The organism is Cupriavidus sp. SHE (assembly GCF_000812445.1).
In the GTDB taxonomy this organism is placed as follows: domain Bacteria; phylum Pseudomonadota; class Gammaproteobacteria; order Burkholderiales; family Burkholderiaceae; genus Cupriavidus; species Cupriavidus metallidurans.
Window position 1 is genome coordinate 1 of sequence record NZ_JWMB01000006.1, and the last position, 54,345, is coordinate 54,345.

Below are 54,345 nucleotides of genomic sequence, written 5' to 3' on the forward strand. Positions count from 1 at the left end.
TTCTTCGTCTTCGCCGCCACGGCGGCCGTGTCGTTCCTCGCGGGGTCGATCCTGCACAGCTCGGGCTGGCAAGCGGTCAACTGGATGATCTTCCCGGCTTTGGCGCTGATCCTGGTGCCGCTGCTGTGGCAGGCAGCGCGAAAGCCGCTGCGATCAGATCCAAGATGATCGAGCCGATGCGGGAGGCGTACCGTCTAGCGGGCGCCCCAGTCGTTACATCACCTGCTTCCACTGCCGCATCTTCGACAGTGCGTCGTCGTAGGCCGTAGCGGTGAAGAACTGAATCCTGCGTCCGAGGGTTTGCATCGGGCTCGTCGTGGGATCGAAAAGCCTAACGTCCGAATGGTGCGCCACGATGTCGAGCACCCGGTTCTGGCCCTCTGCAAGCATGGTTTCCAGCTCGCAAAGGTCCCTGTTTGCGAAACGGCGTTGGAACATCCCTGAAAGACCTTCGGCGCGCTTAATCATTGTGTCCGCTGAGAAGAACGAAGCCGAAGGTCCAGGTGTCTGATCGTGTGCGAGCTGCAGAATCATCGTATTCCAGAGGATCACGTCCACCAGAATCATTGCAGCGCTGGTGTGATGGCGCTGTTCTTGCCAGATCATGGCGATGCGCCTGTAGTGGTCCGCGGGGACCGTGGCGGTTACCTCCTCCAGCTTTCGGTGGCTGGTGCGAACCTTATCTAGGAGTTCTTGTTTTGTAGTCGGTAGCTTCATTCGGAATCCTTAATCCATTGAGAATGCGTGTGTTTGTTGGTCGGAATGCGCTTCCCTATTCGAGTGTTGAGATGACGCATGCGTAACACTGAGTATTCCGACGTGGCTAGTTGCGCTCCCTGCGACGAATAAGCCACTGATGGCACTATGGGGCATGCCATCGTTGTAACGTCAAGCGGGTGATGCGCGACTGCTCGGCGAGGTCAGCTGTTCATGGACCGCCGAATGCAAGGGTCCGACTTGCGCTACGGCTGAAGCTGCTTCTGCATGGTGTTGTGGTTGTAGTAATCGCTGGCGTAGACAATTTTTCCGTTCAAAACGCGAAAAAAACTCGCACCGAAATAACTGATATTCGTGCTGGAGGGTGACGTCTCGCCACTGTTTCTCTTGGTGGCGGTGAATTCCCATTCAATCGCTACGCCATCGTCGGATGAAATCGGTTGCGAGCGGAGTTTCATTTTTCGATCAGGCAAAATTTGCTTCAGAAACTGCGAGACTTCGGTGATGGATTCCGGCCCGGTGCGGGATGCTTCATTACTAGTATTGAAATAGACGACGTTGGAGTCGAGAACTTTTTTCATATCATTGGTTTTCCCGCTATTCCAAGCTTCAAGGTATTGTCGAACCACTTTCACATTCTCTGGCTCTTGTGCTTCCTGCGAGGTGGCGCTATAGGCGAACGGGGCCAGGATAAGAAACATGGCTCCCAACGCCTGCACTGAGCGATGGCGCAGGCCCTTTGAAGATTGAAATGAATGGGATGCCCAAGTGTGCTGCATGTGTTTCATAGTCGAGATTTTCTAAAGTCTGTTGAAATGAAGCCTGATTCAAAAAAATCGGTAGGTAATTTCTCTGCCATTAAGCTAATAAGGTTATGTTGTGATTGACTCCGAGTTGCTGTAACGGGACAGCGGATTTCTATATGTACTTCGGTGAGGAATATCGGTTAATAGCGTTGCTGAGATGGTGTATCCCCGTGTTGGTAATTGGCTCGAGACTCAGGCAAGCCAATCGTTAGGAGTTGTTGAGCAATAAGAATGATTGCTACTATTGTTATTTAAACATACTAACATCCTATGTTTAAAGAAGGAGGTGACAGCCTAGGAAGGGGGGGGGCATGGCGAGATCGCCACACGTGTAGCGCTGCGTGTGGGGACGGCCTTAACAGCTGAGGCGCTCGAACGTTTGCGGTCCCGGACGCTGTATGAAAACCCGTTCTCAACTTGAAGGTCCGTCCGGTAAAGTTTGCGGACGTATTGAACGCAGAGGTCAACATGCCCAGATTCATCGAGGGTCAAGACAGGCAGCAGGTCATGCTGCTGCCGGAGTGTCTGGGCGACTCATGGACGAGTTGGGGTTGCGGCCTTGGAGTTCAGCGGCATACAGCCCCCCTCTAACGCCCCTCTGCACTGTTGAAGCTCTACCATGCGGTTAGGGATTGTTCGCCGTGCGCGTCCAACTGCACAACCGTTTAAGTGCAGCGCCGGATGCCAAAACCCTGCAGAGATTCCGTCGAGGGTAGCTGGGCTTGAGAAAGGTTGGATCCGCCCGTATTCACCTTGAGCCTGGGGCGTAGTGAAATGCCGGCACGGCGCAGTTCTACACCACACTCCAGAAACACGCCGGCCAAGGAGGTGTTAGATCCTGCATCGGGCGACAAGTAATTGCTCCGAAGGTGAAGGACTTCCCCCTGCGTGGACAAGACAAATCTCGTCGAACGAGTCAACGATAAAGCCTGAACCAGTGTTGTAAACCCTGGGTACAAGTGCGATGCTGGCAAGCAAGTCGTCAAAGTACTTAAAGGCGACAACGCCCTCTTGCGGGACGGCCAGGCGCTCCAAGTCGTGATGGAACTTCGGCGCATCGCGAGCTGGTTCATTTATCCCTCTGATGACCATGATCAGCCTCCGTTCGACCAGGCTATAGTGCTGATAAAAAGGCCGCGTGGCTCGTGGCCAAATAATTGACGCGACCGCCGAACCAATAGGTGCGTCACCAGATGCGTATGCGCTATCATTGGGTGAATCCATGTTGGATGATCCTATCTTTAGAGTATTCCCCAATCGCGATGACTGATGGCACCACACTTCCGCACGCGCCGAGGCGCTCCCTGGTCGACACGACGATTGAGCTGATCCGCCGTCAGATCGAGAATGGCGTCTGGCCAGTGGGTGAGAAGATTCCGAAAGAGCAGGAACTGGCTGACATGTTGAATGTAGCTCGCAACACCGTGCGGGAAGCTATTCGCGTGCTGTCGCATGGGCAGGTGCTTGAAGTTCGGCAAGGAGATGGCACCTATGTGCGCACCAATGTCGATCCTGTCGAGGTCATGCGTCGTATTGGCCGTTCGAGCCTGCGCGAGCACCTTGCGCTACGCAGCATGCTCGAAACCGAAGCCGCGCGACTGGCCGCTATCAACCGCTCCAAGGCGGACTTGGCGATGTTGCGCCGTCTCCTGAAGGCGCGCGGGGAACAAAGCGATCATGAATCGTGCGCCTTGTTCGTGGACGCCGACACGGCCTTTCACTGTGCCATTGCGCGGGTATGCGGCAATAATGCGCTGTCTGAGTTGTACCGCTACTTTTCGAACTCCGTTCGAATGAACACTCTGGCCGTGCTGGAGGATGAAGACTTGCCTGAGCCTGGCCTGGATGCCCATGAGGCGATCGTCGATGCGATCGAATGCCAAGACCCAGACGGAGCCGCAGAGGCTGTGCGTAATGTCGTAGCGCCGCTGGTCACCGCGCTGAATCATCGTTCGGCGTAAGCCGAACTGCCCCCGTTTCACCCCAATACGGAGCCTTGCCGATCCTTCGCCGCCGACACGCCGGGTGCTCAGGTTAGTCGTGCCTTTAAGCAGCTCCGTTCTGAGCGATCCAGAAGACCACATCCAGCTTGTTGTGGGGCGGGAAGCACCATCACGAGACTCCTATCGGGCGATTGGATTCACCGCAGCTTGCACATTTCTCGCTCCATCGTCAGGCTATCTTGTTGCCTGAAGCGATTGAAGCGAGTGATAGATCGTGCAGTCAGAGCTTGTAGTTCAGCGTCAGCACAATGTTGCGGGGTGCGCCATAGACGACTTGGTTGTAGAACCCGCTCATAAGCGTGTAGCGCCGATCGGTTAGGTTGTTGACGGTCAGCATCAGGTCTATGTTGCGTGTTGCCCGATACTTGGCCATCAGGGAGGCTAGTGCGTAAGATTTCTGTTCCACATTGACGCTGGCACCTTGTGGGTTTGTTGCGCTCTGGTAAGTGCCGCTTTGCCAGGTCACCCCCCCGCCAACGGTCAACTTAGACCAATCGCCGGGAAGCCGATAGGTGGTGAATAGACGCGCAGTTGTGCGCGGAAGGTACGCACTTAGCCGCTCGCCCGTAGCGTCGGTGGAATTGAAGTGGGCAACGCCCCCATAGATGTTCCAGTCATCGGCCAGTTCCCCCTGGAGGTCGAATTCGACACCTCTCGACTTTGTCCCATTCACTGTGTGATACGCCCACGTACCATTTGGTAGCGCGTAGTTTTCCGCCTGCGCCAAGTTATCGAGCCGCGTTTCAAACAAGGCGATCGAAGCATTCAGGCGCCCGTCTAAATATTCACCCTTCAACCCGACTTCGGTGTTTTTTCCATTGGTTGGCGGGAGCACCTGGTTGTTGACATTCCGGTAAGACGACTGCGGATTGAAAATTTCCGTGTAACTCGCATAGGCTGAGTAAGTGTCGTTGATGTCGTACACGACACCTGCATATGGGGTGAACTTGGCAGTCTTTTTGTAATGCGTAGGTGTGCTACCGTCGAATTCGTCGAGTTTATAGTTGTTGAATCGCCCGCCTAGAATAGCTTTCATGGAATCCGTTAGGGAAAGGCGCACGGCGCCATAGATGCCGCTTTGTTCGATAGTGGTATGCGTGCTGGTGAAACCGTTCGCTGCGAAATTCGGTTCAGGATACTGGCCGTCATAGCCGAAAATACTCGGCATAGGCATTGAAGGATAAACAAATCCACTGTTGTATTCATCCTCCGTTCGACGAGACGCCAGAACCCCTAGGACCAGCTCATGCTTGCGGCCAAGTAATTCGAATGGACCACTGACCATTGCATCGAAGCTGTTCTGCCTGGACGGAGTTGAATCAGAGATCGCCAGCGGGATCATCCCCAAGCCGGTGTTTCGGTCTGGGTAACCGAGCGGCGAGAGGAGTCGAGCATTGGACTTCGAGCGCTGATTGGTAATGGTCGCGTTCAATTTCCAGCCATTTTCGAATCCGTGTTCGATACCAATGAACGCGTTTTCTAACCGGTTGTCCCAGCGGGTCCAATCAGGCGCCATGGATTTCGAGCGCGACCAATTTGTGTTTGATCCATCGCTAAACCAAAGCGGCACGCCGCCCCAGGTGACGCCTTTGGGCTTGATGTCCTGATAGTCATAGCCCATGCTCAGCACGGTATCGGGAGTGAGATCGACCTCGACTAAACCAAAGAAGGCGTTCTTCTTCTGCTGGTATCGATCTTGATATGAATGCCGATCTTGAGTGACGCCCACGATTCTGGCGCGAACACGGCCATCCTCGGTCATCGGGGTGGAGACATCTAGCATGCTGCGATAGTTGTCCCATGATCCTGCGCTCACCGAGGCATTTGCTTGGAACTCGCGCGTCGGCCTCTTTCTCACCAGGTTGATCGATGCAGACGGGTTGCCTGCGCCCGTGAGCAAGCCCGTGGCGCCGCGCACGATTTCGATGCGGTCATAGAAGGCCGTGTCTAGAAAGCTTGCGCCATTAACGAAGCCGGTGGGGATTCCGTCGTATTGGAAGCTATCAATAGAAAAGCCCCTTGCATGGAAAGTCACTTGCTCGCTGCCCAAGGTGCGAGAGCCGACGCCTGTTGACTGTGCTAAGGCATCCTGAATTGTGTTGAGCTGCTGATCCTCCATGTGCTGCCGGGTTATGACAGTTACAGCTTGGGGCGTGTCCCGGATGGCAAGTGGCAGTCGCGTGGCGGCAGAGGTGCGTGGTGTGGTGTAGGAGTTTGAACCTTCGGTGGTCTCCGAGGAGGTTTCCCCGGTGACCGTTACCGCTGGGAGCGTTACAGCCTCAGGCACCTCGCCCTTTCCCGGGTCACCCAGCCCTTGTGCATCTGCCCCTGGCGCGGCCAGCACCAGCGCGAGACTGAACGGGCCGATGACCTTGCGACCCACGTAATTCGTGCTTGTAGCACGCGATTTATGTTCTGATTTTTTCATGGCGCGGGCCGCTCATACCGAATCGTTCATGCGACCACCGGCGAGAACGTGCCGGCCCAGAGCCTCTGCCTCGTCACGGCTGGCGCGCGCGGCTTGCGGCGTGCCAAAGGCCTTTACGAGCATCGGCAGCATTTCCTCCAACTGCGCTCGCTTGGTCGGTTCGGGTTCTACATGTATGAGCGCCAGCAAGATGCCGTCCAGCATCTCCTTGTGGCTTTTCAGCCAAGCACCGCGCATGACGCGATCGTCGTGTGCCTCATCCGGCCCGCCTGCGACGTAGATGAGGATAAAGGGCTTGCCGCGAGCGAGGAACTCATCCATCTCCGCGCACCAGGGGGCGCCGTAGCCTTCGTAGATGCTGGAGCCTTCGAGTCGGACTATAGGGAAGTCGCTGGCGTCGTGAACTTTTGGCTGTTGCTGTTGCGACATGGTCTATTCCTTTCAGTTTATTTACATCCTAACATCCTACCTTTGTTGAGAATTACTTGCAACTGAAATGGGCATGGGCACACCGCCGTGCAGCGCCAAGTGACAGGCGAAATGAGGGCTTGACCTTCCAACAATGGGAGGCCCTACAGTGAACCCATCAACCTCATTCAAGGAGTTTTTTCATGAAGGTCAACAAGTTCAGCCTCTTGTTCATTGCGGGCGCCGTCGTGGTCGCCGCCGGCCTGGTGGCCGTCCAGAAGAAGGTGGACCCGTCGGGTGAAGCGACGCATGCCAGCGCCAGCGCAGGTCACCAGGGGCACGCGATGCCCTCCAGCGCTTCGGCCAATGACAGCCCCTCCACGACCGCGTATCGCGCCGTGAACGACCAGATGCACGCCGGGATGGGGGCGCAGTTTTCTGGCAACCCCGACGTCGATTTCATGCGCGGCATGATCCCGCACCACCAGGGTGCGATCGACATGGCCAAGGTGGCGCTGCAGTACGGCAAGGACCCGGAGGTTCGCAAGCTCGCCCAGGACGTCATCACCGCGCAGGAAGGCGAGATCGCCATGATGAACAAGTGGCTGGGCGACAACGGCCAGCAGGCGACGACCGGCAGCTCGGGCGATGCCTCGACGGCCGCCTATCGTGCCGGCAACGACCGCATGCATGCGGACATGATGATCGACTTCAGCGGCGACGCAGATGTGGATTTCATGCGCGGCATGATCCCACACCACCAGGGCGCGATCGACATGGCCAAGGTGGAGCTTCAGTACGGCAAAGATTCAGAGGTCCGCAAGCTGGCCCAGGAAGTCATAACCGCCCAGGAAGGCGAGATCGCCATGATGAAGAGCTGGCTTGCCGCTCGGGGCAAGTGAAGGTGTGACTATGCCTCAGGCCAACACCCCACACATCCTCATCTACAGCACTCCGACGTGCCCTGACTGCCGGGCGCTGAAGGCGTGGCTGTCCCAGCAGGGCATCGCGTTTGAAGAGCGCGACCTGACCGACCCGAAGATTTCCGCGGAGGCTAAGTCACGAACCGGCGTGCGCGTGGCCCCGATCACGATCGTCGGCGACGACGTGTTCTATGGCACCTTCGTGAGCCAGAAGCCGAGGCTGATGAAGGCACTCGGTCTTCAGTGAACCGCTGGAGGAAGACCGTGGTCACAGGCGGAGTCGCCGGTGCGGACCCCGGACTCTGTAAGCGCTGTTGCGGACGCGTCTGTATGCAAAGTCCAAGACCGTGGGGCATTCTTCGCCGACGACGCTCGGAGCTTTCACCTGCGGTCGTTGACATCACGAGAGGAAGTTTTATGCGATCGATATCATCAGCCACCTCCCTGCACGTCGCCATTTCCGAGGGGATCACAGTCGCTAACGACCTGCCGTTCGTGCTATTCGGCGGCATCAACGTCATCGAGGATCTCGATACGACCCTGGCTGCGGCTGAGCACTTCGCGGAGGTGACGCGCAAGCTGGGAATACCCTTCGTTTTCAAGGCGTCGTTCGACAAGGCCAATCGCTCGTCGATCCATTCTTTCCGAGGCGTCGGCCTGGACGAAGGGCTGCGGGTCCTCGATGCGGTCAAGTCGCGGTTCGGATGCCCAGTCTTGACCGACGTGCATGAGGTTGAGCAGGCCGTGCAGGTCGCTGCCGTTGCCGACGTACTGCAAGTTCCGGCTTTCCTGGCCCGGCAGACCGATCTGGTGGTCGCCATTGCCCGCACCGGTCGGGTAGTGAATGTCAAGAAGCCGCAGTTCCTCAGCCCGGGCCAGGTCAGACATGTCGTCCACAAACTGCACGAGGCTGGCAACCCGCGCGTCCTGCTGTGCGAGCGTGGCACGCAGTTCGGCTACGACAATCTCGTCGTGGACATGTTGGGCTTCCGCGAAATGAGCGTTGCCAGCAGTGGCCTGCCACTGGTGTTCGACGTAACCCATAGCCTGCAGCGGCGAGAAGCGGATGCGTTGGCTTCGGGTGGGCGTCGCCAACAGTTGCCCGAACTCGCGCGGGCCGGCATGGCGGTCGGCATTGGCGGTTTGTTCCTCGAAGCACACGCCGACCCGGCGCATGCACGTTGTGACGGACCCAGCGCTCTGCCACTGGACACGCTCGAACCGCTGCTGCGGCAGGTCAAGGCGGTGGACCAACTCGTCAAGTCGTTCGAGCCTCTTCGGATCGACTGAAGCCTGCCACCCGTTCAAACAGAACGTGTGGCACTTCCCCTCTTAGTCGGCTATTTGAGCGACAGATAAGGATTGTTCGGTGGAACGGCATCGAATATGTGCGATGGGTCTTCGAGCAAATAGCCATGCACCTGGCGCGTTTTGCGCGGTCCCATGACCTCGCACGTCCTGATGTTCAGACCCGATGGCTGTTTCCTGTGGAGTCCGAGTTTTTCAAAGCGCTTCTGCACCCACTGCCAGTCCTGCAGGGCCGCGTCCTTCGCAAGCGGCCCAATGGTTGGATGCTCTTGTGCGTAGCGCTGGAAAACACCAGGGCTGATCAGGTAAACCGTGTCGGACACGGTATGTACCAGGGCCTTGGCGTCATTGATGATGAGCTTGCGGGTCTGGACGGCCTGTTTCAGCCAGGCCATGAAATGCTCGCCCGATGGCCGCCCGGTAAATGAGGCGAAATCGTGCGGCGCAGGCGCGGCGGTCGGCGCCGAAGGACCTGGGGCCGATGCGGGAGGGTCGAGCGGCACCGCTGCATCGTCGGCACCCTCTGGCGGGGCTTCGACGGACTGCTCCGGCTCAGGCGTTGTCTCGAACATCGCCAGCATGCTTTCCAGTGGGTCGGCCGGATTGCGCTGCGTGCTGGGAGGTATGGCGCGACTTCCGCCCGACTGATCTGGACGGCTGCTTGCTGCGGGCTCCTTCTCCGTTGCCACCGCTGCTCCAGGTAGCAATGCAGCGTCGGGTGCGGACGGGCGCGGCCCGTCCTCGGCCTCGCCGGCGTTGTCCACGGTCACGGTTCCCGCAAATGGGCTGGGTCGCTCCGAGGGCTCCCAGATCAGCGCCGGGGCCAGGCGCAGGAGCGTGAAGGCATGGGACCAGCCACTCTCACTGGTAATAGTTGCGCGCCAGATGGCCTTGCCGGAGGCGGTGGGCTGCAACATGGCATGATCCTGTAGCACGTTGAACACGGCCGTGTTGTTCGCGGGGATGCCATCGACCCCCTGGGACAGCAGGTGCGCGCGCAGCTTGTCCGAGACTGTCTTGCTCACCAGCCACAGCGCGTCCTCGGTGAGCCAGCCATCGGAGGCCTCCGGCTGGTTCAGTTTCAGCTCTTCCTTGAGCAGGTAGCGCAGCCCGTTGACCAGCTTGCGTTGGAGCGAGTGCTTGGGCGCGGCCATGGCGCGCGCGGGATCGCCGCCCAGCTCCTGGGCGACGGAGGCGCGGTCGGCCTGCACGACAAGCTCGCCCAGAACCCCGGCGTGCTCGTACTGCCCAGCCAAGACGTAGAGCAGCGGCGCCCACAAGGATGGATAGCCACTGAGCCAGTCCAGCAGATCGCGATTGAGCAATTGCTGGTACAGCAAGCCTGTCGCGGCGCTATGAAGCCGGTACTCGCGGTCGTCGCGGTAGCGGAAGCGGTACGGTTGGCGCAGCGGGCCGTGCCATGGGTGCCAGGTGCTGCCGTCGGCCAGCTCGACGTGCAGATCGACGGCCACCTTGCCGATGTCATGGAGCAGTGCGGCATAGGCGACGGCCGCAGTCCAGGCTTCGGCCTGCGCCGCCTGGTCTTCGGGGCTGGCCCCGATGGGCAGCAGATGGGACTGCCGCAGCTTTAGGCTGTAGGCGACGATTTCGAGGCCATGGTCGAGCATGCCGCCCGGGTAGGCATGGTGATGCGCTTCGGAAGCCGGGAAGGCCTGGACCAGCTCGGCGTAGCGCTCCAGCGGCGCGCGGTACAGGGAGGCGAACTGCTTGCGCGAAAGCGAGGTGCGCTGCCAGATGTGTTCCAGCAGCTTCTGCCGGCGCGGGGTGGCGAGCAACGATGCGGCCGACTCCGGCCGCATCAACCCTTTCGGGAGGTCGGTGGCGGGTGCTGGCGACGGCGCGGCAGCGACCGGGGGCCGTTTTCGCTGGAACAGGGAGAGCATGTCGGTGTCCTGATGGCGGGCCGGGCGGGAGGCCTTTTGGCCTTTTCAAGGTAGGGCCTTTCCCCTTGCACCCCATTCCCTTGCCGTTTCGACCCTTTGGCCTTTAACCGTTTCGGTATAGCGGGGCCTGGGCTGCGGCTCCAGCGTCAATGCGGAACCCGCACGAATGGATTAGACGGCGACCTGGCGCTGGGCCCCGGCCTATGCTGCCGGGGCGCTACACCGCCAGGTAGGCTCCCACCCGGGCGACTAAGTTGACAAATGCGACAAAGGAGACTAGAGTGAATCCTGTCTCAAACCTACCTGGGAGCTGACCATGCCCACTGCGATCGAATTCATTGCCGACCGGCTGCCGCGAGTCACGGTGGAGGATGTGCGACGCTTCGCCGATACCGTCGAAATCCGGGATGCACCGGCGTTCGCGGCTGAGTTGCAGGCGTTCATCCACGAGCGCGTGGAGGCGGTGACGCTGCCCGCCAACCTGGAAGGTGAAACGGTGGCGCAGGCCTTGCAGCGCAAGGCGGCCGCGTTGCGCTCCGACACGCGCTGGACACCGGCTGAAACCGATGTCCAGCGAGGCCGCGCCTTGCTGCTGGAAGCCTTCAACCAGCCGGACAACCTGCCGCCTGCCGAGTTCGCCAAGCTGGCGGACAAGTCGCGCCAGCAAATCTACAAGGACATCCTCGCCCGTCGGCTGCTGGCGCTGAACGTGGGGCCGCGCGGCCAGAAGCTGCCCGACTGGCAGCTCGACCCGGTGAAGCAGCAGTTGACCCAAACCGTGCTCCAGGAGGTCGAGGGCATCGACCACTGGACGATCTACCGCGCGCTGTCCGAACCCCTCGAAGGCCTGGGTGGTCGCTCGCCCGTGGATGCGGTGACGCATGGCACGATCGATGACGTGGCCGAGGCCGTGTTCAACGTGCTGGGCGTCCAGGTGCATTGAAGCGAGACCGCCATGAGCCACGAGCTGCCTTCGTTCCTGATCGATGCCGGTGAACTGCTCCAGCATGTGAGCCGCGTCGTCTATCGGGGCAGCCCGCTGTACTATGGCCGCAGCAGCACGAATCGCTACGATGACCCAGCGGGGGCCTACGGCGTGCTCTACCTGGGGCGCGACCTGCCCACGGCGCTGATGGAGTCGGTGTTTCACAAGCACCAGTGGCTTGCGGACACGCAACGCTCGATCGCGCTGAAAGAAGTCCAAGCCCGGATGGTGCGCGCAGTAGGCGTGATGGACGACGTGTTTCTGGCCGATCTCACGGCGCCGGGCGTCATGGCGGGCTACTTCGGCCTGAACCTGGAGCAGTTGGCCAGCCGCGACTACACGCACACGCAGCGGGTGTCCGCCCAGGTGCATGCGATGCTCGGAGATGATGGCCAGGCGCTGTTCGACGGGGTGCTCTATCCGTCGCGCAACAACTATCCCGCCAAGAGCATCGCCCTGTTCGAGCGTGCGGGAGCGAAGGTTGGCGTCATCGAGGACATCGACCTGGTGGACCATGTGGACTGGCCGCGTTTCGTTGTTACCTACCGCATCGGCGTTGAACCCGACCCCGGCCCGGTGGGGCCGGATGACGAAGCGTCCTGAAGCAGCAAGAAAACACATTGAAGCCGCAAACCGAATGAAGTGGAGCAAACTGGAATAGGCATTCCTCAACAGCAGGAGACGACCATGAACACGACGACCCGCACCAGCACCGCAGAACGCCTCGGCCGCGCCTTTGGCCGCGGATGGCGTGCCTATGCGCGACGCGAACGGCGGGCGTCGAACTGGTTGGTGTCCAAGGGCATGCCGCGAGCTGGCGCTACCGCGCTCGTGTGGGTAGCCAAGCTGGCTGTACTGGGGGTGCTGCTCTACGTTGCGTTTTGGTTTGCACTCGTGATGCTGGGCGTTGCGGCGGCGGGATGGGCTGCTGCTGCAAATACTTCGGATGAGGACGAGTGGCCTTTCACCGACCTCACCGAGCTGCGCAAGACGCCGGGCTACGATCCCAACCTGTACAACGACACGTCGCACGAGTTGTACACCGACGACTGACCGGCCTCGCGCTATTTCAGTTTTCCTCCGGTGAGCGCCCCGGCACCCTTGCCGCCAGCTTGGCCGGCGCTCTTGCTGCCATCGGAAAGTCCCTGGATGACGTGCCCGGCCCGAATCCCAACCCAGGTAAGGCTCGCCAGCCAGAATCCCGGCAGAACCAGGAACATCGTGCCCATGACGAACATCAGGAGCATGTCGCCGAAGGCGTTGTTCAACCCTACCAGCGGGTCAAAGTTGGTGTGCGGCCGGTTCCAGCCAAAGCCCCAGCCATAAAGCGCGTCCAGAATCGTTGAATCGATCCAGCGTGCGAGCTGGAACCAGAAGTCCGTGAAGAACAGCGCGAACTGCACGACGCTGACGGTGACGACCGTCTTCAGGTCGTAGGTGCCCACAACCAGCACGAGCGGGATGCAGATGACCAGCGCCATCTTCAGTAAGGCGAGGATCATGGGCAGGGATTGGCGCACGACATCCATGGCAGGAAACGCGGCAATCGCGCCGACTGCCATCCCCACGTCGCCCGTGGCGCGCGTCACGATGTTCGGCAGGGTCTTGTCGATCTGGCCGCCGTAGTCCGTATAGACGCTGCCCTGGTTCAGTTTCTGCTGCCGCGGTGACGCGATGGCGCGGATCACCGAATCGTCCACCTCGGCCCGGCTGAGGAACCCGGCCCAGCCCGCCAGGCGATTCAGCAGGGTCGGGTCCACTTGCCCCAGCAGCCGCGCGCGCAGGCCGTTGCTGCCGTCTGACCACCACTGCCTGCAGGTCGGGTAGCCGCCACCATTGGCAACCTGCGCGAGGCCTGCATCGCGGGTGTCGTCATAGGGCCATGCCTCGCGCGCCGTGCTGGAGCGGTAGCTGTCGTAGTAGCCACCCGTGTCCGTGAAAAAGCGCGAGCCGATCCAGGTTACGTCGTGCATCTGCTGCTCATCGAGATCCGGGCGCTGCATGAACAATTTGGCCCGCGCAGGCCCATAGCAATCCCGCGAGAAGTCCGCGACCTCCTGAGCCAGTACCGGGTCGTCAATGCGGGTCGCGTCGATCTCCATCCTCATCTGCCGCAGGTCCGTACCGCACGGGATCGCCGCTACCGAGGCGCTCGTGACGGCGCGCGAGAGCGCGTGCATGAAAGCCCACCAGACCGGCACCTTCGCCGACTGGTTGTTGATGGTGCTGAAGGACTGCGACCAGCCGGTTTCCGTGGGCTGCGGCACGCTGACCTGGCACTGCGCCGAGCGCGAGCTGTCGTACTGGATGGTGCTGAGGTCCACGTCGATGAACGGAATGCCCGCGAACATCACCACCACGATCGCGACGAACACCCGGTTCTCGATACGGGCGGCACTCAGAACGCCTTTGTTGCCCTCGTCAGCGCCTTCCGCGCGGGCCTTCAGCCACTCCTGCACGACGATGGCGACGAAAGGCAGCGCGAACACCCCGCTGGACACCAGCACGGCCCAGATACCGTTGTTGACGATCCAGGACACGAGGGTGAGGTAGTACTCCAGATAGTCGGTCGTGAAGAGCGTCATGGCCCCGATCTCCCCTCAAGCGGCCTGCATCAACAGGCTGGCTTCCAGCGCGACGATGGCGACGACGCCGGCGACCTCGGTGCGGATCAGCCGGCGCCGCGCCTGCCCATCTGTCCCGCTTTGGTCTTCGCGGGCGAGCACCCGGCGGCGCATCCAGAACCATCCATAGGCCGTTGCCGCGTACACGCACAGCCGCCAGATGAAGAAATACCCTGCGGAGGCCGTCAGCCACCGTTCCCAGCCTGCAACGCTGCCGACTAGGTAGATGCCCGCGACGTTCGCCCCCACGGCGGCGGCAACGATCAGCACCAGCCACAGCAGCGTCTTCGCCGCGCGCCGGCTGAACAACCAGCGCAGCGGCCGCCAGGCCATGCGCGCCGGGCTCATGGCCGACTCCCCGGGTTGCCCTTCTGGAGCTGGTCGAGACGGTCCGGCACAGGATCGCCCTCGTAGATGCCGCGCGAGCCGGCCGCACGTGCGCCGTGGCGCTGGATGATCGCCATGGGTGAGTTGTTCGCCAGCTCGCGCCGCAGCTCCAGTTCGGTCTTGAGGTTGCGAATCTCACGGTCGAGCGTGTCGCTCTCGTGGTTCACCGCCTCAACGGCAAGCTCGTTGGCCGCGACGTTGGGCTCCTTCTTGCCCGTGAGCAGCGTGCGCTGCAGCAGCAGCGCTTTCTCCAGCACGGACGCCAGCGCGACTTCGGACGCCAAGCGCTGCGACAGCAGGTGCTGGTCGGGCTCGTCGCGCAGCGCCTCGATCACGCCGCGCGTGATCGGCAGCGACGCGCTGCCAGCTTCGCGCAGGTTCTCCGGCGTCGTGTTCTTGGCCTTGGTCACCAGGTCCTGGAGCGCCTGCAGCTTGGCGTCGTACTCCTCCTGGATCAGCGGCGTGAGCCCGACGCCCGGCGTCGTCTCGGTCTTGGTGCAGGCATCGCACGTGCGCTGCTCCTTCTCGCCGAGCACGCGCGTGGCCCACTCGACGGCGGCCTGCGGAGAGGCCCAGGTCTGGCACGAGAGGCTGCTGCAACTGGCCGGCGCGATGGATGAGGTGTCGGTCACGCCGCGGCCGTTGACCAGGTTGTAGCCGGCGCGGGTGACATCGCCGACGACCTTGATCGCGGGCTGGCCGGAGCCGCCCGCGTTGCTGCCCCCGACCCACGGCACGCCGTCATTGCCGCGGCGCGTCTCGGCTTGCTCGATGGCCGAGACCGCATCCGTGCTCGACACGGCATCGCGCAGCGCCAGCCCTTCGGCCATCTGGCTCCAGCCGAGCTGGCCGCCCGCCATTTCGGCCATCTTCTCGGCCATGGCACGGCACGTCAGCTTGCTGCGGTCGAAATCGAGTCGCGCCTGCAGCACGCCATTGGTGAGCAGGTTGTACAAACCGGGATCGGCCCGCTGGATGATCAGCGCGGGCAACGATGCCACCGCACTGGTGGCACTCTGGATCACCGACGACATGATTTGCTGGAAGCCGTTGGTGATGCCGTTAAGTTGGTTCTTCAACGTGGTCTGGATGCTCATGTCGCCGCAGATCAAGTTGCTGTTCCAACCCACGCCGACACCGAGAGAGCGCATGCCGGCCGCACGGCCCATCGACACGGCGTTGCCGCCACCGATCGAGTACATGACGTCATCGCCGATGACACTGCCGCTGGTCTGGTAGCCCAGTTGACCCCAGGCCACGCCGCTGCCCAGCGCGAGGGCGCCGGCCAGCGCCAGGACGATCTCCGTGCGACGTGCCCGGCGGGAGAACGGATTGAATGCAGGACGGAACTTCATGGCACCACCTCAGAGAAAATCGACGCTGCCCAGGAACACTTGGCCCCGGCGTTCGCAGCAGGCATACGGCCGCCACAGCGCCCATGCGTAGTCGCCTTGCTGCGCCTGGGTAAGAAAGCCGCTGCGCGGGAAGACCGTGCAGGACGACGACAGGACGGGCGTGAGTTCTTGCCACTTTCCGGTCGAGGCATCGCCCTCCATCAGCGCGCCTGCCGGCCAGTAGCCGTCGCGGGAGTTGGCAAGCAACGGCTGATAGACGTGGATCTGCCCCCGGCGCGTGACCACATCGCCTGCACGCTGGGCCACCACTGCGCCGGCCTTGAAGTCGTCGGTCTGGTGCAGGAAGCCGCCACGGGGATACACGTTGCCCCACAGGTTCATCGTGGTGCGTGCGCCGACCTCACGCCGGCCCGGAATCAGCGCTTCCGGGTAGGCCATCTCGGGCACGTTGTAGCGCCAGGCCAGCGTGTCCAAGGTGCTGAGCAAGTACGGCATGAACGCCGTGCCCGCGCCCTCGCAGAAGTAACCCGACGACGAGACGAACTGGTTGAACACCTCGACGCCGGGGTGGCCGATAACGTCCGAGTTTTTGAACTTGGCGAGGTTGTTTTCGTGATCCTCGTTCGTGGTTCCATCGCCGCCCGCTTGGGCGGACGGGTTGGGCGTGCTCATTGCCCGGACCTCGACCCAGGGGTTTTCGCCGGTATTCGAGTACGACGACACCACCGCATCGGGGATGTAGTGGCGCACCTTGATGGACGTGCGCACCGTGCAGCCGGTCCAGGTGCAATAGAGCCAGTAGCAGATGCCAACGACGCGGTATTCGAGGCAGTCGGGTGACGCTACCGAGCCGACGATGGTGGCAGTGTTGAGGGCGTAGCTGCCCGTGGCGCTGAGCAGCAGCAACGAAGCCACGCCAGCATGCAGACGGCGCATCAGGTCGAATGGTCGGGTCACGGCTGGGTCCTCCGGTGCTGCTCGATGCGCGCGACAGCGCGAGCCACATCCGACTCGCCATAGACCACATAGCGCCTGTCCACCACCACGGCCGGGAGGCTGGTGATGCCGAGACTCCATGCGTCGGTAACGCTTTGGTATGCGGAAGCGATGCGTCGCTGCAGATCGGCACCGCCGCCATTCAGCCGGCGCTTGACGATGGCCGTCGCCTGTTCGGGGTCGGTGGGCAGTCCCGCGGAAAGCTCCGCTTCAATCCTGTGGGCTTCGTTCAGTTCGATCAGCCGCTCGCCGCCCATGGTCTTGACCGGGTGGCGGCTGTCGGTGACGACCACCACGTCGGCGGCGAAGGTGGCCGGGCTGAAAACGGCCAGGGCTGCCGGCAGCGCCACGGCCAGGCCGAGGGTTCGCCAGCCCGGCGCGAACCTGGAAAGAGATGCTGGCATGTCGCGTGCCCTTGAAGTTGATCAGAGCAGTAGTCAAACGCGAAGCCGACGCGGCCCCAACAAACAATGCGCATCGCGCACTGCCCGCATACCTGCTTGTCTCGCGCCCATGAAAAAGCGGAGGCCGAAGCCTCCGCGTGGATCAAGGAGCGGGCTACAGCAGGCCGGATTCCGCGAACGAGTACGGCGTGCCCTGGCCGACGATGAGGTGATCCAGCACCCTCACGTCGATCAGCGACAACGCGGCCCTCAGCGTTTGGGTCAACGCACGGTCCGCGCTCGACGGCTCCGTGCAGCCCGAAGGGTGTTGGTGAGAAAAAATGACCGCTGCCGCATTCAGTTCCAAGGCACGCTGCACGATCGGACGCGCATGCACCGAGGTCGAATGGATCGTGCCTCTGAACATCGGCTCGTAGGCCAGCACCTCGTGCATGCTGTTGAGGAACACGATGGCGAAGACTTCATTGGGCTCGGCGGCCAGTTTCAGGCGCAGGTAGTCCTTGACGGCGGCAGGCCTCTCCAGGGATGGCCCCTTCTTGAAGACCCGCTGCTCCAGCAGCGCGATGGCTTGCCGGATGATCCAGTCATCGGATTGGGACATGGGGGCAAAACGTGGCTCCACGCAGGAGTCGTTGGCGACGAGAGACATGGCGGACCTCCAGAAAGTGAGCGGAGGGCGCCACCCTGGGAGGGCAAGCCCTCCTGGGGATGGAAACAGCGGAACAAGGTGCATCCATCACCGCGCGGCGGTGATTGTTCGCGGCCAGGATGCGAAAGCGAACGGGTAGCGGTCAGCGCGGCGAGCCGCGCCGTAGCCTTCAAGACCGAGGGCTACCTGGGCATGTCGCCGACAACGTCGGCAGGCATTTCGGATGTGGGGGTGGCGGGCGAACCCGGCGCGTCGCTGGCCATTTCCCCGGCCGCCAGCAGGTCCATGGCCGAGAGCAAGGCATCGCCCTCGATCGGCCCCTGCAACAGGATGGCCTGGCCCGTCTGGCGATCGAGCAGTCGCAGCGACGGCGTGGCGGTCACGCCGCTCTTGGTGGCTTCCGCGGCCTGCGCGCGGATGGCCACGTTGGGGCGCTCGCTAGCCATGCACTGTTCGATGGCTGACGTTGTTTCGGGGTAACGCAAGCCATCGGGCAAGCCCTGGCCGTCGCTGCGCGTGTGGGCATAGACCCATTCGACCGCCTGCCAGAACGCCGCATGCCCGCCCGCTTCGGCGGCGCACTCGGCCAGACGTGCCTCGGCCGACGCGGCAGGCTCGTGCGCGGCCAGCGGCTGGTGATGCCATTGCAGCGCCACGTCGGTGTTGTTGCCGACCCAGCGCTTGAGCTGCGGGAAATACTCCCGGCAGAACGGGCATTCCAGGTCGGCATAGAGCGTCAGCGTGAAACGGCCTTCCGGGTTGCCCATCTGCCAGGGTGGCCCAGCGACCTGCGCCGTGCTGACCGGCGCGCGCGACGGCGCTGAGGATTCGCCGGGCGTCCGGGACACCAGCCAGATCAGCAGCAGCGCGACCAGCGCAGCAGCCAATACCCAGGGCCAGCGAGGCCGCCAGCGGCGACGGCGGAACGCCTGGACCTGCATCGGAATGGAAGGACGTTTCTGTTCCATGGCGTTCTCCGGTTTACGACAGTTCCAGGGCCGGCGACTCGATGCCGCGGGCCTGGTCGATCTTCTCGGCCACCTTGAAAGCCGCTTCCAGTTCGGTGCAGCCGTACTGCTGCATGAGCTGGTAGCGTTCGGCCTTCTCCTCGGGTTCTGTCTGCGCGAGGGCGAGGTACAGGGACGGCGGCACGGCGCGGAACAGCACTTCCATGCTCTTGGAGAGGATGACGCCTTCGGTGAATTTCCCCGCTTCCTTGCGCGCCGAAAGCATCAGCGCCTTCTGCGCGGGCGAGAGTTCGCGGAACCGCGCGATCTTCTCAACTTCATCGGGCGGCATGCTGAGACAGATCCACCACTCGATCATGTTGAGCATGGGCTCCGCGGCGCGCGGCAGGTCGTCGATGTTCTGCGTCGCGAGCCAGAACCAGGCCCCCAATTTCCTCCACATCTTTGTAATTTTCACGACGTAGGGCGCGAGCAGCGGGTTCTTCGTGATGATGTGGCCTTCGTCGGTGACGTTGATGATCGGGCGTCCCAGGTATTGGTCGCGCTCGGCGATGTTGTTCACCGTGCTGATCAGGCTGATGTAAGCGATGGAGAGCTGCGCGTTGTAGCCCTCGCGGGCGTATGTCGCGAGGTCAACCAAGGTGATGTCGGCTTCGGGCCACGGCGTGCCGTCGCGGTCGAACATTTCGCCGTCCGTGCCTTGACAGAACATGTCCATCGCATCCGCCATCTCCAGCAGCCGCACGCGGCGCATTTCGGGCAGCGTCGGGTCCTGGCCGCGGGCGCGCAACGCGTTGCGCACGTCGCGCGTAAGCACCGTGCGTTTGTCGGCCACGCAGTGCTCGGCGGCGTCGAGGATGCACTGACGGATCAGCGAGCGGTCAGCCCGCGTCATCCGGGCTTCCTCCTTGTCCTCTCCGCCCGTGATCATCAGCCGCGCCGTGATCTCCAGTTCGCCGAGCACGTCGCGCTGCTCGTCCGCCTCCATGGCCGAGGCATCTGGTGGCGGGTCTTCATCCAGCGCGTCGGCGTCGAGCGTCTGCACGTCGCTGGGCGTCTCGATCAGCCGACGCGCGTCTGCGAATGGCGCGAGGCTGATGCCCGAACCTGGGGCCAGCTTGACCCGGTTTACCGTCAGCCCGAGCATGCGTGCGAAGTCGCTGAACAGGCCGAAGCTGTTGCCAGCCTCCACGATGAACAGCCGCGGTCGGTAGATGGCCGTGACCTGATTCAAGAGGTTGTTGAGCGTGGCGCTCTTGCCGGAGCCGGTGGGGCCGAACAGGAACAGATGGGCGTTCATCTGCCGATCCAGGCGGCTGAGCGGGTCGAAGGTGATCGGCCCGCCACCGCGGTTGAACATCGTGATGCCCGGGTGCCCCGTACCTTGAGCGCGGCCCCACACCGGCGACAGGTTCGCCGCGTGCTGAGCGAACATCAGTTGGGTGTACCACTTGCGCCGATCCTGGCCGGGGTTGTAGCAGCATGGCAGCCACCGCAAGTAGCTGTTGAGCGGCGCCACCTCGTCGTCCTCGCGCACCGGCTGCAAGCCAGCATTGAGCATCACGTTCGCCAGGTCCAGGCCGCGCCGGTCCAGTTCCGCTTCGTCGCGTCCGCGCAGGTAGAATGCCAGCGTCCCCCGGTAGAGCTTGTGTGCGCTGCCGATGAGGGAGCGGGCTTCCTGCACGTCCTTCAACGTCTGCTCCGACGCCAGCGTCTCGCCCACGGCCTTCTTCGCCAGGTGGTTGAGATCCGCTTCCAGGACATCCTGCGGCGTGGCGACCATCGTGAGACACAGCAAGGTGTCTTCCGGCATCTGGTCGAACAGCGTGTTGATGGCATCCCCTTTGCGGGTCTCGCCGGTCAGGTGTCCGGTGCCGGGCGGCATGCGCAGCCGGTCGGTGATCAGCACGCGGTGCGGCATGCCGTCGAAATACCAGGTGCCGTGCTCCACGTCGGAGCGTGGCTGGCCGAAGAACAGCCGCTGGCTGAAATCCCGCCCGCTCGCCAGCTCGATTTCGCCGGCCTCGCTTTCTTCGGTGCTGTCGGGGTAGCGCGCCAGCGCGTAGAAGCGCTCCCGGTCCTCTGCACTCGGTCCAAGCATCGCCGGGCGCGGATTGAACCATCGCAGCAGCCAGTCGTGGACGTCGGCTGCGACCATGCGCCGTGCCTGGATGCCGGCGTTCGCCAGGCCGCCGCACAGGCGGTCGCAGACGATGTTCAGCATCTGCTCGGGCGTCTGGCCGCGGCGGCTTGCCTGCCCAGTTGCACGGCGATAGATCACCATGCGCACCCGCCGCGTCTGGCCGCGCCAGCGCAGCCGCGTGACCACCGTGTCCTCGAACAGGCCGCCCGGCTTGGCGACCGCGCGCAGGTGGTGGCCGAAGAAGCGCAAGTAGAACTCGGTGAAAGCGGTGCCGCGGGCACGCGGCTGCACGTAGTCGCGCAGGGTCTGCATGTACTGGTCGAAGCTGGGCTCGTCCTGGGCATAGAGCTGGAGTACCCAGGGGTTTTCGTCCAGCTCATCGAACGAGTCCTGGAGCGCGTTCTCCAAGGCATCGCGGGCATGTGCGAGCCAGCCGGGCTCCCGCCCCTCGGTGCCCAGCGGCACCAGCTCGTAGAAGGCAGCGACCGACTGCCCATCCTCCAGCAGCATGGACTTCGACTGCGGCAAGAACTCCACCCAAGGCAGCAGTTCCGCGAACGACGGCGCGACGTCGTACAGCGCCTGCTCGTCGGCTACCGTCGCCGGCCTGCGGCCCTGGACCGCTGCGCCGGGTTCAGGGACGCCGGCCTGGCGCAAGGCCTCGACGTGGCGCTGCCAGCCGTCCGGCTTCTCTTCGTCGCCGGTGCCGGATGCGGCCAGCTTCGGCCAGGGAAGTTCACAGCGCATCAATAGTCCTCCAGCCGTTCACCGGGCATGGCGTACTGCACGCGCTGGTACAGGGGGAAGACCGTCGTGTAGCCCGGAACCGGCACGGGGTCCGTGCCCGCCAGGTGCGGGTACACATACATGACGAGATCGGGGTTGGGCAGGCGCTGGAACTGGCGATAAACCTCGTTGCGCGCCGTGCGCGTGTAGCGCATCTGCTCGACGGGCGCAGCCTGCACATCGGCGTCGGTCAGCGGCCGGCGCAGGCTCTGGCGCGCGTCGAGCAACTGCCGGCGCGCGACCTGGCCGGTGCCACTGCCGCCGCCACCCGTTTCCTGCTGCCAGATGTCCATCATGGTGCGGTCGCTATGGGTCAGCAGTTCTTCCTTGCTGGTGGCGCAACCGCTGAGCACGGCGACGGCCGCGGCCAGCGCGAGGCCCTTAATCGAGTTCGAGCGCATGGCTTTCTCCTGCACGGTGATCGACGCGCCGGCCTTCGGGGTCGTGATCGATGGCCAGCGGCTTTTCGAGGTGGACGGCGACCTTGGCGCCTGGCTGCACATAGACGGCGGCGAAAGCCTGTCCGTAGAGCTTGTTGACCCAGGTCGACATGTCCCGGACGCCGCCCGCGAGGATCTGGCCGACTGCTTCCTTGCCGCTGATGCCCACGGTGCCGATGGCGCCGTCCGAGCCGACGTAGGACATGCGGCCGCTGTCGCTCTCGATGAGCGAGGCCACGCCGGCTCCGGCCGCGGTGATCAGAGCTTGCGACCCGAGGTACTGCTGGGCGTTGCTGCGCCGTTCGCCGCTGACGCACGGGATGCCGTGCGGGTCGCTGATCCAGCCCAGGCCGTCGCGCTGCTGGTTGTTCTGCTGGTTGCCTTCGCGGTCTTCGGGAATCGTGCGGATCGTGCCGTCGTTGAAGACGAAGGTGATGCTGCGAACCTGGCCGCGCACGCACGAGAGCGTCCAGTCGCCCGATGCGGTTCCGGAGAACACCGCGCCGGCCACGTCGGGAATGTCGATGCCGTTGGCAGTCAGATTGTCCGGCCCGACCAGCACCTTGAAGGGGTACGGATCGTTCACCGTCCCGTCGATCGGCACGCGCCCAATCAGCGCCGTCATCGCCACGGAGCCCATCAGTGTCGAGTTGGTCGGCACGGTATAGACCGGCTTGGCGCTCTTGACGCCTGCCGCACCTGCGCCGGCGTTCGCCACGGTTTCCGCGGTGGTTTCCAGTGTGCTTTGTGCCGGGCCGAAGCTCGTCGGGAAGCTCATGCCGCTGCCTGCGCCACGACTGCCATTGCGGCCCTCGGCCTTCTTCGCGTCGTCCGGTTCGACCCAGCGCATGCCGCCTTCCATGCCGGCCTCGTCGCCGCCGCGCAGCCCCAGGCCCACCGGCAGATCAGCGTGACCGCCGCCGCGCCCGCCAATGCTGTCCAGGCGCCGCTGCAGGTCGGCGAGCAGCCCCTCGGTCTGCTGGCGCGCGCTGGCCGCCTGTTCCTGGTCGCGGCGCAGGTTGGAGCGCTCGGATTCGAGGGCCGAATTGATGCGCTGATCAATGGAGTTCTCCCGCTGGCGCAGCCGCTGGTTTTCCTCGCGCTGCGACTTGTTGTCGGTCAGCGCGGTCTGAAGCTCGGTGCGCAACTGTTTCACCTGGGCGACGAGCGTTGCCACGGTATCGCGCGGGGTATCGCCTTCGATGCCCAACGCCTTCATTTCCTCGGGCGTGAGCTTGGAGCCGGCATCCGCGGCGGGCGGTGCCGACGTGCTTCCGCCGGAGAACAGCCGGATGGCAACGAACAGCACCAGCAAGGCGACCGGGATCATCAGCCACTTGAGCAAGCCGTTACTGCGCATGGCGGGCCTCCTTGCCGTCGTCGGCTTCCGCTTCCGGCTGCGGCAGGAGCGCAGCCGGGTCGAAGCGGTGGATCGCCGGCAGCAGCGATTGCGCGAGGCCGTGCCCGCGCGTCACCAGGTACAGGACGGTCGTGTCCTCGGGCGTCCCGCGCGGGCCGAGCGCTTCGTGCTGGAAGGTGGCGGTGAGGAAATCGCCTTGCAGCACGCGCGGGTCGAGCGTGACCGAGCCGCTGCTGCTGTTGGTCAGACGCACGGCGGTGACCCACTGGTCTTCCAGACGCCACGACGCGAGAGCGACCGCGCGCACGGGCAGCGTCGGCATCAGCGTGCCGAGGTCGAGGCCACGGCGCAGGTTCACCCGCATGACGCCCGGCAACGGCTCCACGGTGCGCAGCGGCGCGTAGAGGTTCTGCGCGGCAAAGCGCGTCAGGACGACCGGAACCGGCGTCTCGCGCCGCGCTGCCAGCGTACCTGCCTGATCCTGGGCGCGTGCCGGGGCCTCATCGGCACCGCCTGGCTGATCGCCATAGCGCGCCGGGGTGCTGCTGCCCTCGACGATGCGCACCGGCTCCAGCTCGGCTTCGCCGTCCTTGGGCGGCTCGGCCGCGATGTCGAGCAGGATCAGCGCGCCCGTGTCGGCGTCCTGCAATTGCAGCCGCGTGGGCTCGATCGGCTCGCTGGCGCGCAGGTACACCGCGCCACCCGCGCTCTGCACGCGCAGGCGCTCGCCAACGCCCGCAGGCACTCCCACGCGGACGTTCCGATCGATGAACACGATGCGCTCCTGGCCGACTTTCAGCGGCACCGCGAGCGGCATGCGTTCCCAGCGCAGAATCTCCACAGCATGGGAGACGGGTGCCGCGGCCGCGGCCAGCAGCCCCAGCAGCACGAGTACAGGATGCTTCATGGGGTGTTTCCTCCTTGGGGCGCTTGCGGAGACAGGCCGCCAGGCGCCGGGCGCGTCGGCTCCGGGGCGCTGATGCGCTGGGGGGCACCGTCGTAGCAGTCCAGCGCCAGGCCGAACGGGTTGCGGGCGGGGTCAACGTCCACCCGCGTGACCTTCACCGGGTAGCGCACGAGCGCGCGCTTGACCTGCTCGGCGCCGTAGTACTCGTCGGCGGTGATGTCGAGCGTCACCACCCAGTCGCGGTCGGAGACCACGCGCACGCGCGCCGTGGGGTCGTCGCCGTAGCCGCGGCCGGGTATTTCGTAGATGCCGCGCACGCGCTGGCGCAGTTCGCCCGTGCTGCGGCGGTAGTCGTAGTCCGCGCGCAGGAAGGCCTGGCAGGACGGGGTGAGATACGGCGAGAGCGTATGGAGGTTGCGCGGGTAGTCCTCTTCGCCATTCGTCGGCCAGCGGTTGAGGGTCTGGAACACGTAGAACGTGAACGCATAGACCGATTCGGGCGGCACTTCCCACCACTTTCGGGTACTGCCGGAGCGCAGATCGGGCGGGACGTGGATGGTCAGGTCGCGCGGCGCGCTCCACCAGCCGCCGCCCATGACCAGGGCGACGATGACCAGCGCACCGGCCCCCAGGCGAAGCGTCTTGATGTGCGCCTGCAGGTGGGTGATCTCATTCTTGAAGCGGCTCATCGTGCTCCCCTTGAGGCAGACCTTCGGGTGGACCAGAAGCCGGAACGCGAGATCAGCACGTGGCCGCCTACCCATCCCGCCATCAGCGGATGGCGCGTGGCAATGCGCCATTGCAGTTGCCGGTACAGCCAGGTGTCGGGGCGCCCGCGCTTGAGGCGGCGCAGGATGCCGCCGCCGATGAAGACGCCCAGGGCCACGCCCAGCACGACGAACGTCGGCGCGATGGCGATCGTGCGGAACACCCAGGACAGAGGCGCGCCGACCAGCATGCCGGCGGCGCCGGACAGGCCGCAGCAGATCCACAGTTCGTCGGCGGTGAGGCCGCGCACGACCATGGGGTGGCGGTTGAGCCGGTGCGGAAGGAACGTGACCGTCCCGTCCGCACGGACGTGCTGCTGCTCGGACATACCGGCCTCGCCTTACAGGATGCCGGTGGCTTCGGTGAGCAGCCAGATGCCGATCACGAGCAGCACGGCACCGATCGCGACGGTGAGGCCGAACTGGCCCCAGGTCTTGCGGCCGGTGTGGATTTCGGCGTAGGTGCCGTAGGCGTGGTAGCAAACGCCGATAAACATCGACGCCACGACCAAGAGGGCCACGAGCATGATGATGTCGTAGCCATAGTTCCTGATCGTTTCCATGATGCCGTTGCCAGTGCCGCGGGTCGGGTTTTCCAACTGCGGCAAGCCTTGCGCGAACGACAGCGCGGGCAGCGCGGCGGAGCCCAGTGCCACAGCGGCGCGCTGGGCAAGGCGGGAATGGAGGATGCGGTTTTGCATGGTCGTGCCTTTCAGGTCAGGAGAGGAGGAAGAAGCTCAGGACGAGGTACATCGCGACGAAGCGGATGCAGACGCCGAGGAACTGGCGCTGGTTGAGGCGGCTCTCGGACCACCCCACGTAGGCCGTTCGGATGGCCCAGACGCCCCAGACGAGGAGCACCGCGAACACGGCGCCGACCAGGACGGTCGCCATCGCCGAAGGCGCGATGCCGCTGTTGGCTTGAAATGCCGAGACCTGGGCGCCGTTCATGGCTTGGCTTCCGTAGTCGTCGGCGATGGCGAAGCGGACCGCTCGGTGCGGTAGTCGCTGGCCAGTTCGGAGGGGTCGCGCGGCTGGGCACGCGACGGTGTGAGATGGGCCTGGATGCCGGCGCGCACGCGCGCCAAGTCAGCCAGCAACCGCGGGTAATCGAAGTGGTAGCGCTCGCCCGGCTGGATGGGGGCACGCGCGGCGCTGTCGGCGACGGTGCGCTCCAGCGCGTCGAGTTGGCGCAGCGCGGCGACCAGCTCCTGGCGCTGTGCGGGGGACTCGGCCAACGCCATCGGGGACTGACCCAGCAGCAGGGCCGTCACGAGAAAAATGGGCACGCCGCGATGCGCGGCGCGCTGCCAGATCGGAGCCAACATCGCGCCATTCCTGTGTGATCAGAATAGTGCGATGGTGGAGTTCAGGGTGACTGCAGGCAGCAAACAATAGGAAACTGCGCTGATCGGTTTGATTGGCAGCGTGCGTCCAGTTCGCTCAGGGAGTGGTCGTCAGGCCAGAATTCAAGAAGGGAATTTCCACCGGCCGCGTGGCAAAATATCAACGCTCTTACAAAGATCCAGGATAAAAATGCAAGGACTGACCTTTAGAACTGATCAAGATTTTGAGGAAATTTGCTGCTACCTCATGAGGGACTGGGTCGCGCGGAATATGAGGTATGACGTGCAATTCAGAAGATACGGCGGAAATGGGCAAAGGCAGCATGGCATTGACATTTTTCCTGCCGTTGGCGGCTACTCAGTGTTTGGGCAGGCAAAATTTGTTAATCAACTAAACTCTACAGACGTTACGGCTGAGTTGAGTAAGACCGATTCCTTCCCTGAGCCGATTGGTTGTTATGTGATTTTCACAACGGCAAATCGCCATACCAGCATAAATCATCATCAGTTCCATGGCACTCAACACAAAAGGCTGGATGGATCGACTTTTCCGGTTCACGTGGTCTATTGGGGTGAAATTTCTGATATTAGTTTTATCCCACAAGATGTCTGTAAGAGAATTTTCCCATCAGCATTTCAAGTTGCCAGGAGCGCATTAACGCCTCAGCAGATGGCGGATTCCATAGCCACACTTCAAAATATTGTTCCTTCATATTTCAGGTCTGACTTTCTCGACTGGCTCGAAACATGGGACTTTTCATGTGGTTACATTCCATCTGTGCATTATGACGCCGTGGACAATCTTTACATTGAGTTGGATCGGGTAGGATGGGGAATGAAGGGTGTCAATGATTTTTTATATGCCCAAGGTCGCATTGACTTATCTCGTGCGCTTCCGGCTGGCGATGCCTTCTTTTATGCTCTCACTGAGTTTCGAGATTCAATATATAACTACATAGCTTTTGTACGCGGACAGGATGGGCAGGGCTACGTTACATTGCAAGGAATGGATGGGCGCGGCGCAACAGATTTCCCAAAGATTACAGAGCAGTGGAGCATGAGGGCGCGCCATTTGGCCAATATGTATCGCGAGAAAATCCTTGGTCAGCAAATTCAATAAATAAGAAATACTGAATGAGTTGCCTAATGATCTGGTTTCTCTGTCATCACAAGTATTTTTTGAAGCTGCCCGCAGTCAGGCTCACGGCCAGTCCCAGCAAGGCTGCGCTGGGCAGCAGGATCAGCAGTGGATGCACAGAGATCGGCAAGGCCAGGTACGTGACCCACGGCAGCACGGCCAGCGGCATCAGGCTCGCCTTCGCGCGGTGGTAGATGAAGCCGGATTCCCGGCCTGCGCCGAACCGGCGCACGTCCCGCCGCACAAGACCGTCGATCAGGCCGACGAACGCCGCGGTGCAGATCAGCGGCAACGTGAGCACCAGAACCAGCAGGCGCACCAGAAACGTGAGGGTGGTGAAGGCCGCGGCAATCAGGTAGTTCTCGGTCCAGACATAGACCTGGCTGATGTAGTAGCGAAAGTTGCGCCCCCCGTCCTGGATCCTCCCGTGGCTCGGCGCGCGGGCGCGCTCGGCGGTCTGGCTCATGCGCTCCAGCAGCCCGGAGCGAACGAATACCCATTCGTAGCCGGTATCCACCAGTTCGTGCGCGGTGCGCCCCGGCTCCTGCACGACGACGCTGCGCGTGAAGTGGCTGGACAGGTGCCCCAGTTCGTACTGCAACATCTGCTGCGAGTGCCGCCAGCCCTGGTCCTTCCAGAACAGGTGCATGCCGACGCACTCCACGACGATCGAGAACAGCAGCGAGCCGATCAGCACCCCGAGCAGCCGGAACGGCAAGGTGATGGTGCCGACGATCAGGCCCTGGCGCTGGTTCTGCTCCCGTTGTGCAGTCGAGGCGGCGTCCTTCATGGCGAGGCCTTGTTGCCGGTGTCCTCGTCGGTGGCAATGGCCACCGCGGGAGGTTCGGCCGCAGCGGCGTCATCCAGCAGGTCGTCGGGCAGGCCCGTGTCCTGCAAGGCGGGGGAACTGGTGAACTCCCACCACTGCGTCGCTTCGCTGTAGCTCTGGCGCATGTACCCGGCCAGTTGCTGCAAGTCTGCCGGCATCACTTCGTCCGGGTCCGGCGCCGGCAGCGGCATGCGCACTTTCCAAAGCTGGCCGCCCTGCAGCAACGCGAAGCACTGGCCTTTCGGCAGGCCGACGACGTGCGACGGCTCGATCATCGGCACGCTGGACATGCTGATGCGGTCCTGAGTGTTCGACGTGAAATCCGTCGCCCCGCGAATGTCCGAGCTGTCGGTCGCGCCGCTGACGATGGTGGTCGTATAGACCTCGACCTTCGGCAATTGCCGGGTCAGCAGTTCGGCGGTCGCGGTCTCGCGCACGCGCAGCATGAACAGGTTGTTGAAATTCCCGATCACCTGGCCTGCCTTCGCGCGGTTGCCGATGCGGGCCTCGATGTCCGACAGGGTCTGCGTGTACGCAGTGACTTGCAGGCCGGCACCGCCGCCCTTGTTGATCAGCGGGATGAACTCGTCGCCCATCAATTCGTTGAACTCGTCGGCATGGACGTTGATCGGCACGCGCGCACCGGCCGATGCGCCCGGCAGGCCATCGTCGATCCCATGCTTGTAGATATGCCCGGCGACCGACACGAGATCGCTGAACATCGAGTTGCCGACCGCGGTGGCGACCTCGGCGTCGGAGAGCGCATCCAGGCCCACATAGACGATGGCCCTCTTACGGATGATCTGCATCCAATCGAAGATCGGCCTGGGGTCGTTGAGGTCGGAGTAGTTGGGGGCCAGGAGCTGCGAAATCTTGCCGCTGGTGAGCTTCTCCAGCAGCGGCAAGAGACTGGCGACGATCTTGTCGAAGTACGTCTTGTCGTAGCGCACCGCAGAGCGCAGGCCGTCGAGCACCGGGTCGTAGTTGCGGGCTTGGGACAGGTACTGCTCCAGTGCCACGATGCGCTTTTCCCGCCCGATCATGTTGCGCGGGATGTTCTTCTCGTTGATCTTGGCCTCGATCTGGACGATCACCTCCCAGGCCTTGGGCTCGGTCTTGGCGAAGTAGTGCTGGGCGTACTCGATGAACAGCGCGTCGATGTTGATGACGTGCCGCTGGATCAGCATGTAGTCCGGGCGCTGTCCCAACTCCACCAACGCGCGCGCAATGATGTTGACGAAGCGCCAGGCGAACTCGCGGAACGCCGCACTGTTGCCTTCGCCGGAAAGCTGACCCGCAACGCGGGTGGCGACTTCCGATATGCGCCCGAAACGCCCCACGGCGTTGTAGCGCGCGGAAATATCCGGCCAGCCCAAATGAAAGACGTAGAACTCGCCTTCGCGGCCCGCGCGCTTGGCCTCGACGTACATCCGCTTCAGGAGATCGGCATCGCCCTTGGGGTCGATGACGATCACCACCTCGTGCTCGCCCGCGGCGTTCACGCGCCGGATGTCCTGGGTCACGAACAGTTCGGCCAGCCGGGTCTTGCCGACGCGCGTGGTGCCCAGTACCAGGGAGTGGCCGACGCGCTCGCCCAGCGGCAGGCTGACGTCCACCTCTTCGGGTTCGATGCCCTGCAGGCGCGGCAGACCGCCCACGGGCGGCAGCGGCCGCACCGGGTTGAAAGGCACGTCCCAGCCGGTGAGTTTCGACAGTCGGGACAGCGGGAACGGCGCGAACTCCAGCCGTTCCTCCAGGCGCCGCGCCAGCCGGTACGCGGGTGTCGGTTCGACGTAGCGGCGGAACTCCGGCCGGTACGTCTGCATCAGCCTATGGGTGTGCTTCTGCTCCCACAGGAACCCGCGCCCCACAAACAGCCGTTGCTGGCTGACCGGCACGTCCTTGCTGGTCATCACGTAGCGCGGCAGCCTGCGGATGTTGCGCCGGTAGCGCAGGATGACGCGGGCATCGCGGTAGCGGATGGCGCCGTAGGCACCGAACGCCAGCGCACCTCCGACGCCCATGGCGGGGCTCAGCGCGAGCGACCACGGGGCCACCAGGGACAGAAACGCGGCGCCTGCACACGCCGCGACGGTATATAGCTCCACCGCTGGGCGAAGCAGCACCTCGACCGGCTGTTTCCCCGACATGGCTTCATTGCTCGATGCCGGTGGCCGTGATCAGCACCGGGTAGTGCCGCAGGCCCAGGCGCTCGGCCAGGTCATCGCCGGACACGGGCGCGAGGGGTACGCCGGGCACCAGGGCGCGCAGCCGCGCCAGGCCCTGCACGGTCTCGACGTTGACCACCAGGCCGACCGCGCCGCGCTCGCGCAGCGCTGCCGCCTGGCGGCGCATCCAGGCCCGGGAGGTTTCGTCGTCGCCGACGACCACGAAAGGCCGAAGACCCGGAGCCTCGATGACCCGCCGCGCGACGGTGCCGGGCGCGAGCTTGGCGCTGCGTACCGGCAGCATTGCGGCCTCGCCTGCCGGGGTGGCGGGAACCTGGGTCGTCGGGATCGGCGGCCGGGCCGGCCCGTTGGCGCGCGGCTGGAGGTTCAGGGCTTCGTAGTACGGCAGCGCCGACGTGCCGCCGCGGTCTTCGACCACGATCAGCGGCTCGCCGGCAAGCGAGGCCAGCGGCAGACTCGCCAGCAGCACGAGCAGGCCTCGTAAGGCCAGATGGGATGTCGTCATGGGGATGTCTCCTGGCGCGCGGCGAGGACCGCGGCGGTTGGGCGCGGGCCCTGCACGCGGGCAAGGTGGCGGGATACGCTGCGCCGGTAGCGGGCGGCAGGCTCACCCCCGGCAGGACGGTGGTAGCGGCCGATCGCCAGCAACCAGTCCTCGCCGGGGGTGTGCTGCTCCCGCAGGATCTCGGCGGCGATGGCGAGGTTGCGGTACGGGTCTAGCAAGTCGCACGCGCTGGTGTAGCGCTGCTGGTGGTAGCCGAGGTTGATCTGGCCCAGGCCCGCGTCGATGCGCGTGTGCGGCGTGGAGCGCATTGCCCGCTGCAAGCCCGCGCAGGCGTCGGCACGGGTCGCGTAGCGGTGCGACTGGCCGGCGACATTAAGGGACCACGGCCACGGAACGATGCGCCCGTGGCGGCGGATGCCGCTCTCTTGCAAGGCCACGGCGTAGAGCACCGTCGAGGGGATGCCAGCGCGCTGCGCGGCGAGCTGATAGGCCGGTGGCGGAACCTCCTCGGCCTGGGCAACGCAGGCGCAGAAGCCGGCGATGAGCACCAGTGCGCGCAGGAGAGCGGCTACGGCTGGCGCTGCCATTGGCCGTTCACCTCGCGCACGACCGCCGGCAGATCGCCGGGCACCCCCAATGTTAGCCAGCGACCGCCGTCGTGGTTGAGCGTGATGCTTCCGCTGCGCACGCGTGCCGGATCGACGTTCGCGCGCTTGGCCCAGTCGCGGATGCGCGCGTCATCCTGGCGGCTGCCGACCATGTACAGGTCGAATTCGGCGCCCGTAGATTGCAGGCGCTGGACGAGCTGGCTGCAGGCCACGCAGCCGTCCTTGACGAACACTGCTGTGCGGCCGGAGCCGCGCGTGGCGCCGGCGACCGGCTTGTCGTCCGGCAGGTTCACCCGCTGCATTCCGGGGTTCAGGCGCTGCCAGGCCTCGTCGTAGGCGCGCTGATAGGCAAGCAGCTTCTCGACGCGGCGCGCCTCGACCTGCACCTGCAGTTCTGCGTAGCGGCGCCGCTCCTCGTCGGTGCGGGCCTCGATGCCTAGGGCCGACAGCGGGTCCAGGTTGGGCGAGTAGATGCCCAGCGGCCCGTCCATCAGTTCGCGGTAGCGCGCCCACTCCTGCGGTTGCAGGCCCCAGTCGCTTGACACCCGGCCGTCCAGAGCGCGTGCGGCCAGCGGGCGCTCCTGGCTCTGCGCATTGCGGGCCGGAGCCGTGGCCGGCTGCTGAGCCCACGCGGGAAACTGGGTGGATGCCAGCAGGAGCGCGGAAAGGACGATCGATGGCTTCATGCGCTGTACTCCGGTCAGGGAATCGCCACGCGGCGGGTCTGGTCGCCGGCCTGGAACACCGCGGTGTTGCCCTCGACGGCCTGCAAGCGCCACGGGCCGACCGCATCACCTGGCAGCAGCACTTGAAGCTGGTCGGGCGTGAAGTCGCCACTGCTCGGCGCGACGGACACGCTGCGCTCGCCGGCACGCAGTTCGGCACCCACGATGCGGAACGGGAGCGGCGGTGGTTCGGGCTTGGCGGTGGGCTTGTTCCCGCTGCGCGGCTGGGCGGGTGCAGCGGCGCGCGCAGCGGTCTGCCGCGTCTTGACTTGCTCGACTTCGGCGCGCAGCGCCTGAAGGTCGGCGGCGGCGGCATAGTCGCTCAGCGATTGCTCGACCTGGGCGGCGCGTGCCTCCAGGATTTGGCGCGTGTCCTTGAGGTCCGCCGCCGTGGCGACGGCTGGACGCTGCTGGATGGCCTCGACGGTCTCGGCCAGGCCCGTCGCCAGCGCTTCGAGGCGTTGCAGGCGGGAATTGAGGCGATCCTGGTCGGCCTGATCGTTCATGGCCTGGTAGCCGAGGGCAATGAGGACACTGAGGCCGATCAGCCAGAGCCACATCAGGCTCTGCACCACCACGGCGGCGGTTGAGCGCTGGGCGGGCTGCGGGCCGTTCATGGCTGGCCTCCCGATGCCGCGGGCGCCAGCGGAAACGTCTGCACCGCCTCGTTGGCGGGCAGCGCGGGTGCCTTGTCGGCGGTCATGCTGTCGTTGGGACGCTCGAAGCAGATTTGCCGCGCGCGGTCATCCGCGTGCAGTTCCCAGGCCGGACCAGCAAGGGTGAGCAGCGCTTCGCGCAGGGTCATGGGGCCTAGGTGCAGGTGCGCCGCCGGCAGCGGCAGTGCGTACAGCTCGACCACCGCGTGCGCCGTCTGGCACAAGCCGTAGCCGCTGCGCTTGAGCACATGCCGTAGCCCGTCGCCGACCGTGGCGCGGGCATCCTCGGGCATCGACACGTCGATGGTCTGCAAAAGCAGGTCGCGCTGCGCTGCTGTCGGTGCCAGTTCCACGAGGGTGTAGCGCCCGTAGCGCACGACGGGGATGTATTCGGGCGCCTCGGATGCGGGCGCGGCCGAGGATTCCTCGATTGTGTCGGGCGCGACCGGCGCGCTCGTCGTCGCGCAGCCGCCAGCCAGCACCGACCAAAGGAGGCCGAGAAAACCCGCCAGCAGGCGGCGTTCGGGGTGGTGAAACCAGGGTGGTGAGGGGCACATGGCGCGTCGTCCTGAAACATCGAGCCCTCACCATCGCCGCTGCGTGAGGTTGCGACAGCAAACAATGCGAAATGAGGGCCGTCCGATTTCCTGGCGCCGACCAAAACAAACGGCCCCGAAGGGCCGTGGGCATAGAAGGTCGGTCGCTGGGGTGCATCAGGCCAGACGCGACATCGCAGGGAATCGATCGACGTGGCGCATCCTCATCGGTTGAGGCGGCCCAGTGCAACCGTTCCGGTCAGCATCAGGACGACAGCCAACCCTAAGCCCAGTACCGGCGAGGTCATCGTCCATACGGTGCCTACGACCGCACTCGACAGGAACTTGGCGCTGCCATCGACGGTGCCCAGCGCTCCGTAGCTCATAGTCAGCGCTTGCGGTTCGATCATGCCCGCGGCGACCGTGGATTCCAGCGCCTCCTGCATCGCCACGTAGAGCCCCGCGGCCACAAAACTGGTGGCGAGCAGCGGCAGGCTGCCTATGCCCAGGCAGAAGGCGAGTGCCGCCAGCACAGCAGTGGCCGCGCCCAGCGCGTAGCCCGCCACCCATAGCGGCAGCGGGCCGATGCGATCCGCCCAGGCGCTAACCGGATAGGAAGCCAGCACCTGCACGGCGTTGCGTCCCACGTAGAGCAGCCCGGCGACCTGTGTCGCATGCATGATGTCGATCGAGGGCGCCAGCAAGTGCGTGGCGGCCAGGATCAGCAGGCTGTGCGAGAAGTTCCCCAGGCCAGACAACCCGACCGCGCAGAGGTAGCGTTTGAACCGTGTTGGCAGCTCGTGCAGCGCGCCGAAGAAGCGCAGGCCGGGATTGGGCGATTGCTGGGGGGCGTTCACGAGCGTCAGGAAAACCAGCACGGCCAGCAGGCCAGGGATCACGGACAGCCCGAGCACCACGCGGAACGGGCTGGCTACGTCGTCTCAATGCAGCGTCTGCGCCCACCCCAGCGCAGCCACGCCCAGCAGCTGCCCGGCGACCGCACCCACCGTATCCATCGCCCGGTGAAAGCCGAACGCGCGTCCAGGGGTCTGCGCGCTCACCGCCTGGATCACGATGGCGTCGCGTAGCGGCCCGCGCAGTCCCTTGCCGAATCAGGACAGCAACTGACCCAGGAGCAGCAGCGGCCATCCCACCGCCAGTGCGATGAAGACCTGGACGAGCGGAGTGAGCGCATAGCCGAGCAGGACCAGTGCTTTGCGATGGCCGAGCGAGGTAGCCCGACACCATCTTGGTGAAGCTGGCCACCGCATCGGCCGCGCCCTCGATTAGGCCCAGCGCCGCGGCCGGCACCCCAGCACCGCCAGGGAGCCCGGCAGGGATCCGAAGGGATTCACTGAAACTGCGCTCGACCATTTCGTCACGAAAGGGTATAGTGCGCGCTTGGAGATGGCGTTCCTCCTGGGAAACCGAACCGCAGCATTCGCTGCCGATGACGCCTACAGTTACCTGACCTTCTGTCGGGGCTGTAGGCGTTCACGTCCACATCTCTTGCATGGGTCAGCCCGATGGATTTCGAGCGAACCGACCCCATGCCTAATCGCCGTCTAGAACAGCTTGAGCTGCTGCCCTACGTGGGCAAGTGGCTTCTCATCGCCAGCGTTGTTGCCGTCCTGGCCGGCAGCGCCTCCGCCTTCTTCCTCGTCTCCCTCGATCATGCCACGGCCTGGCGCGAGTCCCACCCTTGGGTGATTTGGCTGCTGCCGCTGGCCGGCCTGGGCGTGGGCCTCGTGTATCACCTGCTCGGCAAGACGGTGGACGGAGGCAACAACCTCATCATCGACGAGATCCACGACCCCAAGAAGGTGGTTCCGCTACGCATGGTGCCGCTGGTGCTGGGCGGCACGGTGGTGTCACACCTCTTCGGTGCTTCCGTGGGCCGCGAAGGCACTGCGGTGCAGATGGGCGGCGCGCTGGCCGACCAACTCACCCACGTGTTCCGCCTGGAACATGAAGACCGACGCATCCTGCTGATGTGCGGCATCGCCGCAGGCTTCTCGTCGGTGTTCGGCACGCCCATGGCGGGCGCCGTGTTCGGGCTGGAAATCCTGGCCATCGGGCGCATGCGTTATGACGCCCTGTTCCCCTGCATGGTGGCGGGCATCGTGGCCGATCAGGTATGTCTGGCCTGGGGCGTGCACCACGCCCATTACGCGATCGGGCAGATCGTGCCGGTCGGCGCTTGGAGCGTGGTGGCGGTCGTGCTCGCCGGGGTCGTGTTCGGCATCGTCGGCATGCTGTTCGCCCGCGTCACTCACGCGCTCGGGGCGCGGGTCAAGCGGCTCATCCATTACGCACCCCTTCGGCCGTTCGCCGGCGGCATCGTCATCGCCCTCGCGGTCTGGGCGCTCGATGGCTACCAGTATATCGGTCTGGGCATCCCGGAGATCGAGCGCGCCTTCCAGGAGCCGATGCAGCCGTGGGATTTCCTTGGCAAGTTCGGCTTCACGGTCGCGTCGCTGGGCACGGGCTTCAAGGGCGGTGAGGTCACCCCGCTGTTCTACATCGGCGCTACCCTGGGCAACGCACTGGCGCCGATCCTGCAGATGCCGTTCGCTTTCATGGCCGGCATCGGCTTCGTCGCGGTGTTCTCCGGCGCGGCCAACACCCCGATTGCCACGACCCTGATGGCGATGGAACTGTTCGGTGCCGAGATCGGTCCGCTGGCGGCCATCGGCTGCGTCACGGCTTACCTGTTCTCGGGGCACACCGGCATTTACCACGCGCAGCGCGTAGGCCACAGCAAGCACCGCCGGCATCGGGCCGCTGTCCCTGAAGACCTGCGCATCGCCGATCTTGCCGCCTTCCTCAAGAAGCGCCGCGAAACCTCGAAGTCTTCCGCCGCAGATCCTGTGGCACTGCCCCCTGTCTCCAAGGAAAGCGTTGAATGAAAACAGACACGTCCCAGACCATCGCGGCGCTGCGGCTGTACTTCCCGACCGCAACCCGGGCCAAGGTCACCCGTTTCTGGCACCACCTGAGCGCGCCTGCACTGGCGCATCACCTGCTTACCGTGGCCAAGAAGGCCAACATCCTGCAGGCCATGCTGCACCGGGTCAGTTCGGGCTACCTGCCAGGAGAACGCTTGTCGCACCAGCACCCCGAACTGACGGGCATGCGGCACCCGGAATGCCTGGAATTGCTGGACACCGAGCAGCGGCTGCGGGCGTTCATGCACGAGCACGGGGACGAGTTGAAGAAGGTCCACGCCGTGCTGTTCCTGTGTGAGCTGCCGCTGTCGCACCTGAGGACCGCCTCCGGCAATGCGACCCGGGGCGTTTGACGATGAGCGGCGCATACGCAGTCCTGGCCATCAGCCTCGGCTCCATCATCGGCGCGCTCCTGCGCTACGGCCTGAGCGTGGCGATGAACGCCCTGGTGCCGCCGATCCCGATGGGCACCCTGGCATCGAACCTGATTGCGGCCTACATCGTGGGTTTTGCGATCGCCTACTTCGGGATGGCACCGGGCTTGTCGCCCGTGTGGCGCCTGTTCGTGATCACCGGGCTCGCTGGTGGTCTGTCCACCTTTTCCACGTTCTCGGCCGAACTGCTCACGCTGCTGCGCGACGGCCGCCTGGGCTGGTCGGCCGGCATGCTGGCGCTGCACGTGGGCGGCTCGCTCACGATGACGGCGCTGGGCATGGCGTCCGCATCCGCTACTCGCCAATCGTAAAGGAGACCCCATGAAAGGCTACCAACTGACATTCTTCACGGCGCAGGACCGCCGCCACGGGCACAAGCCCATCGGTGACTGGCTCCTGGAGTTCGCCAAGGACCATGGCGCTGTCGGCGGCACGCTGGTGGGCGGTGCGGAAGGATTCGATCACGTCGGCCGCTTCCACTCCGCGCACTTCTTCGAACTGGCCGACCAACCGCTGGCGGTGACCGTCTCCGTAGACGAAGCGGCCTGCCGGCGTTTGATGGACGCGCTGGCGCAGGAAGCGATCGACCTGACCTACGTGAAGGTGCCCGTCGAGTACGGACGCATCGGTCTGGGCGCGAAGTAAGCACCTTTGGCGCGACTCATGACTTGGTCCAGGAGACTGCCATGTTGAGGGTTTACAACCTGCCGCCCGAGCCGGGCATGCGCGATTGGCTGCGGGAAAACGGTCGGCTGATCGCTGCGCTCATCGCCTGGTCCGTCGTCATGGTGTGCAGTGCCAGCGTTGTCGCTCCCCTGAGCGACACGGAGTGGTACGCAGTGCGCACCGTGGAAAACGGCTTGATCTACGAACGCGCGAACGGCGAGCACGGCTGTCTGGCGCGCGTGGCTGCTGGCGACGCGATCACCTGTGGGCAGGGCAAAGACCTGACCGGCAAGCTGCGGGCTGATTGAAAGCGCGGGCAGATCCGGACACCAAGGCCACGCGTCCCGCCCGTCCAAGTTCAATTGCAGGGGGTTATATGGTTTCCAAGATAAAGATGATTCACGCGCGTGAAATCCTCGATTCGCGCGGCAATCCGACCATCGAGGTCGATGTGCACCTGAGCAGCGGCGTGATGGGACGCGCCGCGGTTCCGGCCGGAGCTTCGACCGGCATCCACGAGGCCGTCGAACTGCGCGACGGCGACATCCGGTGTTTCGACGGCAAAGGGGTCCGTGCCGCTGTGGCCCATGTAAACAAAGGCATTGCCGCGGTGCTGCTCGATGCCGACGCCTTCGATCAGGAGACGATCGACCGGCGGCTGCGGGACTACGACGGCACGGCGAACAAGAGCCGCATCGGCGCCAACGCGATCCTCGGCGCGAGCCTGGCCGTGGCGCGGGCGGCATCGCAGGCCGCCCAACAGCCACTGTTCCGACATTTGGGCGGACCCGAGGTCCACCGCATGCCCGTGCCCATGTTCAACGTCCTCAACGGCGGGGTACATGCGAACTGGCAGGGAGTGGATTTCCAAGAGTTCATGATCGCTCCGGTGGGCGCTTCGAGCTTTGCCGAAGCGATGCGCTGCGGTGCCGAGATCTACCACCGTCTGCGCGAAGTCCTTAAGGACAAGGGCCACTCCACCACTGTGGGCGACGAAGGCGGGTTCGCGCCGCCGCTCAAACGCAACAGCGACGCGGTGGAGTTGATCCTGGCGGCCATCTCGCGGGCTGGTTACGAAGCGGGAAAGGATGTCGTCCTGGCGCTGGACCCTGCATCGAGTGGGTTCTATCACGACGGGATGTACCACTTGCGCAGCGAAGGGCGCACGGTCACGGCCGAGGAACTGGTCGCACTCTACGTCGAGTGGGTGGCGCGCTACCCCATCAAGGTCCTGGAAGACGGCCTGGCGGAAGACGACTGGAGCGGCTGGGCGCTGCTGAACCAGACCCTGGGCAAGAAGATCGAACTGGTCGGCGACGACCTCTTCGTGACCAACGTCGAGCGCATTGAGCGCGGTATCCGCGAGGACGTGGCCAACGCGGTGCTGATCAAGCCCAATCAGATCGGCACGCTGACAGAAACCTTGTCTGCCGTCGCCTTGGCCTACAACGCCAACTGGGGTGCGATGGTGTCGCACCGCAGCGGCGAGACCGTGGACAGCTTCATCGCGGACCTGGCAGTCGCGCTGGACACCGGGCACCTCAAGACCGGCGCGCCTTGTCGCGGCGAGCGCGTCGAGAAATACAACCAGCTCCTGCGCATCGAGGAAGCGCTGGGAAGCGCGGCCACCTATGCGGGGACCCACGCCTTCGTCCGTTGATGTCTTGAAAACCTGTTTTTATGGAGAGTGAATGAATGACAAACGTTATCCTGACCCGTCATGGTCATGTGGACTGGATCGCGCCTGAGCGCTTTCGCGGGCGTGCCGAACTGCCACTTTCGGAGCTGGGAAAGCGGCAGGCTGAAGCGCTCGGCAGGCGCGTCGCAGAGGGCTGGAAGCCCGATGCCATCTACGCCAGCCCGCTCTCGCGGTGTGTTCACACGGGGGAGGCCATCGGCCGCGCCACGGCCTCGAAGGTGCACGTGCTCGAAGACCTTGCCGATACCGACTACGGTCAGTGGCAGGGACTCACGCACGAAGAGGTGCGTTCACGCTGGCCCGACGAGTCGCGTCTGTGGTTTGAGGCACCCGATCTTGCCGTGATTCCGGGTGGCGAGACGATGGCCGGTGTGCTGGGGCGCGCCATCAACGTACTGCGGATCGTGCTGCGCAAGCATCGGGACCAGACGGTCGTCCTGGTGGGCCACGACAGCATCAATCGCGTCCTGCTGCTGCATAGCCTGGGTCTGCCACTGTCGCGCTACTGGCGCATCAAGCAGGACCCGTGCTGCCTCAATGAGATCGAGCTGCAGGACACGGTGTTCACCATCCATCGTGTCAATGAAAGCCACCACACCGCGAGCCTCGCCTGACACGGCAAGGCGCTGACTTCGTCAAGGAGAAAAGCCGGCGCCTGATGGCGCCAGCTTGTGAGACGGATCACGCCGCCACGAGTTGCCTCGCGAGAGCGACCTCTACCGAGTCTCCATCCTGATTGAGGACGTCGAGCCCGGATTCGGGCACGTCTCCCGACGTGCTCTGGGACACCATGATCTTCTTGGCCATCAGCTCCAGGCAGGTCATCTGCGAGGAACCGGCGTAGCCGAGGTAGATCACGCGCACCGGCTGTTTCTGTCCGATGCGCCAGGAGCGGCGTGCCGCCTGCTGGAGCGAGTACACGTTGTAGCCCGACTGCATGAAAACGATCGTCGGGAAGTCCAACAGGTCCAGTCCCGTCTTGACCAGTTCGGGATTGGTGATGAGCACGTCGATGCCACGGTCCAGTTGCTCGGCGATCCAGTCCTCGCGTCGGCTGGCGTCCACGCTTGCGCGCAGCACCGCCACCCTAAAGCCTTCCTGCTCCAGCAGCACCTTCAAGCGCGACGTGGTGTCACGCGTGCCGGTATAGACCGTGTAGGCCAGGACCTTGCGGCCCTGCGCCTTCTCTTCCTTGCAGATGTCGATCAGCTCGCGCTCTTTCGGCGTCACCTCGAACTCGTTGAACTGAGCCGGGACGAACGCCAAGGTGTTGCGCGTGCGCGGATGCACCACGGTCTCCGACCGGAAGCAGCAGTCCGGCCAGGCCAGCAGTACGTTGAGCACCACACCCAGCAGCGTCGTATCGCGTCGCGCAAGAGCCTGTTTCAGCTCCGCGGTCAGCCGACCCGCCAGGTCGCGGTAGGCCGCGGCTTGTGCCGTGTCCATTGCGACTTCACGGAACTCCTCGTCATACGGCGGCAGGACGTTGCCGCCGATGTCCTTGAGCTTGAGGAAGATCGTGAACGGCAGGATGCACCGCAAGACCCCCTTCGGCCCGAAGCCCGGAGCCTTGACCGTGCGCACCGATACCTTGGTGCCCCTGGCCGTCTTGTGCGCCGTGCCGGTGTTTTCGGAGTAGATGTCCTTGAGGACCCCGTGGTCCCTCATGAACGCCATGGCCGCCGAGGTCATGCTGCCGCTCGTGGTCGGGCGGTAGCCGTCTTCGATCATCCGCCCAGGCAGGGCTCGGAACAGCAGGTAGAACAGGTCGTCCCCGTAGCCGCCCATCAGCGTGCCTGTCAGCAGCAAGGTCTTACGAGCCTTCGCCGCCAGCACGCCCATGGCTTGGCCCTGGGCACTGCCACCGTTCTTGTACTCGTGTGCCTCGTCCGCGATGCACAGGTCGAACGTGCCTTGCGGCAGGTAGCGCTTGATGAACTCGGACGGCTGGTAGCCGCCCTCGCCAAAGCCGAGCTCCATGTTGGCCATCGCACGCTCCATGCGCGTGGCCTGACGGTCGGAAAACACCAGTTCGCCGTTGCCGTCCATGAGGTTGATGAACTCATGGATGTTGTCGCCCAGCATCGACGCCAGGAACCCGTCGCCGAACTTCTGCATCAGCTTCTGCGCGGTGACTTCCCCGATCGTCGGGATGCGCTTCAAGGCTTTCAGCACGGCCGAGGACCGGTCGCTGCCGGACAGGCTGCGCGGGCGGATCAGTGTCCACAGGGGTGCGGCGCAATGGCTGCACTTCCTGCGGTATTCCTCGGCTTGGAGCGCGACCGGGTTGACCGGCTCGCCGTCGAGGTCGGTGATGACCGTACCGCAGTCCGGGCACGCCGCCACGTTGCCATGGCGGGTACGCCGCTGGGTGAAGACAGGCTTCCAGTGGAACCCCATCCGCATCCTGACCCGGCCCAAGACGAAGAACTCCTGGCCCGTGGGCTGGACATTCAATTGCTCGCGCAGCTTGATGAGCTTGACGAGCGTGTCCGGCCCGTTGAGCACCCACACCTTGGCGCCTGCCACTGTCTCCTGGATCTCGCGCCGCCACTTGTAAACAAGGTGCGGTGGCGAAAGAACCAGGGTGCGGCGGTAGCCTTCGGCGTTGAGAACGGCGGCCGTGGCGATGCCGACGGTCGTCTTGCCACAGCCCATTTCGCCATTGACAATCGCGGCGCGTTCGCCACGGTCGATCAGCAGTTCGGCGGCGGCGTGGACGACTTCGGCCTGGGCCGGGAACAGCTTGCGCTTGAGGCTGGCGACGACGAGTTGCCGGTGCGCCTGCGGCTGGCCGTTATAGACCGGCGGGTTGGCGCTGTTGAGGGCGTCGAGCAGTTCGTCGCCGAACTCGCCGACGAAATCCTGAAGGCTCAGGGTCAGAGGGGAAGATTCCGCATCGAGCAGTTCGCCCTGTACGGGTGCGGCTTCAACGGCAGTGGTTTCGAGATCGAGGGACATGGTGATGTTCCAATAAAAAATGGGGCATGCCCCCCCACAGCGGGGTGATGGCATGCCCCGTGGTGGGATGAAGAGACGGCAGGCGGCCGTCGGGTGGAGAGAATCAGTACTCGCTAGGCAGCAGCAGCGTGGTCACGCTGCGATCCGATTCGGTGATGATCCAAAGCTGCAGGCCGGGTGCGATCTGGTAGGAAGAGAACAGGCGGTCCTCGCCGGACTCCAGCGCGGCTTCGTTCTGCCGCTTGTCGTAGTCGTCGAGGTCGCCCCAGTCGCCATTGAGGTGGCGGTGCAGGTACGGCACCGGGTTGAGCCGGCCTTGCTGGACCAGGGCGTCAACGCCGCAGGTCACGACGGTCTCGCCTGGGAAGAAGCGCCGGCTCGATGTCTGGCCGATGGGAAGTGCTTGGGCTGCCATGGAAGGCTCCTTGAAGATGGAGGGGCCACGGCGCCCCATCGGGGCGACTGGACCCCGGTGGGTGGAGGAAGCCGACGGTGACCGTCAGCGGTAGAGAAGCGATCAGCGGATGGTCAACACCTCGCCCCGCGTGGGGGAGCCAGGCGTCATGTCCCACGCGCGGATGACGGGCACGAACTTGTCGGTGAGGATGCGGGTCTCGGCGATGGAGCCGTCTTCGCGTTCGGTGAATTCGCGTTGAAGCGTCTTGTCCTTGTGGGTGTCACCTTTGACGACGAGTACGCGCCCGGTCTTGGAGCGCACAACCCCCGAGATCGCGCCCGCGGCCAGGGCCAGCGCGAGATGCCAGTGGGACAAGGCATGCGCCGGTGGACGCAGCGACTGCTGCGCGGCCCCCAGGTGCGTGTCTTGCGACGGCCAGAGGCCTTGCAGCCGGCCGACTTCATCGGCGAACTGCTCAGGCTCAATCGTCACGCGGAAAAAATGCTCCGGCTCGGCCGGACTGGCGGGGACGATGTACGGCAGGAACGGCCATTCGCTCGGCAGCTCCTCGGCTTCGACTTCACCAAGCCCGACCTGCAGCAGCAGATTGCGCACGGCCTTGAGACCATCGGGTGCCAGCTCGCGCTGGCGCACCCTGCGGCCGAAGATCACCACCTGCTTGAACTGCGGTTCCACCGCTCGGTAGATCCGCAGGTCCGTGTAGTGGCGTGTCAGCCAGCCGACCAGCTCGGCGTCGAGCACGTAGCCAGGGACGATGAAGACCAGCACGCCGCCGTACTGCAACAGCGACAGGCTGCGCTGATAGAACAGCTTCTCGAAGCGTGCACGGCTCTGGCCCTGATAGCCGATGTTGCCGTTGACGTCCTTGGACAGATCGCCATACGGCGGGTTGAGCCAGAGCAGCCCGAACGACTGCTTGGAGATCATCGTGTCCATCAGGTCCGCGTGCAGGCAGTGATCGACCAGGCCGCGGGCATGGCGTGCCCGTTCCGCGTCGAACTCGACGGCGAACGCCCTGGCCTGCTCGCGCCCGAGGGCATGAGCGGCTTCAGCGATCGCCACGCCTTCACCGGCGCAGGGATCGAGGATGCACATCGGCCCATCGCTGGGCATCAGTGCGTTGAGGGCTCTTTCGAGCGTGGGTTCGTCGGTCGGGTAATACCCGTTCTTGGCGAAATTGCGGGCGAGCCGCGGGAACATGAGAGCCATGGAAGTCTCCTGGTTGGCGGGGATGAAGTGCGAAAGCACGCCTTGGCCTGCTTTCGAGGGTGGTCAGGCCGCTACCGCTTCCGGCGTCCAAATCTTGGCCGGATAGGGATAGGCGGTGAGTACGTCACTGCGGATCAGGGAGCCCAGCGCCAGGGTCAGCGCCGGCACGTCGATGGCGAGCCGATGGCCTTCCAGCGGCCCGAGGGCGAACGGAAGGCGGGCCAGCATCTCGCGGGTCTGTAGCAGTTCCAGCACGGTTTCGCGCCAGTGGTCGAGCAGCGGCAGTGGGCAGGTGTCCCGCACCAGCATCCACAGGCGGTCAAGCCGGTGGGCGCTGCCCTTGGGCAGCAATGCCAGTGCGCTGGCGTTTGCCTTGTCGGGCTTGATGCAGCGGCGGTCGAACAGCCACACGTTGGACAGCGAACCGAACAGCGTTCGCCGGTAGGCACGGGTCATGCGCTTTTCCAGGCGATCGACGTTGCTGACGAACACCGGGACGCTGCCGCCCTGGTCGGTGATGACGTGGAACTGGTCCAGGCCCTGTTCGTCGCGCCCGAGGGTCAGACGAGCGAGGAACTGCTGGACGGCAGTATCCCGCGCCCAGATCGACAGGAAGATCAGATTGCCCTGGTCATCGCCGACGCAAGCGTCGGCCATCACGTCGGAGCATTCGTCGATGCGATACAGCGTGGTGGAAGAGGTGTTTGCGGGCATGGTGGTGTCCTCGGATGAACGGGAACAGCACCGCCCGCTGGGGCAAGTACTGCCCCAGGGGGTGGAAGAAAGCCGCTCAGTCCGGCTCGAACTGCCGGGTGTGCGGGTTGAAGTGAAGCGCCTCATCTACCGAAGTGATTGGCGTGAAGCCCTCCAGGTAGATGTTGTTGAGGTACTGGTCGCGGTAGGTCAGTGCCTGCCGCGCCTGTTCCTCGGTGAGGCCGTTGCTGATGAAGTACTCCAGCATTTCCTCGTCGGAAGAAACTTCGTCGTTGGACAAACTCCCTTCAACGAGCTTCAGCAGCGAGGGCGGAAGCGCAGCCAGGATCGGGTCCATGTCGGTTCCTCCTGGCTCAGGCCATCAGCGCTGCGGTGGGTGCCGCAGGTGCCGTGGGTGTGCGCCGGCGCGCGTGGTAGGCGCGAACGCCTGCACGCCAGTCGGCGGACTGCTCTGGTGCGAGGTCCAGATAGGACAGCGGGCACGTGTAGTAGTACGGGTGCATGGACTCGTCCAGTGGCTTGTAGCCCCACTGGTTGCCGCTGCGTTCGAGCAGATCACAACGGATGTAGCGCAGGGATTGGCCTGGCTCCAGATGACGATGCACGCCTTCGACCTTGGCCGTCACTTCCGTGACGGACCACAGGACGTTGCCGCGCAGCGCGTGGACGATGACCTTGACGCTGGCGCGCTCGGTCTCTTGCGGTGCGATCAGTTCCGCGATCAGTTCAGACCGCGATTGGGGGGAGAAATACCAGCCCATGAGAGGCCTCCTGAAGAATGGAGCCGGAGGCCTCCCCGTGGGGGAGAACCCCCAGCGGGTGATGGAATGCCGCGCGTGCGGCGAAGGAACCTATGCTTTACCCTCAGTCCCAGTCGTCATCGTCGCGATCACAACCGGCCGGGCAGTAGCCGAACTCGATCCCATGCGAGCAGTAGCCATGCTCCGCATTCCAGTCTTGGGTTTCCTGCCGCTCGGCAGGCGTTGCGTAGTCCCATTCCCGGGCTGCGATCTCCAGCGCTTGAGTGCGCTGGTCCTGCGGCAATCGACCGGCTTGCGTGTCGATCTCCGAGCTGAAAAGCGTGACCCAGTGATCCCAGGACAGGCCGCAACCACGCTGGGCGTGCTCGGCGGCTGTCTTGCAGACAGCGCGCCAGGCGGGTTCGTCCAGCGTGCAATGAGGTACATCGCAAGCGATGGTGGACATGATGGAGACCTCCAGAAGAAAGCCGGAGCCTCCCCGCATGGGGAAGAAACCCCGGCGGGTGGATGAAGAACACCGCGGATGCGGCGTCTGCGATCACGCAGGTTGCAGTCCGGCCTGGCGGCTCCACTCCTGCGTCTTGAAGTCCAGCGCGTAGCCCAGTTCGCCCAGGCGGGCAATTTGCGTGCGCAGGGTGCGGCGGTCGATGGTCGAATCCAGTTTTACGGACTCTCCCAGCGGCCAGAGCAGACCGAACAGACCGGCGTCGCCGTCTTCGGTGCTGCCGGAGGCAGCAGCCGCAGCGGCCATCGGCGCATCCACGCCGAAGGGCGTGGTATCGACGAGAGGGTCCGCGGACGCCTGCTCGGGGGCAGGCTTGGCGGGTCTGGATGCTTTGGCGGGCTTGGCCGGCGTTGCCACAGGCTGCGCTCCTTGCTCTTCATCAAGTGGATCGACTTCCTGGGTGCCGAAGCTGCGTGCCTCGTCACGGCTCAGTTTGTCGATGCCGAGAAGCGTCATGCCGTCCAGGTTGGCGCGCATCTCGGAACGCATGCTGCCGTCGCTGATCGGATAGCTTTTGAGGAAGATGTAGCGAAGGACGAATTCCCCTTGGTACTTGCCCTCGGGGTACTGCTCCAATTCAGCGTCCTTGATCGTGAACTTGCCGAGTTGGCAGTCGAGCTTGCCGACGTTGAACTTGCCGTTGCGGCCATGGATGGTGCGCAGCGTGAGCTGGCCCGGGACGACGATGGGCGATACCGATTTCTCGGGAGCCGATGTGGTTGCCATGATGGTTCTCCTGATGATGAATGACGGGACGCCGACGGCACCCGGTGGATGAAAGGGAATGGGCCTCGCCCGAGATGGGCGAGGTCCGCTTGGCATCACGCCTTGAGCTGGCGCATGCCTTCGGCCAGGAGCCACAGCGCCCGGTTCAGGCGCAGGTTCTGGTCGATTCCTTGCACCGGACGGGTGCGTTGATGGCGGCCGCTGGCCGAGCGTCCGCTCAGCCCCCCTTTGACGAGGTTCTCCTGGACGCGGTTGAAGACGGCCCACAGGTCGCCCTTGCGGTCGTCCCAGCGTCGCGGGGCCAGCAGTTGGCTTTCCGTGACAGGCGTGGACTTGGCCGGGTCGTCGTACTTGAGTGCGAGGGCGGAATGCGCAAATATTTCCGCTTCGCCCTCATCGAGGGTGATGGTGCGCATCGCATCGCGCGAGTTCTGCACGCGCTCGAAGCCTTCGAGGACTTCGTAAGCACCTTCGATCACCTGGCTTGCCACGTCGCCCTTGTGGGGCACGCGGATGTCGGCGGTGGTGTCACCGCAGACCAGGCCGTTGTGGCAGACGAACCGGAACATGCCGGCCAGCATCTGGTAGCTGCTCGTGCCGTCGTGGCTGTTGAGCAAGATGATCTCGTTCGCCTCGTCGCCATTGATCTGGCTGGCATGGCGAAGTCGGATGAGATGCTTGGTGTATTCACGCCGGTCTTCGTTGCGCACGCGCGTCTGGCACACCATGAAGGGCTCGAACCCCTCCTGGCGCAGCTTGGTCAGCACGGTCGCGGTCGGTATGTAGGCATACCGATCGGACCGGCTCCCATGCGGGGCGTCGGCAAAGATCGATGGAGCAACAGCACGGATGCGGTCATCCGAGAGCGGGCGATCGGAACGCAGGATCGGGGACTGCGGGGCAAAACGGGATGCCAGAGACATGGTTGTTCTCCTTGGAGAAATGCGACAACCGCGCGGTCCTGAAACCACGCGGAACTCGGGGGATGAAGAGCGCTGACGCGCTGGGAGCCAAGGGGCGCAGCGGTTGCGGGGGATGAGAAGCGACAAGGCCCCGTGAGGGGCCATGCCGGTTCAGAACGAAGCAGCCAATGCCGGCTCCTGCTCCTCGACTTCACCTGCGGGCTCGCGCTCGGCGGGCAGGGCAGGCTGGTCGGCAGCGGTGTCGGCGGCAACCTCGGCTTCGGGCGCGGGTGCGCCCTCGGCTTGCGGTGCCTCGGCTTGCGCCTGGCTCGTCGGATAGACCTGGGTGCCGTCGATCTTGATGAGACCGATGTGGACCAGCGTCGATTCCAGGCTCGCTCCCGGTTCCCCGGCGCGCTCGCCCTTGGTGCGGATGTACGGATCGATCTTCATGTCGTTCAGACGGAAGGCGATCAGCACCTTGCGGTCCCCTTCGATGGCCTGCACGCACCGGCGAACCAGGTGCTCGGCTTCAGGGGTGGCGACGATGGTGTCGAAGTACCGATATTCCGGTTCACCGACAGGTCCGGCCAGCGCCGCGACGCAGCACGACAGGAACGGATCGCCATCCTTGGGGGAGACATCCTTCGGACGGCTGAGGTAGCCGATGCCGCGGGTGATCAGCTCGTGCTGCTTGATCGAAGCCAGTTCGGCCCGGTCAAGCGGCTCGGCCTTCAGCAGTCGCGCCTTCAGAGACGCGGCCGCCTGGCCCTTGTGCTCACCTTTGTCGCGGATGTACGCATCGCCCCAGAGGTCGCCGAGGCGGAAGCGTACCAGCGGCCGCTGCTTGGGATCGTCAACGCCGATGTAGCGCTCGACCAGTTTCTTGGCCTCGGCACCCGAGACCTTGACGTCGAAGTAGCGGTAGCTGGGGCCCTTGGCGGAACCGACCAGTGCGGCGATGGTGCATGCCAGGAAGGGCTGCGCACGGCGGCCGCCCCGGACGGGAACCTCTCGGGCACGCTGGATGTAGCCGATGCCCGAGGTGTGGAGGTCGAAATACGATTTCTCGTTGGACGTGGTGCTCATGGTGAATCTCCATTGGGATGAAGCGGAGACACACCGGCCCCACGCATGCGGGGAAAGGTGCGTAACCCCGCGGTGGGTTGATGAGGCGAAAGCATCCGCCACCAGGACTGGTGGCCGCTCGCGGATGGATGCGGTGCGAGCTGGCTCGGTCACGCAGTGGGAACTGCGCGGCAACCTCGAAGACCGATGGTTGCCTGGCATGTCGCTGACAACGTCAGCAGGCATGGGGGGCAGCATGGCCGGGCCTCGCGCGCGAGACAGCAAACAATGCGCATTCGGTCGCTCCCGTCTTTCCAGCACGCTGTGGAAAGAAAAAGCCCCTCGGATGAGGGGCTGTTGGGGTCAGGCGTCGTACACGAAGCAATGCGTGCGTTGCCGTGGAAAGAAGACATGCTTCCAAGAGTCGCCGCTGATGGTTCCGCCATCGAATACCACCATTTCGTAGCGGTCGATGTCGGTCTCAACCAGCTCCTGCATGGCGATGTGGCGCATGTTCAGCGTTCCCTTGTCGCGCTCGAATACCAGGGTCTGGCCGATGGCATCCTCCTGGCACATGGCGCTGACGCAGGCTCCCAGTTGGTGCTCGAAGTCGGTGGCGGGCGAGATGAGGTCGGGGAACATGAGATTGCTCCTATGAAAACGGACCAGCCCGGCTCCAGGGGGAGACGGGCTGGCACGGGGGAAAAGGAAGGCTGGCGCTTCGTGGGACAGCTAGGACTCTGCCAACGGCAGGCCCAGCAGCGCAGGTGCGTCGGCGTCGAGGATCAGGATGCGCACGTCGGCCTGGCCGGCCAGTTCAAGGATGTTCGCCAGGTCGTCCGGCATGCCCTTGTTTCGGTGCTCCTGCCGAAGCTGCTCGGCGGTGATGCCCTCGGCGTACTCCAGGTTCTGGTCCGTCCAGGGCGTGGAAATCAGCTTGACGCCGATCGCCGGGCTGTATGGCACCCGGAAGGCGATGAACAGCATGGCCTCCGGCGTGGCGAGGTCCGCCAGGTCGGCGAGGTAGTGCCAGGTATCGACCGTGATGTGCTCACGGCTGATTTCCCAGCACCGGCTGTAATAGCCTGTCTCGAAATTCAGGCGCTGCACGAATTCCCGCGCGGCCTCGGCCGAATAGGTGTCACCAATGTGGACCGGGCGACCGTCAAAGTCATCGCCATGGATGGCATAGACCACGGCACCGATCACGCCTTCGCCGCTGACGTCTCCGCCGGCGCCGCATTCGGCCAGAACCTCGGCACCCACGGGTTCGGGGCCATTGCTGACCACCGCGAAATCGTTGGTGACGATGCAGGACGAAGAGACCAGCTTCTCGTCGGAGAGGTGATCTTGGCTCGCGTGGATGGTTCGCCAGACATGCGGGCTTCCATCGTCGTAGCTGATGCACAGCGTGCGGACGATTTTCAGATTCCAGTAGCCACGGAGAAAGGGATTGGGTTTCTGGGACATGGGAACTCTCCAGATTGAATAATGGAGCCAATTCCCGCCACCGGGAATTGGACCCGGTGGGTTGAAAATGGAAAATGTGTCAGGCAACGCTGACCTTGGCGGTGCCAGCACTGCGCTGGACGACGGGAAATGAATCGAGGGACATGGCCTCGTGGGCGCATGTCCCTCGTGGGGCGTGAACGGAAACGCGGTGATGTGGCGGAGACCGGCTCACCAGCCGTTGTAGTTCACCAGCAGGTCGGCGAGGACCTTGCGGCGTTGCAGATCGAGACCATCGAAGTCCGACAGTCCGTTGAAGTGGCAGCGCTTGAGCATGGCACCGCCCTCGCGCGCGTTGTAGAAGCTGACCATGGCGGACAGGAACATGCGTTCGCCGCTGCTCAGGACGCCGAGGGCGTCGTTGAGCTGCAGCATGTTGGGACGCAGATCCCACTTGCTCTTGGCCTGGTTCAGACCTTCACGGGTGCCGTCGCCGAACCACTCGGGGCCAGCGATCTCGACACCGCGCTTCCAGGCCTCGAAGAAGGCTTGGGGCGCGGCAGCGAAATGCTGCTCTTCCCGCATGATCTGATCGACGACTTCCCGCGGCAGTAGCTGGTTCATGACGTGATTCCTCCAGTTGGATCAGGGAATGGCGAGCTGGGACCAGCCGCCTCTTTCGAGGGCACGTTGAGCCGCGGTGTAGCTGCGGAAGTACTCGCGGGATTCCCGCGAAACGGGGCCTTCGGTATCGCGCGTGCCGATGTAGTGACCGGCGGCGCTTTGCAGGACTTCGAGCGGCAGGAACTTGCCGCAGTAGGTCGAGGCCAATTGCCCGAAGGTTTGGCCGAAAGAGGCTTGCTGGGACATGGACTGGCTCCTTGGAAAAGCGGGGCCTCGTCCCTTACGGGATGGCAGCTCCCGCACGCGGTTGATAAACAGCATCGACGTCACGGGGACGCGCGTCCGCAGACTTGATGCGATGCGGACTGGTGGGCAACGCGGGATAGACCCGCAGCAGCCTGAAACCCTGGCTGCTGGCATGTGCTGACCGGAATCAGCGAACATGCGGGCAGCTTCGTGCGCGGGCCGTGCCGCGTCAGTTGGAAAACGGCATCCGGCCCAGCCCCGATTGATGGGCGCCGGAAAGCAAAACCCCGCATCGAGTGCGGGGCTGTCAAGGTGGCGCGTCGGAGCCGGATCAGTCGGGCCTATTGCCCAGTACATGCCGCTTCCATACGGCGAATGCCTCATCGTGTGCCAGCTCGGCGAGGATGACGATGGGCTGGGGTTGCCTGGCGCGTAGAGAAGCGAAGTACGCTTCGCGGTCGGCGATGGCCTTGAGCCTGATGCCATCAATGAACAGCAGTTTGCCGTTCTTGATGAACAGCACCTTGTTGTCAATGTCGCGCTCGAACGCGGCTCGTACTTGCTCCGGTTGTTGCATTTGTTGGCTTCCTGCTGGTGCGGCCCGCCATCGGGCCGAAACATTGATCGGCGGGAGAAACGTGCCGAAGGCCTTGCGGCCTCCGGCTCGGGAGGACGGAACCACCCGTGGGCTGATTGGCAGGCCCGGTCGTCGCTAGAACCGTCTGCTCATCAAGCATTCACACCCGGCGCATGTCGTGGTTGGCGCCGGCATCTTCTGGCGCACATCCGCGCACAAAAGGAGCCCAGTTTTTCGCCGTTGGGCACGGCATCGAATACCGCTGACCACGAAGGGTCTCCGGATGGCTCGCGCAGCATGGAAAGCCATCGGGGGACCCTTCGCAGAGGCGGAAAAAGTTCAGATCAGCAGAACGCGCCGGGAAACCCCGGACGTGGTTCGCGGAGAAGCTACCTTCAGGTCCCGCGGCCGGGGACGGCCGGGCGGGACGCGCACACGGACAAGAGAAGGCGTTGCGCGCTGGGCGTCCCGCAGGGCGTGCGGGACATGGGCCACGCCGCCGATGGCGGGCACGGCTCTCGGGGAACGGGGTCGGTCAAGAGCCTCTGCGGCCGCTACTGCGCGGGCGCGAGGCACCGCGCTTGGCCGCGCCGGTTTCGAGCGGCAGCGTGCCTTTGCAGTCGGGGTAGCGACTGCACGACCAGAAGGGGCCGGTCTTGCCGGTGCGCTGGCGCGTCGGTGCGCCGCACTGCGGGCATGCCGGCCCTTGGGGAACCTTGATGGACAGCGAGGTGCTGCCGTACTGCGCGATCAACTGCGAAATCCATGTGGCCTGCTTGCCGATAAACACATCCAGCGTGAGCTGCCCGGCCTCGATCATGTCGAGCGCCTGCTCCCACACGGCCGTCGTGCCGGGATCCGCAATGGCCGCAGGCACCGCGTCGATCAGCGTAAACGCCGCATCCGATGCGCGAATGGAGCGTCCTTTCTTCACGAGATAGCCCCGCGTCAACAGGCCGGTGATGATGTTGGCGCGCGTGGCTTCGGTGCCGATGCCCGTCGTGTCCTTCAGCTTCTGTTTCAGCCGCGGGTCGCTGACAAAGCGCGCAACGCCCTTCATCGACTTGACCAGTTCGCCTTGGGTGTAGGGCTTGGGCGGCATCGTCTTGAGTGCTTTGATCTCGGCTTCGGCCACCTGGCATGTCATGCCTTCGCGCAGCGGGGGGAGTACTTGGCTGCGCGCCGCGGCTTCCCCGTCCTCGTCCACCTGCGGCTCGGCCAGCACCAGGCGCCAACCCTGGGCGACCACCTGCTTTCCGGTGGCCGCCAGCTTCTGCTGGCCGCAGGACAGTTCGGCGACCGTGCGGTCGAACTCGTGGTGAGGGAGGAACTGCGCCAGGTAGTGCGCCCGGATGAGCCGGTACACGGCCAGCTCCTTCTCGCTCATCGCAGAGAGGTTCGCGGGTTCGAGCGTCGGGATGATGCCGTGGTGGGCTGTCACTTTGCCGTCGTTCCAGGCGCGCGAGTGCTGGGAGCGGTCGAGTTGGCCCATGATCGGGCGCAGCGAGGGGTCGGTCTTGAGCAGGCTGTCAAGGACAGTCGGCACTTCCGCGAACATGCTTTCGGGCAGGTAGCCGCAATCCGAACGCGGGTACGTCGTGGCCTTGTGGGTCTCGTACAAGGCCTGCGCGATCTCCAGGGTCTCCTGCACGTCCAGCCCGAGCTGTTTGGAACAAACCTCCTGAAGCGTTCCCAGGTCGAACAGCAGCGGCGGCCCTTCGCGCACGCGCTCGGTCTCGACCGATACCACCTGGGCGCTGCCCGCAGCGCGGATCTGCTGCGCGGCATGCTGGGCGACCGGCTGCTGCAGGCAGCGGCCGGCGTCGTCGGTGCAGCCATCGGGCGGAACCCACTGCGCGCTAAAAGCCTGTCCACCTGCGGACAGGGACACGTCGATGGCCCAGAACGGCAACGACTTGAAGGCCGCGATCTCGCGATCGCGGTCCACGACGAGTTTGAGCGTCGGCGTCTGGACGCGCCCGACCGACAGCACGCCGTCGTAGCCGGCCTGCCGGCCCAGCACGGTGAACAACCGGCTGAGGTTCATGCCCACCAGCCAATCGGCGCGCGAGCGCGCCAGTGCCGAGTAGTACATCGGCAGCGTGTCGGATGAGGGCCGCAGCTTGCCGAGCGCGGTGCGGATCGACGCATCGTTGAGCGCCGACAGCCACAGGCGTTCGATGGGGCCGCGGTAGCCGCAGAGTTCGATGATTTCGCGGGCGATCAGTTCGCCTTCGCGGTCCGCATCGGTGGCGATGACCAGATGGGTCGCCTTCGCCAGAAGCGCCTTGACGACCTTGAATTGCGTGGAGGTCTTCGGTTTGACATCGACCCGCCACTGCTGGGGAATGATGGGCAACTGCTCAAGCGACCAGCGTTTGAGCGCCGCGTCATAGACCTCGGGAGCTGCTGCTTCTACGAGATGGCCGATGCACCAGGTAACAGTGACGCCGGAGCCGCTGAGACAGCCTTCATCGCGCTGCGTCGCGCCGAGGATTCGACCAATGTCTTTGCCCTGGGAGGGCTTCTCGCACAGAAATAGCCGCATGCTGTCCCATCCGAATGAAATTCATCATGGACAGCATGTCGGGCAGCGCTGGGCACGGCAGCAAAGAATATGAATGTGAGCCGACCTTTT

60 protein-coding genes, 1 pseudogene and 1 riboswitch are annotated in these 54,345 nt (G+C 64.2%); of the genes and pseudogenes, 15 read left to right on the forward strand and 46 right to left on the reverse strand.

What is annotated here, in order from left to right; translation table 11 throughout:
• Positions 1-213: 213 nt before the first annotated feature.
• From RN01_RS02595 to RN01_RS02605, 3 genes are all read right to left on the reverse strand, one after another.
• Positions 214-717 (reverse strand): ClbS/DfsB family four-helix bundle protein, encoded by a 504-nt coding sequence (locus tag RN01_RS02595; RefSeq protein ID WP_017515674.1) that lies wholly within the window; start codon positions 715-717, stop codon positions 214-216.
• A 245-nt stretch (positions 718-962) separates the two neighbouring features.
• Entirely contained in the window at positions 963-1,505 is a 543-nt protein-coding gene (locus RN01_RS02600; protein WP_038318172.1) for a nuclear transport factor 2 family protein, read from the reverse strand.
• An 849-nt stretch (positions 1,506-2,354) separates the two neighbouring features.
• Positions 2,355-2,747: a hypothetical protein gene (locus tag RN01_RS02605; protein WP_126311850.1), complete on the reverse strand. Its 393-nt coding sequence runs from the start codon at positions 2,745-2,747 to the stop codon at positions 2,355-2,357.
• Positions 2,748-2,785: 38 nt separating this feature from the next.
• Here RN01_RS02605 and RN01_RS02610 point away from each other — a divergent pair, with 38 nt between their 5' ends.
• Positions 2,786-3,484 (forward strand): FadR/GntR family transcriptional regulator, encoded by a 699-nt coding sequence (locus RN01_RS02610; protein WP_017512738.1) that lies wholly within the window; start codon positions 2,786-2,788, stop codon positions 3,482-3,484.
• Between the two features lie 262 nt (positions 3,485-3,746).
• Here the strand turns inward: RN01_RS02610 and RN01_RS02615 are convergent, their stop codons facing one another.
• Both RN01_RS02615 and RN01_RS02620 read right to left on the reverse strand, forming a co-directional pair.
• Complete coding sequence (locus RN01_RS02615) at positions 3,747-5,954, reverse strand: TonB-dependent siderophore receptor (RefSeq protein WP_047219614.1); 2,208 nt, start codon at positions 5,952-5,954, stop codon at positions 3,747-3,749.
• Between the two features lie 12 nt (positions 5,955-5,966).
• On the reverse strand, positions 5,967-6,383 hold the full coding sequence (locus tag RN01_RS02620; protein ID WP_039016599.1) for a hypothetical protein: 417 nt from the start codon (positions 6,381-6,383) through the stop codon (positions 5,967-5,969).
• 182 nt (positions 6,384-6,565) lie between these two features.
• Between RN01_RS02620 and RN01_RS02625 the strand changes: the two genes are divergently transcribed.
• The 3 genes from RN01_RS02625 to kdsA all read left to right on the forward strand — a co-directional run bounded on the left by RN01_RS02625 (position 6,566) and on the right by kdsA (position 8,575).
• Positions 6,566-7,264: a DUF305 domain-containing protein gene (locus tag RN01_RS02625; protein WP_017512740.1), complete on the forward strand. Its 699-nt coding sequence runs from the start codon at positions 6,566-6,568 to the stop codon at positions 7,262-7,264.
• Between the two features lie 10 nt (positions 7,265-7,274).
• Complete coding sequence (locus tag RN01_RS02630) at positions 7,275-7,532, forward strand: glutaredoxin family protein (RefSeq protein ID WP_017512741.1); 258 nt, start codon at positions 7,275-7,277, stop codon at positions 7,530-7,532.
• A gap of 197 nt (positions 7,533-7,729) precedes the next feature.
• Positions 7,730-8,575 (forward strand): 3-deoxy-8-phosphooctulonate synthase, encoded by an 846-nt coding sequence (gene kdsA / locus RN01_RS02635; RefSeq protein WP_197067568.1) that lies wholly within the window; start codon positions 7,730-7,732, stop codon positions 8,573-8,575.
• A 50-nt stretch (positions 8,576-8,625) separates the two neighbouring features.
• Here kdsA and mobH read toward each other — a convergent pair whose 3' ends face one another.
• A complete protein-coding gene (gene mobH, locus RN01_RS02640) occupies positions 8,626-10,497 on the reverse strand; it encodes a MobH family relaxase (protein WP_039016600.1) in 1,872 nt (623 codons plus the stop codon).
• Between the two features lie 316 nt (positions 10,498-10,813).
• Here mobH and RN01_RS02645 point away from each other — a divergent pair, with 316 nt between their 5' ends.
• The 3 genes from RN01_RS02645 to RN01_RS02655 all read left to right on the forward strand — a co-directional run bounded on the left by RN01_RS02645 (position 10,814) and on the right by RN01_RS02655 (position 12,535).
• Positions 10,814-11,440, forward strand: a complete 627-nt coding sequence (locus tag RN01_RS02645) for an integrase (RefSeq protein ID WP_003821129.1) — start codon at positions 10,814-10,816, stop codon at positions 11,438-11,440.
• Between the two features lie 12 nt (positions 11,441-11,452).
• Positions 11,453-12,085 carry an RES family NAD+ phosphorylase gene (locus RN01_RS02650; RefSeq protein WP_039016601.1) on the forward strand — a complete coding sequence of 211 codons (633 nt, stop codon included), beginning with the start codon at positions 11,453-11,455 and terminating at the stop codon, positions 12,083-12,085.
• 84 nt (positions 12,086-12,169) lie between these two features.
• Positions 12,170-12,535 (forward strand): DUF3742 family protein, encoded by a 366-nt coding sequence (locus RN01_RS02655; RefSeq protein ID WP_003821127.1) that lies wholly within the window; start codon positions 12,170-12,172, stop codon positions 12,533-12,535.
• Between the two features lie 11 nt (positions 12,536-12,546).
• Here the strand turns inward: RN01_RS02655 and RN01_RS02660 are convergent, their stop codons facing one another.
• The 16 genes from RN01_RS02660 to RN01_RS02735 all read right to left on the reverse strand — a co-directional run bounded on the left by RN01_RS02660 (position 12,547) and on the right by RN01_RS02735 (position 26,596).
• The gene (locus RN01_RS02660; protein WP_003821126.1) at positions 12,547-14,067 is read right to left on the reverse strand and encodes a conjugal transfer protein TraG N-terminal domain-containing protein; all 1,521 of its coding nucleotides are present in this window, start codon (positions 14,065-14,067) and stop codon (positions 12,547-12,549) included.
• A 15-nt stretch (positions 14,068-14,082) separates the two neighbouring features.
• Positions 14,083-14,454, reverse strand: a complete 372-nt coding sequence (locus RN01_RS02665) for a hypothetical protein (RefSeq protein WP_039016602.1) — start codon at positions 14,452-14,454, stop codon at positions 14,083-14,085.
• Positions 14,451-15,848: an integrating conjugative element protein gene (locus RN01_RS02670; RefSeq protein ID WP_039016603.1), complete on the reverse strand. Its 1,398-nt coding sequence runs from the start codon at positions 15,846-15,848 to the stop codon at positions 14,451-14,453. The genes RN01_RS02665 and RN01_RS02670 overlap by 4 nt, the downstream gene beginning before the upstream one ends.
• A 9-nt stretch (positions 15,849-15,857) precedes the next feature.
• Complete coding sequence (locus RN01_RS02675; protein WP_017640439.1) at positions 15,858-16,805, reverse strand: TIGR03756 family integrating conjugative element protein; 948 nt, start codon at positions 16,803-16,805, stop codon at positions 15,858-15,860.
• Positions 16,802-17,248 carry a TIGR03757 family integrating conjugative element protein gene (locus tag RN01_RS02680; protein ID WP_026083770.1) on the reverse strand — a complete coding sequence of 149 codons (447 nt, stop codon included), beginning with the start codon at positions 17,246-17,248 and terminating at the stop codon, positions 16,802-16,804. Before RN01_RS02680 ends, RN01_RS02675 begins: the two co-directional genes overlap by 4 nt.
• Positions 17,249-17,402: 154 nt before the next feature.
• Positions 17,403-17,897 carry a JAB domain-containing protein gene (locus RN01_RS02685; protein WP_003821118.1) on the reverse strand — a complete coding sequence of 165 codons (495 nt, stop codon included), beginning with the start codon at positions 17,895-17,897 and terminating at the stop codon, positions 17,403-17,405.
• A gap of 182 nt (positions 17,898-18,079) precedes the next feature.
• Positions 18,080-18,865, reverse strand: a complete 786-nt coding sequence (locus tag RN01_RS02690; RefSeq protein ID WP_012614069.1) for a thioredoxin domain-containing protein — start codon at positions 18,863-18,865, stop codon at positions 18,080-18,082.
• A 13-nt stretch (positions 18,866-18,878) separates the two neighbouring features.
• Positions 18,879-21,755 carry a conjugative transfer ATPase gene (locus RN01_RS02695; protein WP_039016604.1) on the reverse strand — a complete coding sequence of 959 codons (2,877 nt, stop codon included), beginning with the start codon at positions 21,753-21,755 and terminating at the stop codon, positions 18,879-18,881.
• Positions 21,755-22,195, reverse strand: a complete 441-nt coding sequence (locus RN01_RS02700; protein WP_003821115.1) for a TIGR03751 family conjugal transfer lipoprotein — start codon at positions 22,193-22,195, stop codon at positions 21,755-21,757. Before RN01_RS02700 ends, RN01_RS02695 begins: the two co-directional genes overlap by 1 nt.
• Positions 22,176-23,594 (reverse strand): TIGR03752 family integrating conjugative element protein, encoded by a 1,419-nt coding sequence (locus RN01_RS02705; protein ID WP_003821113.1) that lies wholly within the window; start codon positions 23,592-23,594, stop codon positions 22,176-22,178. The genes RN01_RS02700 and RN01_RS02705 overlap by 20 nt, the downstream gene beginning before the upstream one ends.
• Positions 23,584-24,501, reverse strand: a complete 918-nt coding sequence (locus RN01_RS02710) for a TIGR03749 family integrating conjugative element protein (RefSeq protein WP_039016605.1) — start codon at positions 24,499-24,501, stop codon at positions 23,584-23,586. Before RN01_RS02710 ends, RN01_RS02705 begins: the two co-directional genes overlap by 11 nt.
• The gene (locus tag RN01_RS02715) at positions 24,498-25,190 is read right to left on the reverse strand and encodes a PFL_4703 family integrating conjugative element protein (protein WP_003821110.1); all 693 of its coding nucleotides are present in this window, start codon (positions 25,188-25,190) and stop codon (positions 24,498-24,500) included. The genes RN01_RS02710 and RN01_RS02715 overlap by 4 nt, the downstream gene beginning before the upstream one ends.
• A complete protein-coding gene (locus RN01_RS02720; RefSeq protein ID WP_039016606.1) occupies positions 25,187-25,597 on the reverse strand; it encodes a TIGR03750 family conjugal transfer protein in 411 nt (136 codons plus the stop codon). The genes RN01_RS02715 and RN01_RS02720 overlap by 4 nt, the downstream gene beginning before the upstream one ends.
• A 12-nt stretch (positions 25,598-25,609) precedes the next feature.
• Positions 25,610-25,969 (reverse strand): TIGR03745 family integrating conjugative element membrane protein, encoded by a 360-nt coding sequence (locus tag RN01_RS02725; RefSeq protein ID WP_003821107.1) that lies wholly within the window; start codon positions 25,967-25,969, stop codon positions 25,610-25,612.
• Positions 25,970-25,985: 16 nt separating this feature from the next.
• Positions 25,986-26,219 carry a TIGR03758 family integrating conjugative element protein gene (locus RN01_RS02730; protein WP_003821106.1) on the reverse strand — a complete coding sequence of 78 codons (234 nt, stop codon included), beginning with the start codon at positions 26,217-26,219 and terminating at the stop codon, positions 25,986-25,988.
• On the reverse strand, positions 26,216-26,596 hold the full coding sequence (locus tag RN01_RS02735; RefSeq protein ID WP_003821105.1) for an RAQPRD family integrative conjugative element protein: 381 nt from the start codon (positions 26,594-26,596) through the stop codon (positions 26,216-26,218). The genes RN01_RS02730 and RN01_RS02735 overlap by 4 nt, the downstream gene beginning before the upstream one ends.
• Before the next feature lie 208 nt (positions 26,597-26,804).
• Here RN01_RS02735 and RN01_RS02740 point away from each other — a divergent pair, with 208 nt between their 5' ends.
• Entirely contained in the window at positions 26,805-27,734 is a 930-nt protein-coding gene (locus RN01_RS02740; protein WP_039016607.1) for a hypothetical protein, read from the forward strand.
• Positions 27,735-27,780: 46 nt separating this feature from the next.
• Here the strand turns inward: RN01_RS02740 and RN01_RS02745 are convergent, their stop codons facing one another.
• From RN01_RS02745 to RN01_RS34240, 8 genes are all read right to left on the reverse strand, one after another.
• Positions 27,781-28,542: a TIGR03747 family integrating conjugative element membrane protein gene (locus RN01_RS02745; RefSeq protein ID WP_003821103.1), complete on the reverse strand. Its 762-nt coding sequence runs from the start codon at positions 28,540-28,542 to the stop codon at positions 27,781-27,783.
• Positions 28,539-30,731: a type IV conjugative transfer system coupling protein TraD gene (traD, locus tag RN01_RS02750; protein ID WP_039016608.1), complete on the reverse strand. Its 2,193-nt coding sequence runs from the start codon at positions 30,729-30,731 to the stop codon at positions 28,539-28,541. The genes RN01_RS02745 and traD overlap by 4 nt, the downstream gene beginning before the upstream one ends.
• 4 nt (positions 30,732-30,735) lie before the next feature.
• Positions 30,736-31,275, reverse strand: a complete 540-nt coding sequence (locus RN01_RS02755) for an integrating conjugative element protein (RefSeq protein ID WP_039016609.1) — start codon at positions 31,273-31,275, stop codon at positions 30,736-30,738.
• Positions 31,272-31,862, reverse strand: coding sequence for a transglycosylase SLT domain-containing protein (locus tag RN01_RS02760; RefSeq protein ID WP_039016610.1), 591 nt, complete (start codon positions 31,860-31,862; stop codon positions 31,272-31,274). The genes RN01_RS02755 and RN01_RS02760 overlap by 4 nt, the downstream gene beginning before the upstream one ends.
• Positions 31,844-32,569 (reverse strand): TIGR03759 family integrating conjugative element protein, encoded by a 726-nt coding sequence (locus RN01_RS02765; RefSeq protein WP_039016611.1) that lies wholly within the window; start codon positions 32,567-32,569, stop codon positions 31,844-31,846. Before RN01_RS02765 ends, RN01_RS02760 begins: the two co-directional genes overlap by 19 nt.
• A 14-nt stretch (positions 32,570-32,583) precedes the next feature.
• A complete protein-coding gene (locus RN01_RS02770; RefSeq protein WP_039016612.1) occupies positions 32,584-33,225 on the reverse strand; it encodes a hypothetical protein in 642 nt (213 codons plus the stop codon).
• Entirely contained in the window at positions 33,222-33,821 is a 600-nt protein-coding gene (locus RN01_RS02775) for a PilL N-terminal domain-containing protein (protein ID WP_039016613.1), read from the reverse strand. Before RN01_RS02775 ends, RN01_RS02770 begins: the two co-directional genes overlap by 4 nt.
• A 203-nt stretch (positions 33,822-34,024) precedes the next feature.
• A complete protein-coding gene (locus tag RN01_RS34240; protein WP_182570818.1) occupies positions 34,025-34,699 on the reverse strand; it encodes a hypothetical protein in 675 nt (224 codons plus the stop codon).
• 495 nt (positions 34,700-35,194) lie between these two features.
• Positions 35,195-35,267: riboswitch (Fluoride riboswitch) on the forward strand.
• Positions 35,268-35,326: 59 nt separating this feature from the next.
• Here RN01_RS34240 and RN01_RS02785 point away from each other — a divergent pair.
• The 7 genes from RN01_RS02785 (at position 35,327) to RN01_RS02815 (ending at position 40,161) form a co-directional block, all read left to right on the forward strand.
• Positions 35,327-36,709 carry a voltage-gated chloride channel family protein gene (locus RN01_RS02785; RefSeq protein ID WP_233270701.1) on the forward strand — a complete coding sequence of 461 codons (1,383 nt, stop codon included), beginning with the start codon at positions 35,327-35,329 and terminating at the stop codon, positions 36,707-36,709.
• Entirely contained in the window at positions 36,706-37,101 is a 396-nt protein-coding gene (locus RN01_RS02790) for a hypothetical protein (RefSeq protein WP_048935054.1), read from the forward strand. The genes RN01_RS02785 and RN01_RS02790 overlap by 4 nt, the downstream gene beginning before the upstream one ends.
• A gap of 2 nt (positions 37,102-37,103) precedes the next feature.
• The gene (crcB, locus tag RN01_RS02795; RefSeq protein WP_039016614.1) at positions 37,104-37,493 is read left to right on the forward strand and encodes a fluoride efflux transporter CrcB; all 390 of its coding nucleotides are present in this window, start codon (positions 37,104-37,106) and stop codon (positions 37,491-37,493) included.
• A 10-nt stretch (positions 37,494-37,503) separates the two neighbouring features.
• Positions 37,504-37,827, forward strand: a complete 324-nt coding sequence (locus RN01_RS02800; RefSeq protein ID WP_039016615.1) for a DUF190 domain-containing protein — start codon at positions 37,504-37,506, stop codon at positions 37,825-37,827.
• Between the two features lie 41 nt (positions 37,828-37,868).
• Positions 37,869-38,156 carry a hypothetical protein gene (locus tag RN01_RS02805; RefSeq protein WP_039016616.1) on the forward strand — a complete coding sequence of 96 codons (288 nt, stop codon included), beginning with the start codon at positions 37,869-37,871 and terminating at the stop codon, positions 38,154-38,156.
• 68 nt (positions 38,157-38,224) lie between these two features.
• Entirely contained in the window at positions 38,225-39,508 is a 1,284-nt protein-coding gene (gene eno, locus RN01_RS02810; RefSeq protein WP_039016617.1) for a phosphopyruvate hydratase, read from the forward strand.
• Between the two features lie 35 nt (positions 39,509-39,543).
• A complete protein-coding gene (locus tag RN01_RS02815; protein ID WP_039016618.1) occupies positions 39,544-40,161 on the forward strand; it encodes a histidine phosphatase family protein in 618 nt (205 codons plus the stop codon).
• Between the two features lie 67 nt (positions 40,162-40,228).
• Here the strand turns inward: RN01_RS02815 and RN01_RS02820 are convergent, their stop codons facing one another.
• The 16 genes and pseudogenes from RN01_RS02820 to RN01_RS02895 form a co-directional block, all read right to left on the reverse strand.
• On the reverse strand, positions 40,229-42,508 hold the full coding sequence (locus tag RN01_RS02820) for a helicase-related protein (protein WP_039016619.1): 2,280 nt from the start codon (positions 42,506-42,508) through the stop codon (positions 40,229-40,231).
• A gap of 103 nt (positions 42,509-42,611) precedes the next feature.
• A complete protein-coding gene (locus tag RN01_RS02825; RefSeq protein WP_048935055.1) occupies positions 42,612-42,923 on the reverse strand; it encodes a hypothetical protein in 312 nt (103 codons plus the stop codon).
• A 102-nt stretch (positions 42,924-43,025) separates the two neighbouring features.
• Positions 43,026-44,159, reverse strand: coding sequence for a DUF6094 domain-containing protein (locus tag RN01_RS02830; RefSeq protein ID WP_255354594.1), 1,134 nt, complete (start codon positions 44,157-44,159; stop codon positions 43,026-43,028).
• Positions 44,160-44,198: 39 nt separating this feature from the next.
• Positions 44,199-44,849: a hypothetical protein gene (locus RN01_RS02835; protein ID WP_039016621.1), complete on the reverse strand. Its 651-nt coding sequence runs from the start codon at positions 44,847-44,849 to the stop codon at positions 44,199-44,201.
• 76 nt (positions 44,850-44,925) lie between these two features.
• On the reverse strand, positions 44,926-45,186 hold the full coding sequence (locus RN01_RS02840) for a hypothetical protein (RefSeq protein ID WP_011347578.1): 261 nt from the start codon (positions 45,184-45,186) through the stop codon (positions 44,926-44,928).
• A gap of 16 nt (positions 45,187-45,202) precedes the next feature.
• Entirely contained in the window at positions 45,203-45,610 is a 408-nt protein-coding gene (locus RN01_RS02845; RefSeq protein ID WP_039016622.1) for a hypothetical protein, read from the reverse strand.
• A gap of 103 nt (positions 45,611-45,713) precedes the next feature.
• On the reverse strand, positions 45,714-46,055 hold the full coding sequence (locus RN01_RS02850; RefSeq protein WP_039016623.1) for a hypothetical protein: 342 nt from the start codon (positions 46,053-46,055) through the stop codon (positions 45,714-45,716).
• 93 nt (positions 46,056-46,148) lie between these two features.
• Positions 46,149-46,841 carry a DUF3275 family protein gene (locus tag RN01_RS02855; protein ID WP_039016624.1) on the reverse strand — a complete coding sequence of 231 codons (693 nt, stop codon included), beginning with the start codon at positions 46,839-46,841 and terminating at the stop codon, positions 46,149-46,151.
• 95 nt (positions 46,842-46,936) lie between these two features.
• Positions 46,937-47,764 carry a DUF932 domain-containing protein gene (locus RN01_RS02860; RefSeq protein WP_039016625.1) on the reverse strand — a complete coding sequence of 276 codons (828 nt, stop codon included), beginning with the start codon at positions 47,762-47,764 and terminating at the stop codon, positions 46,937-46,939.
• Between the two features lie 150 nt (positions 47,765-47,914).
• On the reverse strand, positions 47,915-48,832 hold the full coding sequence (locus RN01_RS02865; protein ID WP_039016626.1) for a DUF3577 domain-containing protein: 918 nt from the start codon (positions 48,830-48,832) through the stop codon (positions 47,915-47,917).
• Between the two features lie 342 nt (positions 48,833-49,174).
• Positions 49,175-49,453: a hypothetical protein gene (locus tag RN01_RS02870; protein WP_039016627.1), complete on the reverse strand. Its 279-nt coding sequence runs from the start codon at positions 49,451-49,453 to the stop codon at positions 49,175-49,177.
• 90 nt (positions 49,454-49,543) lie between these two features.
• Positions 49,544-50,281 carry a hypothetical protein gene (locus RN01_RS02875; RefSeq protein ID WP_039016628.1) on the reverse strand — a complete coding sequence of 246 codons (738 nt, stop codon included), beginning with the start codon at positions 50,279-50,281 and terminating at the stop codon, positions 49,544-49,546.
• Positions 50,282-50,491: 210 nt separating this feature from the next.
• Positions 50,492-50,884 carry a hypothetical protein gene (locus RN01_RS02880; protein ID WP_039016629.1) on the reverse strand — a complete coding sequence of 131 codons (393 nt, stop codon included), beginning with the start codon at positions 50,882-50,884 and terminating at the stop codon, positions 50,492-50,494.
• A 21-nt stretch (positions 50,885-50,905) separates the two neighbouring features.
• A complete protein-coding gene (locus tag RN01_RS02885; RefSeq protein WP_039016630.1) occupies positions 50,906-51,130 on the reverse strand; it encodes a hypothetical protein in 225 nt (74 codons plus the stop codon).
• A 331-nt stretch (positions 51,131-51,461) separates the two neighbouring features.
• Positions 51,462-51,692, reverse strand: a pseudogene (locus tag RN01_RS02890) (hypothetical protein); the annotation flags it as partial.
• A gap of 550 nt (positions 51,693-52,242) precedes the next feature.
• Positions 52,243-54,255 carry a DNA topoisomerase III gene (locus RN01_RS02895; RefSeq protein WP_039016632.1) on the reverse strand — a complete coding sequence of 671 codons (2,013 nt, stop codon included), beginning with the start codon at positions 54,253-54,255 and terminating at the stop codon, positions 52,243-52,245.
• Positions 54,256-54,345 lie beyond the last annotated feature (90 nt).

Coding starts and splice junctions, on each gene's coding strand:
- RN01_RS02680 (WP_026083770.1), bottom strand. CDS start 17,248: ATGCCAGCATCTCTTTCCAGGTTCGCGCCGGGCTGGCGAACCCTCGGC.
- RN01_RS02700 (WP_003821115.1), bottom strand. CDS start 22,195: ATGCGCTCGAACTCGATTAAGGGCCTCGCGCTGGCCGCGGCCGTCGCC.
- RN01_RS02850 (WP_039016623.1), bottom strand. CDS start 46,055: ATGTCCACCATCGCTTGCGATGTACCTCATTGCACGCTGGACGAACCC.
- RN01_RS02825 (WP_048935055.1), bottom strand. CDS start 42,923: ATGGCAGCCCAAGCACTTCCCATCGGCCAGACATCGAGCCGGCGCTTC.
- RN01_RS02710 (WP_039016605.1), bottom strand. CDS start 24,501: ATGAAGCATCCTGTACTCGTGCTGCTGGGGCTGCTGGCCGCGGCCGCG.
- RN01_RS02820 (WP_039016619.1), bottom strand. CDS start 42,508: ATGTCCCTCGATCTCGAAACCACTGCCGTTGAAGCCGCACCCGTACAG.
- RN01_RS02660 (WP_003821126.1), bottom strand. CDS start 14,067: ATGACGCTCTTCACGACCGACTATCTGGAGTACTACCTCACCCTCGTG.
- RN01_RS02745 (WP_003821103.1), bottom strand. CDS start 28,542: ATGAAGGACGCCGCCTCGACTGCACAACGGGAGCAGAACCAGCGCCAG.
- RN01_RS02860 (WP_039016625.1), bottom strand. CDS start 47,764: ATGTCTCTGGCATCCCGTTTTGCCCCGCAGTCCCCGATCCTGCGTTCC.
- RN01_RS02605 (WP_126311850.1), bottom strand. CDS start 2,747: ATGGATTCACCCAATGATAGCGCATACGCATCTGGTGACGCACCTATT.
- mobH (WP_039016600.1), bottom strand. CDS start 10,497: ATGCTCTCCCTGTTCCAGCGAAAACGGCCCCCGGTCGCTGCCGCGCCG.
- RN01_RS02735 (WP_003821105.1), bottom strand. CDS start 26,596: ATGTTGGCTCCGATCTGGCAGCGCGCCGCGCATCGCGGCGTGCCCATT.
- RN01_RS02595 (WP_017515674.1), bottom strand. CDS start 717: ATGAAGCTACCGACTACAAAACAAGAACTCCTAGATAAGGTTCGCACC.
- RN01_RS02775 (WP_039016613.1), bottom strand. CDS start 33,821: ATGTGCCCCTCACCACCCTGGTTTCACCACCCCGAACGCCGCCTGCTG.
- RN01_RS02865 (WP_039016626.1), bottom strand. CDS start 48,832: ATGAGCACCACGTCCAACGAGAAATCGTATTTCGACCTCCACACCTCG.
- RN01_RS02790 (WP_048935054.1), top strand. CDS start 36,706: ATGAAAACAGACACGTCCCAGACCATCGCGGCGCTGCGGCTGTACTTC.
- RN01_RS02670 (WP_039016603.1), bottom strand. CDS start 15,848: ATGAAGTTCCGTCCTGCATTCAATCCGTTCTCCCGCCGGGCACGTCGC.
- RN01_RS02785 (WP_233270701.1), top strand. CDS start 35,327: ATGGATTTCGAGCGAACCGACCCCATGCCTAATCGCCGTCTAGAACAG.
- RN01_RS02765 (WP_039016611.1), bottom strand. CDS start 32,569: ATGAAGCCATCGATCGTCCTTTCCGCGCTCCTGCTGGCATCCACCCAG.
- RN01_RS02885 (WP_039016630.1), bottom strand. CDS start 51,130: ATGTCCCAGCAAGCCTCTTTCGGCCAAACCTTCGGGCAATTGGCCTCG.
- RN01_RS02645 (WP_003821129.1), top strand. CDS start 10,814: ATGCCCACTGCGATCGAATTCATTGCCGACCGGCTGCCGCGAGTCACG.
- RN01_RS02835 (WP_039016621.1), bottom strand. CDS start 44,849: ATGCCCGCAAACACCTCTTCCACCACGCTGTATCGCATCGACGAATGC.
- RN01_RS02815 (WP_039016618.1), top strand. CDS start 39,544: ATGACAAACGTTATCCTGACCCGTCATGGTCATGTGGACTGGATCGCG.
- RN01_RS02880 (WP_039016629.1), bottom strand. CDS start 50,884: ATGAACCAGCTACTGCCGCGGGAAGTCGTCGATCAGATCATGCGGGAA.
- RN01_RS02760 (WP_039016610.1), bottom strand. CDS start 31,862: ATGGCAGCGCCAGCCGTAGCCGCTCTCCTGCGCGCACTGGTGCTCATC.
- RN01_RS02625 (WP_017512740.1), top strand. CDS start 6,566: ATGAAGGTCAACAAGTTCAGCCTCTTGTTCATTGCGGGCGCCGTCGTG.
- RN01_RS02665 (WP_039016602.1), bottom strand. CDS start 14,454: ATGAGCCCGGCGCGCATGGCCTGGCGGCCGCTGCGCTGGTTGTTCAGC.
- RN01_RS02695 (WP_039016604.1), bottom strand. CDS start 21,755: ATGCGCTGTGAACTTCCCTGGCCGAAGCTGGCCGCATCCGGCACCGGC.
- RN01_RS02845 (WP_039016622.1), bottom strand. CDS start 45,610: ATGGGCTGGTATTTCTCCCCCCAATCGCGGTCTGAACTGATCGCGGAA.
- RN01_RS02855 (WP_039016624.1), bottom strand. CDS start 46,841: ATGGCAACCACATCGGCTCCCGAGAAATCGGTATCGCCCATCGTCGTC.
- RN01_RS02720 (WP_039016606.1), bottom strand. CDS start 25,597: ATGTCCGAGCAGCAGCACGTCCGTGCGGACGGGACGGTCACGTTCCTT.
- RN01_RS02630 (WP_017512741.1), top strand. CDS start 7,275: ATGCCTCAGGCCAACACCCCACACATCCTCATCTACAGCACTCCGACG.
- RN01_RS02740 (WP_039016607.1), top strand. CDS start 26,805: ATGCAAGGACTGACCTTTAGAACTGATCAAGATTTTGAGGAAATTTGC.
- RN01_RS02730 (WP_003821106.1), bottom strand. CDS start 26,219: ATGAACGGCGCCCAGGTCTCGGCATTTCAAGCCAACAGCGGCATCGCG.
- RN01_RS02770 (WP_039016612.1), bottom strand. CDS start 33,225: ATGAACGGCCCGCAGCCCGCCCAGCGCTCAACCGCCGCCGTGGTGGTG.
- RN01_RS02655 (WP_003821127.1), top strand. CDS start 12,170: ATGAACACGACGACCCGCACCAGCACCGCAGAACGCCTCGGCCGCGCC.
- RN01_RS02840 (WP_011347578.1), bottom strand. CDS start 45,186: ATGGACCCGATCCTGGCTGCGCTTCCGCCCTCGCTGCTGAAGCTCGTT.
- RN01_RS02715 (WP_003821110.1), bottom strand. CDS start 25,190: ATGAGCCGCTTCAAGAATGAGATCACCCACCTGCAGGCGCACATCAAG.
- RN01_RS02755 (WP_039016609.1), bottom strand. CDS start 31,275: ATGACGACATCCCATCTGGCCTTACGAGGCCTGCTCGTGCTGCTGGCG.
- RN01_RS02620 (WP_039016599.1), bottom strand. CDS start 6,383: ATGTCGCAACAGCAACAGCCAAAAGTTCACGACGCCAGCGACTTCCCT.
- RN01_RS02805 (WP_039016616.1), top strand. CDS start 37,869: ATGTTGAGGGTTTACAACCTGCCGCCCGAGCCGGGCATGCGCGATTGG.
- RN01_RS02895 (WP_039016632.1), bottom strand. CDS start 54,255: ATGCGGCTATTTCTGTGCGAGAAGCCCTCCCAGGGCAAAGACATTGGT.
- RN01_RS02650 (WP_039016601.1), top strand. CDS start 11,453: ATGAGCCACGAGCTGCCTTCGTTCCTGATCGATGCCGGTGAACTGCTC.
- RN01_RS02600 (WP_038318172.1), bottom strand. CDS start 1,505: ATGAAACACATGCAGCACACTTGGGCATCCCATTCATTTCAATCTTCA.
- RN01_RS02685 (WP_003821118.1), bottom strand. CDS start 17,897: ATGTCTCTCGTCGCCAACGACTCCTGCGTGGAGCCACGTTTTGCCCCC.
- RN01_RS02610 (WP_017512738.1), top strand. CDS start 2,786: ATGACTGATGGCACCACACTTCCGCACGCGCCGAGGCGCTCCCTGGTC.
- RN01_RS02615 (WP_047219614.1), bottom strand. CDS start 5,954: ATGAAAAAATCAGAACATAAATCGCGTGCTACAAGCACGAATTACGTG.
- RN01_RS02870 (WP_039016627.1), bottom strand. CDS start 49,453: ATGTTCCCCGACCTCATCTCGCCCGCCACCGACTTCGAGCACCAACTG.
- crcB (WP_039016614.1), top strand. CDS start 37,104: ATGAGCGGCGCATACGCAGTCCTGGCCATCAGCCTCGGCTCCATCATC.
- eno (WP_039016617.1), top strand. CDS start 38,225: ATGGTTTCCAAGATAAAGATGATTCACGCGCGTGAAATCCTCGATTCG.
- RN01_RS02800 (WP_039016615.1), top strand. CDS start 37,504: ATGAAAGGCTACCAACTGACATTCTTCACGGCGCAGGACCGCCGCCAC.
- RN01_RS02875 (WP_039016628.1), bottom strand. CDS start 50,281: ATGTCCCAGAAACCCAATCCCTTTCTCCGTGGCTACTGGAATCTGAAA.
- RN01_RS02725 (WP_003821107.1), bottom strand. CDS start 25,969: ATGCAAAACCGCATCCTCCATTCCCGCCTTGCCCAGCGCGCCGCTGTG.
- RN01_RS02690 (WP_012614069.1), bottom strand. CDS start 18,865: ATGGAACAGAAACGTCCTTCCATTCCGATGCAGGTCCAGGCGTTCCGC.
- RN01_RS02705 (WP_003821113.1), bottom strand. CDS start 23,594: ATGCGCAGTAACGGCTTGCTCAAGTGGCTGATGATCCCGGTCGCCTTG.
- traD (WP_039016608.1), bottom strand. CDS start 30,731: ATGTCGGGGAAACAGCCGGTCGAGGTGCTGCTTCGCCCAGCGGTGGAG.